We start from the raw sequence: 57671 nt of genomic DNA, 5'->3' as shown, positions 1-57671 counted from the left end.
CCAGGGCGGCGCCCGCGACTGGTACGAGGCGAACCTCACGGAGCTGACCGAGGCGGGCGTGCCGGAGGCGCTGGCCGTCCAGGTGTCCGGCTTCTCGGCGGCCTTCCCGGCGCTGGACATCGTCGCCGTCGCCGACCGCACCGGCAAGGAGCCGCTGGCCGTCGCCGAGGTCTACTACGACCTGGGCGACCGGCTGCGGATCAACCAGCTCCTGGACCGGATCCTGGAGCTGCCGCGTGACGACCGCTGGCAGTCGATGGCGCGGGCGTCGATCCGTGAGGACCTGTTCGCCGCGCACGCCGCGCTCACCTCGGACGTGCTGGGGGAGGGCGACGCCTCCGCCACGCCGGAGCAGCGGTTCTCGGCGTGGGAGGAGAAGAACGCCGCGATCCTGGGCCGTGCCCGCGCGACCTTGGAAGAGATCCACGGCTCGGAGGGCTTCGACCTGGCGAACCTCTCGGTCGCGATGCGGACGATGCGCACCCTGATGCGGACGCACAGCTGATCCCCGGCTGACGCGTGCGGGCCCGGCCCCGCGCGCACGGCGACGGCCCCGGAGCATCGCGCTCCGGGGCCGTCGGCCGTTCCCGTGAAGTCCGCTATCGGTGCGCCTCGTACGCCGAGACGACCTCTTCGGTCGGGCCGTCCATGACGAGTTCGCCCTTCTCCAGCCAGAGGACGCGGTCGCAGGTGTCGCGGATCGACTTGTTGTTGTGGCTGACGAGGAAGACGGTGCCGGCCTCCTCGCGCAGTTCGCGGATGCGGGCCTCGGAGCGCTTCTGGAAGGCGCGGTCGCCGGTGGCCAGCGCCTCGTCGATCATCAGCACGTCGTGGTTCTTGGCGGCGGCGATGGAGAACCGCAGCCGGGCGGCCATACCGGAGGAGTACGTCCGCATCGGCAGGGAGATGAAGTCGCCCTTCTCGTTGATGCCGGAGAAGTCGACGATGCCCTGGTAGCGCGCGCGGACCTCCTCGCGGCTCATGCCCATGGCGAGGCCGCCGAGGATGACGTTCTTCTCGCCGGTCAGGTCGTTCATCATCGCCGCGTTGACGCCGAGCAGCGAGGGCTGGCCGTCGGTGTAGACGCGCCCGGCGGCGGGCGGCAGCAGCCCGGCGATGGCCCGCAGCAGCGTGGACTTCCCGGAGCCGTTGGAGCCGATGAGGCCGATCGCCTCGCCCTTGTGCGCGGTGAAGGTGACACCGCGGACGGCGTGCACCTCGCGGGTCCCGGCGGTGGTGGTGCGGCGGACGATCCGGCGCAGCGCGGAGACGGCGTTGCCGCGGCCGCCGCCGGCGCCGTGGACCTTGTAGACGATGTGGACGTCGTCGGCGATGACGGTGGGGACGCGGTCGCCGTGTCCGCCGTGCGTGTCGGCGGGGGCGCCGGGGGCCGGTGCGGCCGCGCCGGTGGTGGTTCCGGTGTGTTCCGCGAACGTGGTGGTGTCAGCCACGGCCGTACTCCTCCTCCGCCTTCCAGAAGAAGACATAGCCGACGGCGCCGGAGAGCAGCGCCCAGCCCAGGGCCATCGGCCAGACGTGGGCGGGCAGCGCGGAGGCGCGGACGGAGTCGATCAGGGCGTACCGCATCAGGTCGATGTAGATCAGTGCGGGGTTGGCGTTCAGGGCCGCCGCGACGAAGGCCGGGGCGTGCTGGGTGAAGACCGAGAGGTTGTAGAAGACGCCCGAGACGTACATCCAGGTGCGCAGGATGAACGGCATGAGCTGGGCGGTGTCGGTGGTGCGGGCGCCGATCCTGGCCATGATCATCGCGAGCCCGGCGTTGAAGACGGACTGGAGCAGCAGCGCCGGGATCATCAGCAGCCAGTGCCAGGTCAGCGGCACCCCGCAGAGCAGCACGATGGCGGCGAGCACCCCCATCGAGAAGATCAGCTGCTGGAGCTGGATCAGGGTGTACGCGATCGGCAGGCAGGCGCGCGGGAAGTGCAGGGCGCGGACCAGGCCGAGGCTGCCGGAGACCGCGCGGGTTCCGGCGAGCACGGTGGACTGGGTGAAGGTGAAGACGAAGATGCCGGTGCACAGGAACGGGATGAAGTCCGGGATGCCGCGGTCCGTGTGGAGCAGCATGCTGAAGATCAGGTAGTAGACCCCGGCGTTGAACAGCGGCGTCATCACCTGCCAGAGCTGGCCCAGGCGCGCGGTGGTGTAGAGCGCGGTGAGCCGGGCGGTGGCGAAGGTTCCGATGAAGTGGCGCCGGGCCCAGAGCCGGCGGGTGTACTCCGGCAGGGCCGGGCGGGCGCCGCTGAGCGTCAGCCCGTGGCGCGCGGCCAGCTCGCGCAGCTGCGGATCGGGCGTGGCGCCGGGGCCGGGGAGCCGGGCGGTGTCCGGTCCGGGCGGTGCGGGGGGAGCGAGAGTCTGGGGCATGGGGCCGCTTTCGTACGGGCCGACGGGCGCGGAGCGGGTCCGGTGCGCACCGAGGGGCGACGGGGTCCGGGCGCGAGATGCGCGGGCGGACGGCGGGGAGGGTCGGGTGGCTCGGGAGGTCCGGGGCCGGAGGGGCCGGGTGCCGTACGGGGTCGGCGTACGGCAGGGTGCGGCGCCTGCGTCGGAACGGGACCGTTTCGTCGTGACGTCGGAGCGAGAGTAGGACGAGGCGACGTCGAGACGCAACCGTAGCGTCGTGACGCTATGCTCAAGCCATGGCAAAGAACGGGAGCGAGAACGCGTCCGCGACGGCACGCCGGGCCCCGGCCGGGGCGGCCGTGCTGCGGGAGGACAAGACCGCGGCGATCCGGGCCGCGGTCTTCGCGGAGCTGGCCGCGGTGGGGTTCGCCCGGATGTCGATCGAGGGCATCGCGCGGCGGGCCGGGGTCGGCAAGACGGCCGTCTACCGGCGCTGGCGCTCCAAGCTCCATCTGGTGCTGGACGTGGTCTCGGCGCTGGCCGCCGAGGGGCTGCCGACGCCCGACACGGGCACCCTCCGCGGCGATGTGCGGATGCTCCTGGAGGTGGCCGCGCGGGCGCTGCGCCACCCGATGGCCTCGCAGATCATCCCGGACCTGCTGGCCGAGGCGGCGCGCAGCCCGGAGCTGGCGGACGCGCTGAAGGCCGCGCTCCACGACAGCCAGGAGGGCATGGCGGCGGCGATGGTGGCCCGCGCGGTCGAGCGCGGCGAACTGCCCGCGGACGCCGACGGCCGGCTGGCGCTGGACCTGATGACGGGGCCGCTGTACTGGCGGCTGGTGGTCGCCCGCGACGAACTGCCCGACGGCTATCTGGACGAGCTGGCGGACGCGGTGACGGGGGCGCTGGGCGGCGGGCGGTAGCGGCGGGGTGGGGGCGGCGCCTGCGCGGTCGCCCGGAAAAGCGCCGCGGCGCCGCGGACCGGAAGCCGGTCACGCGACGCCGCAGGTAACGGGCCGGGCCCGCCCGGCGGGCCCGGCGAAGCTCAGCCGGCCAGTTCCACGTCGTCGGCGGAGATCTCGCCCGCCCCCGATATCGCCGCGGCCGCCTCCCGCGGCGACGGCGCCACCGTGCGCGCGGCGAGCGGCAGCGGCGCCGGCGTCGCCTCCTGGCCCAGGAAGAGCGCGCGCACCACGCGCTCCGCGGCGTGGCCGTCGTCCCACTGGCAGAAGCGGGCGCGGAAGGCGGCGCGCAGCGCGGTGGCCTCCGCGCCGTCCCAGCGGCCGCTGCGGAACGCGTCGATCAGCTCGTCCTCGTTGGTGGCGATCACGCCGGGCGTCTCGCCCGGCTCACCGGACAGCAGGTCGAAGGTGACACCGCGGGAGCGGACGTAGACGTCCCAGTCGTCGGCGTAGGTGACGATCGGCCGGTCGAGGTTGGCGTAGTCGAACATGATCGACGAGTAGTCCGTGATCAGCGCGTCGGCGGCCAGGCAGAGGTCCTCGACGACCGGGTACGTGGAGACGTCGATCAGCGCGCCGCGCTCCTGGAGCTCCGCCAGGCGCGGGTCCGCACCGTAGAAGTAGTGGGTGCGCACCAGCAGGACGACATCCTCGCCCAGCTCGCGGGTGATGCGCTCCAGGTCCATCCGCGGGACGTAACCGGCCTGGTAGTCGCGGACCGTCGGCGCGTAGAGGACGGCGGTGCGGCCGGGGGCGATGCCCAGGCGCTCGCGGATCGCGAGGACGTCCTCGGCGGTGGCGCGGTAGAAGACGTCGTTGCGCGGGTAGCCGGCGTCGAGCGAGCGGAAGGCGCACGGGTAGACCCGCTCCCACTGCTCGGCGGAGTGCTGGTTGGAGGTGAGGGAGAGGTCCCAGCGGTCGGCGCGCTCCAGGAGCTTGCGCATGCTCATGCCCTTGGCGGCGGCCGGGTACTTCTGCTGGTCGATGCCCATCCGCTTGAGCGGCGTGCCGTGGTGGGTCTGGAGGTGGACCTGCTCGGGGCGCTTGACGATCTCCCCGGCGAAGTTGACGTTGTTGACCAGGTACTTGGCGCGGGCCATCACCTCCCAGTAGCGCGGGGAGTTCGCGACCACGAAGTCCACCCCGGCGGGGACGGTGTCCTCCATGCCCTTACGGATCACCCAGACGCCGTGCACCTGCGGCGCCAGCTCCTTCGCCTTCTCGTAAATGGCGAGCGGGTTGCAGGCGGGCGTGCGGTTCCAGTACGCGGAGTAGACCGCGAGGTTCTCGTCGACCGGGCGGCGCAGCTGGAGCTGGTAGAAGCGGTGGAAAGCCTGCTTGCCCACGGTGCGGCGGGCCTTGCGCAGCCGGTCGCGCCCGGCGATGCGCGCGCCGTTGACCAGCTTCAGCGCCTGGAACGCCTGGTACGAGCCGCGCCGCAGCGCGTGGTACTTCGCGCCGTCGATGCCGGGCGGCACCACGAAACCGGCGGGCTCCAGCTTGCGGTACATCGCGGCGGCGCGGTGGAAGAACTCCGGGCGGTCGGCCGGGGTGACGCGGTTCTCGCGGGCGAAGGTGAAGAGGAAGTGGCTCACCATCCGCTCGAACATCAGCGGGCGGACGCGGTCGAGGTCCGGGCGGGTGTCGAGGAAGGCGAAGAGCCGGCGGTACTGCGCGAAGATCGTGAAGTGGGTGCGGCCCGGCGTCTTCATGGAGTTGCCCTGGCGGCGCTGGCGGTACTCCACACAGACCTGGTCCAGGCAGCCGGCGGTCTCGGCGGTCAGCATGGTCGTGTAGACCATGAGCGCGTCCTCGTAGACGCCGTCGGTGAAGGCGAAGCCGTTGCCGGTGAAGAAGTCGCGGCGGAAGGCGCGGTTCCAGACGACCGCGAAGAGGTTGAGGAACTCCAGCCGGTCGGCCGGGCGGAAGGTCTCCGTGCCCGTCTGGGCCAGCAGCTCCCCGCTCGCGCTCGGCTGGACCTTGTCCCACCAGTACGTACGGACGTGGTCGAAGAGGAGGATCTCCGGGTCCGAGGTCTCCTTGAGGCGGTCGGCCATCGCCTGGAGCGAGCCGGGTGCGTAGGTGTCGTCGCTGTCGAGGAAGAGCAGGTAGTCGCCGCGCGCCCGCTCCACGCCGGTGTTGCGGGCCTGGCCGATACCGCCGTTCTCCGTGTGGTGCACGGCCCGCACCCGCGGATCGCGCGCCGCGTACTCGTCCAGGATCGCGCCGCAGCCGTCGGGTGAGCGGTCGTCGACCGCGATCACCTCGAAGTCGGTGTAGTCCTGCGACAGCACCGAGTCCAGGCACTCCCGCAGGTAACCCTGGACCTTGTACACGGGCACGATGACGCTGAAGCGGGGTGCGGAACCGGTTACTGCCTCGGACATGTGACGGCTACTCCTCGTGACGAACGAGCGCGGACGGGCGGGAAAAATCCCTACGGAAGGCATATCTGCGCCAGTTGTATGACTGGAGTTCACCGGAAAGGGTTGCCACCCGTTACCGGAAAGTTCTGTGGCCCTCATTACATATCGGGTCAAGAACGGGCATGTCGCCAGTTTCGTGCCACCACCGTCCGTAGTCTGCGAACGCCCCGCCTGCACGCGTACGGGTACCCGCGCGCGTGGGCCACCTCACGGTGGGCGGCGGAACCGGACCGGTGCGGCGCACCTCTACACAGAGGAGCCGCCCGGCCGTCCGGAGCGCGCGGCGGTCCGCCCGCCGGGCGCGGCCGCCGTGGGGCGACCCGCCCGAGATGCATGCCACGGACGGGTGGTCCGGCGCACGAATAACCGTAGGAATTACCGCCGTTGCCCGTCCCGTAAGCCACGGCGCGAGCGGTCCGGCGCGGTAGTTTTGATGGCTCGTACGGCAAGGAACACAGAGGATAGGGGTGCCCGTGCCTGACGTCTCCGTAGTCGTGATCGTCTACAACGACGCAGAACGACTGCCGACCGCCGTCCGGTCCGCCGTGGACCAGACGCTGCACGGTGTCGAAGTGGTCATCGTCGACGACTGCAGCACGGACAGATCGTTCGCCGTCGCGCAGGAGCTGGCCGCCGCCCACCCCGGCAAGGTCCGCGCGCTCCAGCTGCCGGAGAACAGCGGCGGCTGCGGCGCCCCGCGCAACCACGGCGTCGCCCACGCCCACGGCGACTACGTGATGTTCCTCGACAGCGACGACGTCCTGGAGCCCAACGCCTGCCGCAACATGCTCGACGCCGCCGAGCGCACCGGCGCCGACCTGGTCTCCGGCATGTGTGTGCGGGTCCACGCCGACACCCGCACCAAGAAGACCGTCGAGTGGTACCCGTGGCTCTACGACCGCACCCGCACCCTCGAATCGATCTCCGAACTCCCCGACCTGCTGGTCTTCGACACCCTGTCGACCAACAAGTGCTACCGCCGGGAATTCCTCCGCGAGGCCGGACTCGAATTCCCCGTCGGCATCCACTACGAGGACCTGCTCTTCTCCGCGCAGGCGTACGTCGCCGCCCGCCGCATCACGCTGATCCCCAATCACGTCTACTTCTGGAACGTCTTCGAGAAGGCGGCCACGAAATCGATCAGCAACCGGCGCCATGAAATCGCCAACTTCGCGCACCGCATGGAAATCCACCGGCGCGTCGACGAACTCCTCGCCGCCGAGGGCCTGGACGACCTGAAGTTCCACAAGGACGTCAAATTCCTCAAGCACGACCTCGTGCTGCACCTGCGGGACCTGCCGCTGCTCGACGAGGGCTACCGCCGCGAATTCGCCGAGATGGCCAACGGCTACCTCGCCGGGATCGCCCCCGAGGCGTACGAGCGCGTCCAGCCGATACAGGCCATCTGCGCCTACCTCCTCGGCAAGGAGGACTGGCCGGCGCTGATGCCCGCGGTCGACACCCTCATCAACCGCGACAAGCTCTCCACCCCGCTCACCGAACGCGACGGCCGGGTCTACTGGACCGACCGCCACCTCGACGACCCCGAGGGCCGCCGCGTCCTCGACGTCACCGACGCCGGGTACCACACCCGCCCGCTCGGCAAGCTCTTCCTCCGCAACCAGCTCACCGGCTACACCGACGACGGCCGCGGCACCGTCGAGCTGTCCGGCGCGGTCGTCAACCCGCTCGGCGCGGTCACCCCGGCCACCCCGCTGCGCGGCCGTATCGAGCTGAAGGCCCGCCGCCGCAGCCTGCAGACCTTCTCCTTCCCGCTGCGCACCCTGCGGCTCGACGGCGACCGGATCGTCTGGGACGCGGAGCTGGACCTCGCCCGCAAGCTGCGCCCGCTCGGCGTGATCGACGCGGTCTGGGACGTCCGGCTGATCCTGGACGCCGACGGCGAGCTGACCCGCACCCGGCTGACCGTCGGCGGCGTCGACCTCGACGCGGCGCACGCGCTGCGCGTCCGCCCCCGGCTGACCCGCCTGGTCTCCGACCGCGTCGAGCCCGCCTCCTCCAAGCGCGGCCACCTCACCTTCGTGCTGCGCGCCGAGAGCCGCGCCAGCCGCGGGACGCAGAAGCTGCTCGGCGAGGCGCTGCGCAGCCCCGCCGCCGCCCTCGCCAAGACCGGTATCCGCAAGGCCCGTAAGGCCAAGCGCGAACTGAACTCCGGCGAGACCAAGCTCCGCGTCTACCACGAGGTGTTCCGCAAGCTCCCGCTCCGCAAGGGCCTCGTCGTCTTCGAGAGCCACCTCGGCAAGCAGTACAGCGACAGCCCCCGCGCCATCTACGAGGAGATGCGCCGCCAGGGCATCGCGTTCGAGGCGGTGTGGAGCTACGCCGGGAAGAAGCCCGACGGCTTCCCCGAGGACGCCACCCTCGTCAAGCGCTGGAGCTGGCAGTACCTGCGGGCGCTGGCCCAGGCGGAGTTCTGGATCGACAACCAGGGCTACCCGCTCAAGCTCACCAAGCGCCCCGAGACCACCTACATCCAGACCTGGCACGGCTCCGCGCTCAAGCGGATGGGCTTCGACGAGCCCCGGCTGCGGCTCCAGCCGCGCGCCGCGAAGGACGCCTACCAGGAGGTCCTCGACCGCTTCGACCACTTCCTGATCCGCTCCGAGCACGACGAGCGCACCCTCGCCCGCGCCTTCCGGCTCCGCCCCGAGGTGCTGCTGCGCACCGGCTACCCGCGCAACGACGCGCTGGTCGCCGCCCGCCGCGCCGAGGAGGCGTCCGGCACCCGCACCCGCGGCCCGCTCGCCGCCGAACTCGGCATCCCCGCCGACAAGACGGTCCTGCTCTACGCACCGACCTTCCGCGCCGCCGCGAACGGCAAGGTCAAGGGCTTCGAGCTGCCCTTCGACGTCGACGAGTTCGCGTCCCGCTTCGGCGACCGCCACGTCCTGCTGATCCGCTCGCACTACCTCAACCACGTGGTGCTGCCGCCGTCCGTCCGCGGCACCGTCATCGACGTCACCGACCACCACGACATCACCCCGCTGATGGAGCTGGCCGACGGCCTCATCACCGACTACTCCTCGGTGATGTTCGACTACGCCCTCCTCGACCGGCCGATGGTCTTCTACGCCCACGACTACGACGAGTACGCCAACGAGGCCCGCGGCACCTACTTCGACCTCAAGGCCACCGCACCCGGCCCGTTCGTCGAGACCGAGGACGCCCTCTTCGACGCCCTCGACCACCTCAAGTCGGCGGACGCCGAACACCGCGAGGCCCGGCAGCGGTTCACCGCCGCCTACGGCGAGTACGACCGGGGGGACGCGGCCCGCCGCGTCGTCGACCAGTTCTTCCGCACCGCGGAGCGCGAAGGAGACGCCAAGTGACCGGCCGCGACATCTACTTCGTCTGCAACAACACCGACGAGATGGGCGGGGTGACCACCTGGACCCACCAGATGGCCCGGCTCTTCGCCGAGCGCGGCCACCGGCCGCACATCATCGGCATCGTCCCGGCGGCCCCGGAACTCCGCGCCGACCTGGGCGAACTGCCCTACCCCACCGAAACCCTCTACACCGAGCACCCGCCGAAGGCCGGCCCGGCGCGCGGTGTGAAGGGCAAGCTCAACCTCGCCGAGCGGCGCCGCCGCGCGGTGCGGGACGCCGGGATGCGGGAGGCCGCCGACCGGCTCTCCGCCCGCTTCGCCACCGCCCGCCCCGGCGGCGTCGTCATCTGCACCCAGGTGTGGGCCATGGAGTGGGTGACGCTCGCCGACACCGCCGGGATGCCGGTGATCGGCATGAGCCACGAGTCGTTCACCGCCTGCCGCGCCTCCTCCCGCTTCGCCCGCGTCAAGCGCTACTACGAGAGCGTCGACCGGCTCCTCGCCCTCACCCGCGAGGACGCCGACCTGTGGATCCGCGCCGGTATGGACAACGCCGGCTTCATGCCGAACCCGCTGCCGGTCATGCCGGAGGTCCCCTCGGCCCGTACGGAGAAGGTCGTCGCCTCCATCGGACGGCTCTCCGACGAGAAGGGCGTCGACCTGCTCCTCGACACCTGGGCGCTGGTCGCCCCCCGCCACCCGGACTGGCTGCTGCGGATCTACGGCTCCGGCGAGGACGAGGAACTGCTCCTCAAGCAGCGGGAGGCGCTGGGCCTGGAGCGGTCGGTGGAGTTCATGGGCCGCACCGACGACGTCCCGGAGGTGCTGCGCGGCGCCTCCGTCTTCGCCCAGTCCTCACGCGCCGAGGGCTTCCCGCTGTCGCTGATGGAGGCGATGGCCGCGGCGGTGCCGTGTGTGGCGTTCGACTGCGCGCCCGGCGTCCACGAGATCGTCAGCGACGGCGAGGACGGGCTGCTGGCCCGGCCCGGCAACATCAACGAACTCGCCGCCCATCTGGAGACTCTCCTGACCGACCAGGAGCTGCGCGACCGGCTCGGCACCGCCGCCCGGGAGAACGTCCAGCGCTACTCCACCGACCGCATCACCCGCCGCTGGGAAGAGCTCTTCGCCTTCCTGGAGCGCTGAGCGGGCCGGTACGACGAAGGCGCCCCGCACCGGATTCCGGTGCGGGGCGCCTGCTGCTGTCGCTCAGCGGGCCTCGGGGTGGTGGTGCTGCCACCCGGCCCACGCCGACGTGATCATCTCGCGGACGTCGTGGTGTGCCTTCCAGTCCAGCTCGGCGGCGATCCGGTCGGCGGCGGCGACCACCCGCGCCGGGTCGCCGGGCCGCCGCGGCGTCACCTCGGCGGTGACACCGGTGTGCCCGGTCACCTCGGTGATCAGATCGACCATCTCGCGCACCGACACGCCCTCACCGCGGCCGATGTTGAGCGTCAGATCCCGCACCGGACCGTGCTCGGCCAGCTTCTGCGCGGCCACCACATGGGCGTCGGCGAGGTCCGCGACATGGATGTAGTCGCGGATGCAGGTGCCGTCCGGCGTCGGGTAGTCGTCACCGAAGATCCGCGGCGCGGCGCCCTCGGTGAGCTTCTCGAAGACCATCGGCACGATGTTGAAGACGCCGGTGTCGGCCAGCTCCGGGGTGGCCGCGCCCGCGACGTTGAAGTACCGCAGACACGCCGTGCTGATGCCGTGCGCCGTGCCCGCCGCCCGGACCATCCACTCCCCGACGAGCTTCGTCTCGCCGTACGGGTTCATCGGCACGCACGGCGTGTCCTCGGTGACGAGGTCGACGTCCGGCATGCCGTACACCGCGGCGGACGAGGAGAACACGAGCCGGCCCACGCCGCCGGCGGCCATCGCCTCCAGCAGCGTCTGGAGGCCGTGGACGTTCTCGCGGTAGTAGTGCAGCGGCATCTCCACCGACTCGCCGACCTGCTTCTTCGCCGCCAGGTGCACCACATCCGTCACCCCGTGCTCGGCGATGGTGCGATCCAGCAGCGCCCGGTCCAGGGTCGAGCCGACGACCAGCGGCACGTCCTCGGGGAGCCGGGCGGCGACCCCCGTCGTCAGGTCGTCCAGCACGACCACCCGAGGCCGCCCGGCGGCCTCCCCGGCCTGCCGCAGGGCCCGTACGACGTGGGCGCCGATGTACCCGGCACCGCCCGTGATCAAGTAAGTCATGGCGCCAATCCTAGGGTTGGTAGGGGAGAGATCGGGGCAATTCAGCGGCGCAGCCGGGCCGCCGCGATCCGCCACACACTGCGTACCCCGCCCGCGACCCGCAGCGCCAGCGCCCCGCCGGTCGTCGCGTACGGCTGCACCAGCAGCACGGCGTGGCGGCGGCTGGGCAGCACCCGGCGGCGCAGCCCCGGGCCGACCGCGCGCAGCGAGGCGCGGAAGCCGGAGCCGTCGGCGCAGTGCACCTGCGCCATCAGATCCCAGGCCACCGGCCCGGCGTCCGCGGCCTGCCCGCGGTCGGTGAGCGCCGCCAGATCCACCGCCACCTCGGCCGTCCAGATCCCGTCCGCCCCCGCCGTCAGCGCCGCGGTCTGCATCGGACCGCGCCGGTCGTCGGCGCGCCGCCGCCACTCCACGTCCACGGAGACCGGACCGGCGGCGGCCAGCCGCCCGTACATCTCGTGCACCCGCAGCCGCAGCACACTGCGGCGGCCGACGACCGGCTCCGCGTCGATGGTCACCGGCAGCCGGTGGGTGGGCTTGGAGTCGAGCGCGTCCAGCTCGACCTGGGCCAGCTCCGGCGACCACACCGGGCGGCCCGCGTCGTCCCGGGCGTACGGCGGCAGCAGCCGGCCGGGGCGCGCCGCCAGCTGCGTCAGCCGGTCCAGCTCGGCCGGGGGCTCCGGCGCGGCCTGCACCACCCGGGCCAGCCAGCGCGCGGGCGCCCGCGCCGCCAGCAGCTCGGCCTCGTCGAAGTCCGCCAGGTAGGCGCGGGTCAGCCGCCACCACTGCGTGCGGTAGGCCGCGTCGCGGGTGTGCAGCTCGCGGAGGTACATCCGCAGGTCGTGGTCGAGGAACTTGGTCCGCGCGGCCCGCGCCAGCTCGCCGCGGCCGGCGTCGCGGAGGATCGCCACGCTGTCGCGGTGCGCGTCGATGCGCGCCTGCCAGTTGGTGACGGCCTTGCGGTCCAGGGAGATCGACTGGCGGGCGGCGGCGCGGCGGACGTGCCAGATGTAGACGCTGTCCGGGATCGTCACCAGCCGCGGCGCGGCCGCCAGGACCCGCGCGGTGAAGACGAAGTCCTCGTACGTGAAGCGGCCCTCGGGGAAGACGATGGCGTGCTCGGCGAGGAAGGCCCGGTCGTAGAGCTTGTTGACGCAGAGCGTGTCGCGCACCAGCTGGGGGCTGGCGCCCGGCGCGGTGTGCACGGCGCGGTCGCGGTAGAGCGCCGGCTGCCAGGGCACGTCGCGGCGGGCCGGCAGCTCCCGGCGGACGCAGGCGCCGGAGGCCACCGGGGCGTCCTCGGCGAGCGCGGCGCGCAGCAGCGCCGGGGCGGCGCCCGGCGGCAGCACGTCGTCGCTGTCCAGGAACATCACGAAGCGGCCGGTGGCGGTGCGCAGCCCGTCGTTGCGGGGGGTGCCGCAGCCGCCGCTGTTCTCCGCGCGGTGCAGCACCCGCAGCCGCGGGTGCTCCCGGGCCAGGGCGTCCAGGGCGGCGCCGGTGCCGTCGGTGGAGGCGTCGTCCACCGCGATCACCTCGACGGCGGCGCCGCCCGTCTCCTGGGCCAGCGCGGAGCGCACGGCCTCGGCGACGTGGGTGACGTCGTTGTAGGCGATGACGACGATGCTGATCTGCGCTGCCGGAGTGAGGGTGGGCCCCGGCGACGGCTCAAGGGCTTCTTTCACAGTCACTACATCTACATTCCGTGTCGACGGCATCTCTGTGCGCGAGCGGCCTCCGGTCTCCTCTGTCGCTGCTTCAGAGGGGGATTCTCGTCGCGCGGTTGCGCCCGCTGTCGTGCTTTTACGGGTCATTGCCGTCCGTTAACGGACGGGACATCCGGTGTTGGCGGCTGCTTGGCGCGGGCGGAGGGCCCGTACACCGGTGTAACGACGGGCCCGCCGTTCGATGCCGGTGTCCGCCGAACCTCCACCGTCCCGACCGCCGCCGGACACCCCCGCTCACCGCAGCAGCAGGTCCGCGGCGCGCGTCGCGGCCGCCCCGTCGTCGCGGTGGCAGAACGTCTCCCGGAACCGCCGGTACGCCTCCGCGCCCGCCCGGGCGACCGCGTCCAGATCGCGCAGCGCGTCGATCAGCTCACCGGTGGAGCCGAGCTGCGGGCCCGGCGCCACCGCCTCGAAGTCGACGGTGAAGCCGCGCAGCGTGTCGCGGTAGTACGGCAGGTCGGGGGTGAGGAACAGCATCGGGCGGCCGGTGTTCGCGAAGTCGACGGCGAGCGAGGAGTAGTCGGTGACCAGCACGTCCGCGGCGAGCAGCAGCTCGGTGGCGTCCGGGTACGCGGTGACGTCGATCGCGAACGGCGCATGGCGGGCCGGGAGCCGGTCGGCGACCAGCGGATGCCCGCGGACCAGCAGCGCGTGGTCGTCGCCGAGCGCCCGCCGGGCCGCGTCCAGGTCCAGCGGCAGAGGGAGCCGGTGGTGGTGGCGGTCGTAGGCGAGGTGGCCGCGGACGGCCGGGGCGTAGAGGACGACGGTGCGGCCGTCGTCGACGCCGAGCCGGGCGCGGACCGCCGCGGCGCGCTCCGCCCGGTCCGGGGCGAAGAACGCGTCGGTGCGCGGCAGCCCGCTCTCCAGCGGCTCGCCGGGGAAGCCGAGCGCCTCGCGCAGGACGGGCGTGCTGTGCGCGTTGGGCGACAGCAGCACGCTCCACTGCCGGGCCGCCTCCGGGCGGACCGGCCCGTGGACGCCGTGCACCTCCGCGCCGATCCGCCGCAGCGGGGTGCCGTGCCAGGTCTGGACGACGAGCTGGCCCTGACGGCGGCGGAAGAAGCCCGGCAGCTGGGTGTTGGCGATCACCCAGCTGCTGTGCGCCAGCGCGCCGTGCCACTCGGCACTGCCCACGACCACGGCGCGCGCGGTGTCCGGCACGGCGGTCTGCCCGTCGCGCACCGCCCACAGGTGCTCCGCGCCCATCCCGCGGCGGACCAGCTCCTCGTGGACGGCGCGCGGCGAGTCGCCGTAGGCGCGGCCGCCGAAGCTGCTGTAGAGGATCGCGTCGCGCAGCGGACGGCCGCGGTGCAGCGGGTAGTGCGTCTCGCGCAGCACCCGCCGCCGGTACGGTCCCCGGTCGGTGACCGGCAGCGTCGCCCCGGTGGTGAGGAATGCCTCGTCGTGGTCGCACCGGTCGAGGGTGAAGGGCTTGCCGCGGACCGCGCGGGAGGCGGGCAGCCCGTCGAGGACGGACGGCGCGAAGCGGACCGGCACGTCCGGGGCGTCGGTGCCCGCCGCCCGCAGCCGCAGCGCCCAGCGCCCGGCGGGCAGCGGCAGCGGTCCGCCGGGCGAGGGCAGCGCGGCCAGCGGCAGCGCGCAGTGGAACCGCTCGCCGTGGTGGGTGGTGGGGAAGGCCCACTCCGCGGCGTGCGCGGTGTGGGCGATGACCAGCTCGGTGGCGGGCGGCGCCGCCGCGGGCAACACCCCGGCCAGCAGCAGCGTCCCGTCGATCCGCCACACGACGCGGTCCGCGTACGGCTGCGGGAGGCGGTCGTGCACCACCAGATGCCCGGCGGCGCTGCCCGCGCAGACCAGCTCCCGGCCGCCCACCGGCGGCAGCGCCAGCGGCGTCAGCGTCGGCGAACAGGCGACGGGCGCGGTCGCCCCGCCGGGCAGGACCAGGCTCACGGCCCAGGTGGCGGAGAGGCCGGGCGCGTACGCCGCGTTCCCGGGCGCACCGCCCGCGCCGTCGTCCGGTACGGGCTGGGCGGCGGCCACCGCGTCCGGGAGGATCCGCACGGTGTGCCCGGCGGCGGGGCGGCGGGGCTTCCAGGGGGGCGGGGGAGCGGGGGCAGGGGCGGGGTCCGTGGTCTGCGGGTCCGGGGTGGATGTGTCCGGTGCGTCGGCGGCGTCCGCGGCCCGGTCCTGCGGGGCAGCGGTCTCCGGCGCGTCCGCGCCCTCCCTCGCGCCTCCCTCGGCCTCCTCCTCCGTGCGGTCCGGTACGGCCTCCGGCGTGGCCTCCGGCCCCGGTGGCCGGGTCGGGAACGACACCACCGTGCCGGTCTCCGTGTCGGTCAGCCGCAGGGCGGTGGGGGCGGCGGCGCCGGGCGGGGCGGCGACCGTCAGGGCGAGGGCGCCGCCGGCCGCCTCCCGGGCGGTCAGCCGGTAGCCGATCGGCTCCACCGTCAGCCGCAGCAGCCCGTCCACGTACCGGGGCGTGATCCGGACGCCCTGCCCGGTGTCGTGGGTGCGCGGCGAGGTGCCGGAGCCGGACTCCGGCGGGCGCAGCCCGGAGGTGCGCACGATGCCCGCCGCGGTGCGGGTGACGGTGACCCGCCAGTCGCCGTCCGGCCGGCGGCCGAGCCGCCGCAGCCGCCGCGGATCGAGCACCACCTCGAACCCCGACCAGTCGTAACAGTGCAGCCCCTGACCGGATTCGGCGGTCGCCGCGGCCGACTCCACCGGCCGCAGCGGCAGCACGATCCGCCGCCGCCCCTGCGCCAGCACCAGCGTGCCCAGATAGCTGTGCCGGTGCGGCGCGCCGAGGTTGCGGATGTACGCATAGCCCCGCAGGAACAGCAGCCCTTCGCGCCAGACCGCCTCCTGGACGTGTGCCCGTACGGGGAAGTCGTCGCGGCCCAGCCGGGTGACGGCGGACGGCAGCCGCAGCGGCGGGTCCAGCGGCAGCGCGGCCCGGCGGCGCAGCGGCACCCCGGTCACCAGGAACGCCGCCTCGTGCCGCCGCCGGTACGCCAGCAGCCGCAGCAACTCCTCCGGCCGCCCGGCCCGTACGAGGTACCAGAGCATCCGTCGCTCCACCGGGAGCGACGCCAGCAGCCGCGGATCGACCCGGGAGAGGTGGGCGCGGGCGTGCTCCAGGAACGCGGTGCGGACCTCCGGTGCGGCGGCGGGCAGCGCCCCGAGGAGGTCGTCAAGACCCTCGGTGAGCTGCGCCCGGTCGTACTCCGCGCGGCAGGACACCCCGCGGGTGCGCGCCGGATCGGCCAGGAACTCCCCGATCCGCTCGAGCGCCGCGAACCGCTCGGCGACCGTCCGCGCGTCCGGTGGCGGCCGGTCCCCGGCGCCGGGCGTCCGCAGCCGGACGACGGGGGCGCGCAGTACGTCGACGGCGTCGGCGAGGAAGTGCGCGGGCACCGTCACCACCGCGTCGTCGCAGCTGCCGCCCTCCGGGAAGGCGAGGTGGTGCCGGTCCCAGAAGGTGCGCCGGAAGACCTTGTTGGCCGCGGTCGTGTCGGACAGCAGCGTCCGGTCCTCGGCGATGTGGGTACGTGTCGCGCCGGTCCGGTCGGCCGGTTGCCGCGCCGCGGGCCGCCCGTCCGCCCCGAGCAGCCGGACGCCGCCGGTCGCCAGATCCGCGCCGGACGCGTCGAGCAGCGCGGGCAGCTCCTCGTACGCGCGCGGCAGCAGGAGATCGTCCGGCCCGGGGAAGGCGAGGTACGGCGTGTCCGGGTAGGCGTGCCGGGCGCCCGCGTTACGGGCTGCACCGGGGCCCGCCCCGGCGGCGCGGACCAGCCGGAAGCGCGGATCGCGGGCGGTGAACCGGCGGGCCAGCTCGGCCCCCGGCCCGTCCGGTTCGGGCGCGCTGTCCACCATCACCACGTCGAGCGTGGCCGGGGTCTGCGCCGCGATCGACTCCAGGCACTCCTCGGTGTGCCGCAGGGGCCCTGCGGTGCGGTGCACCGGGACGACGACGGTGAGCCGTGGCTTCATGCGCGCGACCAAGCCTTTCCGAACGGGGAACCCGGGCGGCCCGGAACCGGGCGGTCCGGCACCGGAACCCTCGCGCCGGAACCGGGGCGGGGTACTGAGGTGGACAACTCACCCGGCGCCGCCCCGGTCACCACATCTGCGCTGAAAGGGTGAGGGGACGGGCCCTCGCCCGGGCGAGGGCCCGGCGGTACGAGGGGCGCCCCGGGCCGGTTCCCGGCGGTGCGAGGTGTGCCCGGGGGACGCGGGCGCCGCCGCGTCCGGCCGGGCCCGGGCGCTCCCGCCTCACGGGCCCCCGACGCCGCCGTGCCGGGGACCGCCCGCCCCCGGTCGGCGTGGTGTGCGCCGTGGTCCGGGGCGATGCCGTAGACCGGAGCCGATGCCGTAGCGGGCCCGGCCCACGCCGGGTCCCCAGGGAAGGGAAAGGTGACCTCGATGCCCGGGATGCCCGGACGGACCGAAACCCCCGCCGCCCCCACCGCTCCCGCCGCCCGCCGGACCCCGGCCTCCCGCCGCGCCGCGGAGGCCGCCCCGCCGGTCCGCACCGGCCCACCGTCCCGCGCACAGGACACGCCACGGCCGCTGCTGCCCTGGCTGCGGGCACCGCGCGCGCCCTACCGCCGGGCGCTGCGCCGCATCGGCGCCGGGCGGGTGCTGGACATCGGCTGCGGCACCGGCGACACCCTGGCCGGGTGCGCACCGGGCAGCGTAGGAATCGCCCACGACGCGCACTCCGCCGACATCTGCCGCGCCCGCGGCCTGACCGCGTACACCGCCGACGCCTTCCTCACCAGCGCCCACGCCCGGCCCGGCGGCTTCGACACGCTGCTGTCCGCACAGGTCCTCCAGCACCTCGACGACGAACAGGTCGAGGGCCTGCTGCGGGCCTATCTGCCGTACGTACGGCCGGGCGGCGGCGTCGTGCTGATCACCCCGCAGGAGGCCGGCCACCGCGGCGCCGGACGGTTCACCGACTTCACGCTGCTGCGCGCCTACGCCGAATCCGCCGGCCTCTCGGTCCGCCGCACCTATTCCTTCCCGCTGCCCCGCCCCGCCGGGAAGGTCCTGGGCGCCAACGCGTTCGTCCTGGCCGCCCGGGTGCCGATGGAGCGGCTGCCGGGCTGAGTCCGCAGGGCGCACCCCGGGCCCGGAGGGGCGCGCGGACGGCCGCGCGCGCCGGGCCGGGCGAGGGGCGCGCCGGGTCGCTCAGCGGCGTGCCGCCCGCTCCCGCCGCGCCGCCACCAGCGCCCGGGTGACGGCCGGCGGCAGCCAGTCCGCCGCCAGCCGCCGCAACGGGCCCCGCGCCGGGCCCCGCCGCCCGGACCCAGGTATGTGCTCCGGCGCCCGTGTCCCCCGCGCTGCCGGGGCCGGGCGGTACCGGGAGGCCGGGTGCGCCGGCTCCCGCGCGTCCTTCGCGCTGATCCGGATCAGCGGCGCGCCGTTGACCTGCTGCACCTCGTGCCAGACGCCGTCCCGCCCGGCCAGCCACGCCGGCAGCGCCGACCGCAGCGGCTCCGGGTCGCCCCAGGTGCCGTAGAACTTGGTGCCCGTGATGCACACCGGGTGCAGCCCCTCGTTGGTCACCGCCTGCCAGGTCGCCGCGGCCACCCCCGGGCAGTGCTCGGCGCGGAAGTCGTCCAGCACCACGACGCCGGTGTCGGTGAGCAGGTCGCGGACGGCCAGGATGTCGCCGTGGACGTGCTCGTACAGATGCGAGGCGTCGATGTGGGCGAAGCGGACGCTGCCCGCCGTGACGTGGTCGCGCACCCGTGAGCTGAGGCCCTGGACGATGTCCGGCAGCGTGTCGTGGAAGGCGAGGTAGTTGGCCTCGAAGGCGCGGCGGGTCAGCGTCGCGTAGGACTTCGCCATCTCCTTGGTGTTCGAGGCGTCCGCGGCGGGCGAGTCGAACAGGTCGCAGACGGTGAACCGCTCGCCGTCGCCGAGCCGCGCGCCCAGGAAGATCGCGCTCTTGCCCAGATAGGCGCCGAGTTCGAGCAGGTCACCGCGGTGCCCCGCGGCCCGCTGATGGGCGAGGAACCAGTCGAAGAGCAGCTGATCCGCGGTGAAGAACCACCCCTTGACCTCGGAGAGCCGGGTGGGGCGAGGAAGCGGTGCACGGTGGTCCGCGAGGGGTGCAGTCATGGGCGTCCGTCTCCAGACGGTCGGGGTTCCGACGGCGTTACGGCCTGCGGCGCGCGGCGCTGCCAGGAACCCGCCGCCGCGGCGCGGCCGTCATCGTAGGCGGCGCGAAGTGAACGGAAGGTGGCGAAAAATGGGGCGTACGGAACCGGTGGGTGAGGGCCTGCCGGGCGGCGAAGCCGCGTGGGGGCGGCGGGGGCCGGGAGATCGCCCGACGCCTCTCCGTTGCTCTTCAACTCCCCTGGAATAAAGGGGAGTTGGACCCCCTGTCGGGCAGGCCGGGCGCGGGCGGGACGGAGCCCCGCCCGCGCCTCACACCAGCGGTGGGCCCTGCGCCGCCCCCAGGGACTGGGCGGCGCGCTGCAGGGCGCTGGCCAGGAGGGCCAGGTCCGTGGGGCCGTTGCCCAGTTCGCGCAGCGGACGGCGGGCCGGCGGATCGCCCATCCGGGACCACTCCAGGGGGACGACCGTCGGGCGGAGCGTGGCCGTACGCGGTATCCGGCCGGTCACCCGGCCCGCCTGGAACGGCGTCGCCGAGCCGTCGCGGGTGCGGTGCAGCACCCCGCGGCCCGGCGGGACCGGCTCCGACGGATCCTCCGCCTCGCCCAACACGATCCGCAGCGCGGCCCGTTCGCCGGTCGCCGTCTCCGCCGTCCGCTCCGGATGGCCCGTCGCGGCGATCAGATGGACGCCCAGCTCCGCACCGGCCCGCGCCACCGCCTCCAGGGCCCGCACCACCGAACCCGCCGCCGGGCGGCCCGTACTGCCCAGCGCGGGCGCGACCAGCGCGTCGAAGTCGTCGACCAGCACGAACAGCCGGGGCATCGGCGCCGCGTCCGACGCCGCCGCCTCCCCGGACGGCACCCCGCCGCGCGAACGCAGCCGCAGCGTGCCGGTGCTCGACGGATCCGGCTCGGCGCCCTCGGGCGTACGGCGCTGCGCGACGATCCGCGGGGCGGGCAGATGCTTCGCCCGCCACTGGGCGAACGGCGTGCCGCCCAGGATCTCCGCACGCCGCTTCAGCTCCGACGACAGCGCCTGCGCGAACTCCCGCATCCGCACCGGGTCCGACGCCGCCAGATACGTGGTGACGTGCGGCAGCTCGGTGCAGAGCCGCAGCCCCTCGCCGCGCTCGGTGCCGCCGCCGTCCACCAGCACCAACGACAGCAGATCGGGCCGGTCGGCGGCGGCCAGCGAGGCGGCCAGCGACCGCAGCAGCTCCGTCTTGCCGGTGCCCGGCGCGCCTTCGAGCAGCAGCGGGCTGCCGTCGGCGGCGGGATCGGCGGCGAGCGGACCGTGCGGCCCGGCGCCGAGCACCGCCGCCGCCCCGGACGCCCCGCCGTCGAGCGCCGCCGCCCACCGGGCCAGCAGCGACGCCGGGGTGGCGCGGGCCAGCCCCAACTCGTCCAGCAGCCGGGAGGACTCGGGCAGCGGCGCCGCCACCCGGGGCGCCGCCCGGTCGCCGGCCGCCGCATCGGTCTCGCGCAGCGGCGCCAGCGCCCGTGCGAACCGCTCCGCCCAGGCGCCGGAGACCGCGTCCAGCGCGGCGACCGTGCCGTTGGGCCCCGAACCGGGCTGGACCACCCGCAGCGCCGTCGCCACATCGCCGCTGAGCACCGCGACCGCCCCGCACTCCCCGAACGCGGGCGACGCCACCCGGGCCGCCTCGTACGTCGCGGCCAGCGGGAACGCCGGGGACGCCGCGGGCGTCTCGGCCAGACACAGCAGATGGATACCGGCCGCCGGACCCCCGGCCGCCAGCCGCGCCGCGGTCTCCCGCAGCGCCGACGACCCGAGATCGCCGTCGACCAGCACCACGGTGAACGGCCCCTGGTGCTGGGCGGCCGCCGCGGCGATCTCCGCCCGCTCGGCGCTCGCCCAGCCCGGCCCCAGCGGCCCGTCGTCCAGCCGCCGCACCAGCTCCGCCGTGCGCGCCGCCGCCTGCTCCCGGTCGTACGCCAGCAGCAGCCGGCAGTCCTGGCCGTGGGCCGGGCGGACGTGCGGCAGCCAGCCCAGCCACGACCAGTCGGCGACCCGCTCCTCGGCGGTCCGCGCCCGGTCCGTGCTGAGCAGCACGATCTCCAGGGTGCCGGGGGCGTGCAGCGCGGCCAGCTGGGCCAGGGCCGAACGCGCCAGCCCGGCCAGCCGCTCCCGCGGCCCGGCAAGACCCAGCGAACCGGCCCGCCGCAGCTCCACCGCGACCGGCTCCGCCACCCGGCCACCGGCGCGGGAGGCCGTCCCGAGGCGGAGGGAGAGCGCGTCCGGATGGTCCCGCTCCCGCTCCCACAGGCGCGGCCCGGGACCGAGCGCCGTCAGCAGCACCTCGGCGGCGTCCGGCCACCGCTCGGCCGCACCGGGCTCCGCGGGCACCGGCTCCGCCACGGCCTCGGCGCCGGTCGGCGGCTCCGCGGCGCCGGGCTCCTCCGGGCCGTCCACCGCCGGACGGCCACCGGCCAGCCGCCGCGCCCAGGCACCGATCCCGCCGCGCCGCCCGGCCCGCCGCGCCGCCTCGTCGGGCGGGGCCAGCGACAGCTGCCCGCCGTGCGTGCCCTCCCCGGACGAGGTGGCGTCCGACGGGCCGAAGGCGTCCGGGCGGGTGCCGTGCAGCGGGGTGTCCCGCCGCTGCCGGGACCGCTCCGCGCCGTCCTCGGGCGCCGAGCCGTGGGGGTGGCGCACGCCGTACGCGTCGTAGCCGTACCCGGTCGGGGCCTCGGCGGACGGTACCGGCGCCGCGGGCGGCACCGGCTCCGGGCGGCGGCTGCCGGGCACGAACACCTCCGGGACGCCGTGGCCGTCCTGGGTGGGCGTGCCCGCGCCCCGGCCGTACACCGTCGGCGCCGTACCGCCCCCGGGAAGAACGGGACCCTGCCCGCCCGTGACGGAACCGGCGGGCCCGGACGAGGAGCCCGGGCGCAGCCGCAGATGGCCCTCGCCGTCCGGGGTCGTCGCCAGCGCCGGATCGGGGACGGCGGCCGACGGCTGGAGGAGCAGCGCCGACTCGCCGACGCGCAGCAGGGCGCCCGCGGCCAGCCGCGCGGGGCCGCCGGTGACCTCCGCGCCGTCCACGGTCGTGCCGTTGGTGGAGCGCAGATCGGCGACGAAGACGGAGCCGTCCGGCTCGACCGTCACCGCGCAGTGCATCCGGGAGACGTCCGGGTCGTCCAGCGGCACATCGGCGTCGGCGGAGCGGCCGACCCGGATCTGGCCGCCGTGCAGCAGATGGACACCGCCCGCGTCCGGCCCGGAGACCACCCGCAGCCGCGCCGGACCGTGCGGCAGGCCGTGCGCGGGGTCGGGGCCGGGGGACTGGAGGGAGAGGACCGCGCCGTCGATCAGCGGCGGCTCGCCGAGCGCCGCCCGCTGCGGGTCGAGCCGCTCGGCCCCGGCGTACAGCACGACCGGGCCGCCGGCGTCCGCGCCGGGCCCGGCGACCGCCGCCGCGAGCGAGGTGGCCACCGCCGCGAGCGCGGTCCCGCCGGGGGCCGTCACGAGCACGTCACAGGCGCGCGCGGGGTGGCCGCCGCGCGGCCCCAGGACGGTCAGCCGGATCTGCATGCCGTCAACGGTCCCTTCTGCCCGGGGAGTTCGGCGGCGGGTCCGCTCAACCCCCCACCACGCCCGAGCGCATCGGCTCGTAGAAGTCCCACCTGTCACGCCGCGGGTGGGAACGTCCTCCCACGGCACGTGTGCTGGGTGCATCCTCGCACCTGCCACCGACATCCCGTCCGCCGACCGGGGCGCAATGATCTTGCTCGGCGCGCCCGTGACGCCGTGCGGGCGGGGGATGACGGCGGACCCCGGCCCCGCCCCTGCCCGCCCGGTCCGGCCGAAAACCGCCCCCGCCGCGGCGCGGACGCCCCGCAGCCGCCGCGCAACCATCCGCCCCCGGCTCGCGTCTTCCCACGAGCCACCACGATGACCGGCCCGCCACGGGCGACGCGGCAGCGCAACGCGGACCGCGGGAGCGGCGGCAACTACAGTGGGGCGACGGGCCGCGGACGACCCAGCGGACCGGCAACAGTTGATCACCGACCAGGGAGCGCATCACGTGCGGCCGGTAGGCAGCAAATACCTGCTCGACGAGCCGCTCGGACGCGGCGCCACGGGCACTGTCTGGCGTGCGCGCCAGAGGGAGACGGCGGGCGCCGAGGCGGCCGTCGCCGGTGAGCCCGGCGAGACGGTCGCGATCAAGGTCCTCAAGGAGGAGCTGGCGAACGACGCGGACGTGGTGATGCGCTTCCTGCGCGAGCGCTCCGTCCTGCTGCGCCTGACCCACCCCAACATCGTCCGCACCCGCGACCTCGTGGTCGAAGGCGATCTGCTGGCCCTGGTCATGGACCTCGTCGAGGGCCCCGACCTGCACCGTTACCTCCGGGACAACGGCCCGCTCAGCCCGGTGGCCGCCTCCTTGCTCACCGCGCAGATCGCCGACGCCCTCGCCGCCAGCCACGCCGACGGCGTCGTCCACCGCGACCTCAAGCCCGCCAACGTCCTGCTCTCCGGGTCCGACGGCGACGGCGAGATGCACCCGATGCTGACCGACTTCGGCATCGCCCGCCTCGCCGACTCCCCGGGCCTGACCCGCACCCACGAGTTCGTCGGCACCCCCGCCTACGTCGCCCCGGAGTCCGCCGAGGGCCGCCCGCAGACCTCCGCCGTCGACATCTACGGCGCCGGCATCCTCCTCTACGAACTGGTCACCGGCCGCCCGCCGTTCGCCGGGGCGACCGCCCTGGAGGTGCTCCACCGCCACCTCAGCGAGGAGCCGCAGCGCCCCGGATCCGTCCCCGAGCCCCTGTGGACGGTCATCGAGCGCTGTCTGCGCAAGCGCCCCGAGGAGCGGCCGAGCGCCGAGAACCTCGCGCGTGCGCTGCGCACCGTCGCCGCCGGTGTCGGCGCGCACGCCACCCCGGAGCAGGCCGGGGCGGCGCTCGGCGTCGCCGCGCTGCTCGCCCCCGACCCGTCCCCGGCGCAGGTCCCCGGCACGGAAGGCGGCAGCGGCGACGCGGACCCCACCCAGGTGCTGCCCACCGGCGCCGTCGACCCGGCCGCCGCCACCAGCGTGCTGCCCGCGACCGGCGCCCCCGGCGGCCCCGCCCCCACGCGCGCCATGCCGCCGGTGCCCCCGATGCCCGGCGCGCCCCCCGCGGGCGGCCCCCAGGAGCCCGACGGGCCGCACCCCTGGGAGTCCCAGCTGCGGGCCGCGCGTGACCGCAACGACCAGACGCAGGTCCAGTACCTCGACCCGAGCGAGGACCCGCTGCGCCGCCGCCCGCAGCGCCGCCCGGCCCCGCAGCAGCCGCCGCAGCACCAGCAGCCGTACCCGCCGCAGCCGGCGCCGTACGCGCAGCAGCAGCCCCCGCAGCAGCAGCCGCAGCAGCAGCGCCCGCCGGCCCCGCAGCGTCGCCAGGAGCCGCCGCCGCAGCGCTACGAACCGGAGCCCCCGCCGGCCCGTGAGCCGCGTCCGCCCCGGGAGCCGCGCCGCCGCAGCGCCAACCCGATGCGGATCCCGGGCCTCGGCTGCCTCAAGGGCTGCCTGTTCACCCTCGTGATCCTCGTCGTCGCCGGCTGGCTGATCTGGCAGATGATCCCCCAGGAGTGGATCGGCACCACCGAGAGCTTCTTCAGCTGGATCGGCTCGACCTTCCACGACGTCAAGCACTTCATCGGCAGCTTCAGCTAGCTGCGGCGACCGGACCGTGTGCCCCGGGTGACACACCCGGGGCACCGTGCTGTCCGCGACGGCCGCCCCGGGCGCCGTACCCCGGGTCAGCCAGTGGATTTGTCGACTTCCAGCGGTGATTTCTCCCCCAGAACGGAAGGTTGCCGCCGTCCCGGGCCCGGAACGCCCCGCCGCCCGCGTAGCTTTGTCGTCAACCTCAGCCCCCGCAGGACGCTCGGGGGCCCGACACGTCGGAGCAGTCTTGGCACGGAAGATCGGCAGCCGGTACACCGCCCACCAGATCCTGGGGCGCGGCAGTGCGGGCACGGTATGGCTGGGCGAGGGCCCCGAAGGGGCCGTGGCCATCAAGCTGTTGCGTGAGGACCTCGCCGCCGACCAGGAGCTGGTCGGCCGCTTCGTCCAGGAGCGGGCGGCGCTGCTCAGCCTGGACCACCCGCGGGTCGTCGGCGTACGCGACCTGGTCGTCGACGGCAACGACCTGGCCCTGGTCATGGACCTGGTCCGCGGCACGGACCTGCGCACCCGGCTGGAGCGCGAGCGGCGCCTCGCCCCGGAGGCCGCCGTCGCCATCGCCGCCGACGTCGCCGACGCCCTCGCCGCCGCGCACGCCGCCCGGATCGTCCACCGCGACGTCAAGCCGGAGAACGTCCTCCTGGACATGCAGGGCCCCCTCGGCCCCGGTGGCGCGCACCCCGCGCTGCTGACCGACTTCGGCATCGCCCGCCTCGTCGACTCCCCGCGCCGCCTGCCGCAGCCCGCCTCCGGCTCCGGCGCCGCCACGCTCCGCTCGGCCAAGGTCATCGGCACCCCCGACTACCTCGCCCCCGAGATCATCGAGGGCCTCCCGCCACGCGCCTCCGTCGACGTCTACGCGCTGGCCACCGTCCTGTACGAGCTGCTGGCCGGGTTCACACCGTTCGGCGGCGGACACCCCGGCGCCGTGCTGCGCCGCCATGTCACCGAGCGGGTGGCGCCGCTGCCCGGCATCCCGGACGAGCTGTGGCAGCTGCTCCTGCAGTGCCTCGCCAAGGCGCCCGCCTCCCGGCTGCGCGCCCCCGAGCTGGCCGCCCGGCTGCGCGAGCTGCTGCCGGGCCTCGCCGGGATGCCGCCGCTCGACATCGACGAGCCGGAGGGCGAGGAGGGCCGGGACGGCGCCGCCGAGGAGGAGCCCGCCCCCGAGGGTGCCGACGCCGCACCGGCCGCCACCGGCGAGCCCGCCCCGGTGCGCGGCTCCGTCGCGCTCGTCCAGGGCGCCGTGCCCGACTCGAACCGCGAGACGCACACCAGCATGCGGGTCCCCGGCCCGGACGAGCTGGCCGGCGGGGCGCACGGCACCGCCCGGGCGCCCCGGGCGGCGGGCGAGCGCCGTGCGGGGTCGGCCCGTCACCGCTCGTCACCGGAGGCGGTGCGCCGCCGCCGGATCCGGCTCGGCGCCGCGGCCGCCGCGCTGGTCGCCGCGGTGGGTCTGGGCACCTGGCTGGCCTCGGGCGACGGCGATCCGGGCGATGCGGGGCCCGGCGTCGAGCAGCCCGATCCCGCGGCTCCCTGACGGGGCCGGGGCACAGTGTCGGCGGCAGCCGTTAGGCTGGGTGCGTGGCAGTCGTCGATGTTTCCGAAGAGCTGAAGTCCCTCTCCTCGACCATGGGGTCGATCGAGGCCGTCCTGGACCTCGACAAGATGAGGGCCGATATCGCCGTGCTCGAGGAGCAGGCCGCGGCCCCGTCCCTGTGGGACGACCCGGAGAGTGCGCAGAAGATCACCAGCCGGCTCTCGTACCTCCAGGGCCAGCTGCGTCGCGCCGAGGAGCTGCGCGGCCGCGTCGACGACCTGGAGGTCCTCTTCGAGCTGGCCGAGGACGAGGGCGACGAGGACACCCGCGCCGAGGCCGAGAGCGAGCTGACCGCCGTCCGCAAGGCGGTCGACGAGCTGGAGGTCCGCACCCTGCTCTCCGGCGAGTACGACTCCCGTGAGGCCGTCGTCAACATCCGCGCCGAGGCCGGCGGCGTCGACGCCGCGGACTTCGCCGAGAAGCTCCAGCGGATGTATCTGCGCTGGGCCGAGCGCCACGGCTACAAGACCGAGCTGTACGAGACCTCGTACGCCGAAGAGGCCGGCATCAAGTCGACCACCTTCGCCGTCAACGTGCCGTACGCCTACGGCACCCTCTCGGTCGAGCAGGGCACCCACCGCCTGGTGCGCATCTCGCCGTTCGACAACCAGGGCCGCCGCCAGACGTCGTTCGCCGGCGTCGAGGTGCTGCCGGTCGTCGAGCAGACCGACCACATCGAGATCGACGAGTCCGAGCTGCGGGTCGACGTCTACCGCTCCTCCGGCCCCGGCGGCCAGGGCGTCAACACCACGGACTCCGCGGTCCGTCTGACGCACATCCCCACCGGCATCGTCGTCTCCTGCCAGAACGAGCGCTCGCAGATCCAGAACAAGGCGACCGCGATGAACGTCCTCCAGGCGAAGCTCCTCGAGCGCCGCCGCCAGGAGGAGCAGGCGAAGATGGACGCGCTCAAGGGCGACGGCGGCAACTCCTGGGGCAACCAGATGCGTTCGTACGTCCTGCACCCGTACCAGATGGTCAAGGACCTGCGGACGGAGTTCGAGGTCGGCAACCCGACGGCGGTCCTCGACGGCGACATCGACGGCTTCCTCGAAGCGGGCATCCGCTGGCGCAAGCAGCAGGAGCAGGAGGCCGGGAAGTAGGGCTCCGCGCCCCGCTGCCGCCACCGCTCCGCGTCTTTCCGACACAGAAACAACTGCTCCTCTCCGGAGGGCAGTTGTTTCTGCTTTCCGGGTTAGGTCACAGTCGTACGTCTACGTAACGCCCAATTCCTACTCTTTCGGGCGTCAGAGCTTTATTCGACCTTGACGATGCCGGGAGAAGCCGAAAGGCTGGGATCGGCATACGTCTGTCCGGGGCGTGCGTCGAACGGGGAGCGACGGGCCCGCCGAGGCGGCGCCAGGATTCGCGTGTGCCCCGGTCCGCGCCCCCGTACAGCGATGCTCCATAACGAGTTCAGCTACTGGGGGTAGCAGACATATGACCAAGAAGACGCGGCTGCGCGTAGCGCGTATTGCGGCCGGTGCGGTGATCGCGGCCGGTGCGTCGCTCACCGCCGCCGGCGCCGCCTCCGCGGCGACGCCCGCGGGTGACAGCGGCGGTGGCCGCACCGAGCACTGCAAGACCTGGGACCCGCTGGACTGGTGGTGCCACGACACCAGCAGTGGCGGCGGTGACAACGGCGGCTCCACCGGTGGCGACGACGACGGCGGCTCCACCGGCGGCTCCATCGCGGGCACCGACGGCGGCTCCATTGCCGGTACCGACGGCGGCAGCGACGGCGGCTCCACTGACGGTGGTACGACCGACGGCGGCACGACCGATGGCGGTACGACCGACGGTGGCACCACGGACGGTGGTACGACCGATGGCGGCACCACTGACGGCGGCACGACCGATGGCGGTACGACCGACGGCGGCTCCAACGGTGGTCACGACAACGGTGGCTCCAACGGCGGCCACGACAACGGCGGCTCCACCGGTGGTCACGGCAACGGTGGGTCGACCGGTGGTCACGGCAACGGTGGTAGCACCGGTGGTCACGGCGACGGTGGCTCGACCGGTGGTCACGGCACCGGCGGTTCCACCGGCGGCGACGGCACCGGCACCGACAACGCCGGCAGCAAGCCGATCGAGCAGCCCGGCCAGGCCAACGAGCAGATCGGGGACACCCCCGGCCCGGCCAAGCAGCAGCCCAAGGGCGGCGAGCTGGCCGAGACCGGTGCCTCCGGCACCACCTTCCTGCTCGTGGGCGCCGCGACGATGATCGCCGGTGGTATCGGCTTCCGCCTGATGCCCCGCCTGATCAACAAGAACGGTGGCGGCGCGGCCGCGGCCTGACGCCGATCCGACGCACCACGACCGAGGGCCCGGAGCGCCACCGCGCACCGGGCCCTCGGGCCGTATCGGACACCTCACCCCGCGTCACCGCGCTCCGGGCGCGCGCACCCCGCCGGCTCAGACGGCCTGGTGCAGCAGCAGCCCCACCGCGATCACGGCCACCAGCAGCGCCACCAGCAGTGCCGGGTTGACCTGGGCGAACAGGCTCTGCTGCTGGAGCCGCTCGCGGCTGGCGCGGCACACGGGGCAGCGGCCCTCGTTCACAGGGGCCGCGCAGTTGGCGCACACCAATCGGTCGTACGTCATGCGACCTCCTTCTTCCTCCGCCCCAACGTTCCCGGGGGCGTGAGTGTTCCCTCCACCACTGTGCCAGCTCGGTCGCCGAACGGCGCGTCCCGCCGGAATGGACTGGTTTTGTCCCGTAGCGGTCGTGAGCAAACGCACCATCCCCGGATGCTGACTACGCCGCCGAAAGAGGTTCGCGTAGGGTCACGCACACCGACGGGAGCCGCAACCCGGCAACCCGTGCCCCTACCCAGGTCGACCGTGGTGCATCTGTGATCCGATTCGACAACGTCTCCAAGACTTACCCGAAGCAGAACCGCCCCGCACTCAGGGATGTCTCCCTGGAGATCGAGCGTGGCGAGTTCGTCTTCCTGGTGGGCTCCTCGGGCTCCGGTAAGTCCACCTTCCTGCGGCTGCTGTTGCGCGAGGAGCGCGCCAGCCACGGTGCCGTGCACGTACTGGGGAAGGACCTCGCGAAGCTGTCCAACTGGAAGGTGCCGCAGATGCGCCGCCAGTTGGGCACCGTCTTCCAGGACTTCCGGCTCCTCCCCAACAAGACGGTCGGCCAGAACGTCGCCTTCGCCCTGGAGGTCATCGGCAAGCCGCGCGGCCAGATCCGCAAGACGGTCCCCGAAGTCCTCGAACTCGTCGGTCTGGGCGGCAAGGAGGACCGCATGCCGGGCGAGCTGTCCGGTGGTGAGCAGCAGCGTGTCGCCATCGCGCGGGCCTTCGTCAACCGCCCCATGCTCCTCATCGCGGACGAGCCGACCGGCAACCTCGACCCGCAGACCTCCGTCGGCATCATGAAGCTGCTGGACCGGATCAACCGGACCGGTACGACGGTGGTCATGGCCACCCACGATCAGCAGATCGTCGACCAGATGCGTAAGCGGGTCATGGAACTCGAAAAGGGCCGGCTCGTACGCGACCAGTCGCGCGGCGTGTACGGCTACCAGCACTAAGCGTGTACGGCCCCCAGTACTGAAAGGACGCCATGCGCGCCCAGTTCGTCCTGTCGGAGATCGGCGTCGGTCTCCGCCGAAACCTCACGATGACCTTCGCCGTCATCGTCTCCGTAGCCCTCTCGCTCGGCCTGTTCGGCGCCTCGCTCCTGATGAGCGACCAGGTCGACACCATGAAGGGCTACTGGTACGACAAGGTCAACGTCTCCATCTTCTTCTGCAACAAGAACGACACCTCCGGCGCCAACTGCGCCAAGGGTGCCGCGACCGAGCAGCAGAAGGCGGAGATCAAAGCGGACCTGGAGCGGCTGCCGATCGTGCAGAAGCCGGTCCTCTACGAGTCCAGCGACCAGGCGTACAAGCACTACAAGGAGCAGTTCGGCGACACGCCCGTCGCCGGTCTGGTGACGCCCGACCAGCTGCCGGAGTCCTTCCGGGTCAAGCTGAAGGACCCGACGAAGTACGAGGTCATCAAGTCGGCGTTCTCCGAGCGGCCCGGTGTCCAGGAGGTCCAGGACCAACGCGACACCGTCGAGCCGCTGTTCAACCTCCTCGACGGTATGCGGATCGCGGCGCTCTGCGTCATGGGTCTGATGCTGGTCGTCGCGCTGCTGCTGATCGTCAACACCGTGCGGGTGTCGGCGTTCAGCCGCCGCCGGGAGACCGGCATCATGCGGCTGGTCGGCGCCTCCAGCTTCTACATCCAGATGCCCTTCATCATGGAGGCGGCCATCGCGGGCCTGATCGGTGCCGCGTTCGCCTGTGTGCTGATCGTCGGCGGCAAGTACGCCCTGATCAACAACTGGCTGGCGGAGAAGATCAAGGTCGTCGACTTCATCGGCTGGGATTCGGTCGTTTCCGTGCTCCCGCTGATCCTCCTCATCGGCCTGGTGATGCCCGCCTTCGCCGCGTTCTTCGCCTTGCGCAAGTACCTCAAGGTGTGACATCCCGCCACCCCTGACACCAGGCGCCGTACGGTCAACTCACCGTGCGGCGCCTTTGTGTCGCCTAGACTCACCGCCATGTTGCGCCCGTGTCTGTCCGTCAGGCCCCGCCGCATCCGCCGCGGCACGGCGCTGGCGTTGACTCTCGCGACCGTCCTGGCGACCGGCGCCGCCGCGGGCAGCTGGCACGCCGGCCACACCGCGCACCCCCGCCCCCGGCCGTCCGCCGTGGCCGGCACCCGTACGGCCGACCGGGCGGCGGTCGAGAGAGCGGCGGCCGAGGCGATGGCCGCCGGGAAGTCGGGGGCGCAGGCGGCGGCCGAGGTGGTCAGCCGCAGCGGGGACCGCTGGTCGACGATCTACACCGCCGGGGAGTTCGAGGACTTCCAGCGGCAGCTCGACGGGGACTACGTCGGCGTCGGGCTCTGGCTGCGGCAGGCGCGCGGCGGCCGGATGGAGGTCTCGCGGGTGCGCTCCGGCGGCCCCGCCGACCGCGCCGGGACCGCCCGGGGCGACCGGCTGCTGGCGGTCGACGGCCGCCCGGTCCGGGGCCGCCCGGTCACCGAGGTGGTGGCCCTGCTGCGCGGCGACGGCACGGCCGGCCGGGGCCGCGCCGGTACGCCCGTGAAGCTGGCGTTCCAGCGCGGTGAGCGGACCTGGACCGCCACCGTCCGCCGGGCCAAGCTGCGCAGCCAGGACGTCGCCACGGACCGTCCGGCCGGGGCGTCGGGCCCGGTGCGGATCCGGGTCGGGGCGTTCACGAAGGGCAGCGGCGCGGCGATCCGGGACGCGGTGCGCGCCGCACCGCCGGGCGCCGGACTCCTGCTGGACCTGCGCGGCAACACCGGCGGCCTGGTCGACGAGGCCACCGCCGCCGCCTCCGCCTTCCTCGACGGCGGGCTGGTCGCCACGTACGACGTGCACGGTCGGCAGCGGGCGCTGTACGCGGGCGGCGGCGGGAACACCCGGGTGCCGCTGGTGGTGATCGTCGACGGCGGCACGATGAGCGCGGCCGAGCTGCTGGCCGGGGCGCTCCAGGACCGGGGCCGGGCGGTGGTCGTCGGCGCGCCGACCTTCGGGAAGGGGTCGGTGCAGATGCCGAGCACACTGCCGGACGGGTCGGTCGCGGAGCTGACCGTCGGCCACTACCGCACCCCGGCCGGGCGGACGGTCGACGGGCACGGCATCACACCGGACCTCAGCGTCGACGACGGGGCGACCGCGCGGGCCGTCACGGTATTGAGTGGCCTCGGCACCGGGGCGTAGTGCGAAAATGGCGGCACCATGGTGAAGAAAAAAGGCAAGGACAAGGATCCCGGGCGCAAGCTCGTCGCGCAGCACAAGAAAGCGCGCCACGATTACCACATTCTGGACACCTATGAGTGCGGTCTGGTGCTGAGCGGTACCGAGGTGAAGTCGCTCCGGCAGGGTCGCGCCTCGCTCGTCGACGGTTTCGTTCACATCGACGGCGGTGAGGCGTGGCTGCACAACGTGCACATTCCCGAATACGCACAGGGCACCTGGACCAACCACGCGGCGCGCCGGAAGCGGAAGCTGCTGATGCACCGCGCGGAGATCGAGAAGCTGGACGCGAAGAGCCAGGAATCCGGTCATACGGTCGTGCCGCTGGCGCTCTACTTCAACAAGGACGGCCGGGCGAAGGTCGAGATCGCGCTCGCCAAGGGCAAGAAGGAGTACGACAAGCGGCAGACGCTCCGTGAGCAGCAGGACCGCCGTGAGGCCGAGCGCGCGGTCTCCGCGGCCCGCCGCCGCCAGCGCGGCTGACGCCCCGGGCCGGTCGCCCGCCGCCGGCCCCGGAATACGCTGGCACCGTCGCGCGTTGTTCACGTACGATGGCTACGCACCCCAGCGAGGGTGTGCGGCCCCGTGGCCGCTGTCCGGCTTCCGTCGGGCGGGGCGCGGTGCTTTTGAAAAAACAACATGGGGATGATCGGTTTCGACAGCGGATGTCGAAGCAGGGGAAGCGAGTCGAGGAAGCGGCAATGATCTCGTTAACCACGTGTCGCAACCAATAATCGCCAACACCAAGCGCGATTCCTTCGCCCTCGCTGCCTAAGTAGCGACTTGCGAAGTGTCAGCCCGGGGCTGTTCCCGACCCGGATCCTGGCATCAGCTAGGGAACTAAACTTCTGATCCCGGTCACGGGGTTCAGAAGGAAATCAAACAGTGACTGAGCCCGTCGGAGACTTGTCCGCGTGATCTCCGGGGCCGAGAAAATCGCAGCGGACTGCACTCGGAGAAGCCCTGATTCCGCACCGTTGGACGCGGGTTCGATTCCCGCCATCTCCACAATTCCCATGTGAGGCCCAGGCCCCGGATGTCCGTCAGGACGCCGGGGCCTGAGTCGTCTCCGCAGGCGCCGGTGCCGGGCGCTGCAGCGTCACCAGCGCCACCGCCAGGGCGAGCGCCGCCGCCGCGACGGGCACGGCGTACGGACCGGCGGCGCCGGGCGGCAGCAGATCCACGGTGCGGCCGCCGGTCGCCGAGCCCGCCGCGATGCCGGTGAGCAGTGCCGTCACCGCCAGCGTCATCCCCTCGTTCAGCCGCTCCGCGGGGGTCCGGGCGGTCAGCAGCGCCATCCCGGCGATCATGGCGGGGGCGGTGGCCATCCCGGCGACGAGGAGCGCCCCGGCGACGAGCGGCAGCCGTCCGGTGGCGGCGGCGAGCGGCACCGCCGTCAGCAGCGCGGCCATCGCGGTGAGCGCGGCCACCAGCCGTCGGCGCGGGTCTCCGGCGGGCGGCCGCAGCCCGCACACCAGCCCCGCCACGCAGGAGCCGGCCGCCTGGAGCGCCAGCATCGCCCCGGCGGCGGACCGCGCGCCGTGCCCGTCGGCGTAGGCGACGGTGACCACCTCCATCGAGCCGAAGACCGCGCCGGTGGCGGTGAAGACCGCCAGCAGCGGCGGCAGGCCCGGCGTACGGAGCGGGGAGCGGGCCGGGCGGGCGCCGGACGGGGCGGGCGCGGCGGCCGGTGGTTCGGTGCGGCGCTGTGCGGCGAAGAGCAGGGTGCCGGTGAGCAGCAGGGTGGCGGCGACGGTGGTGCCGGCCTCCGGGAAGAGCGTGGTGCACAGCAGGGTGGCCAGCAACGGGCCGAGGAGGAAGCAGAGCTCGTCCGCGGCCTGTTCGAAGGAGTGGGCGGTGTGCCGGGCGGCCGGGTCGTCGCGCAGCAGATGCGCCCAGCGGGCCCGGGCCATCCCGCCGGTGTTGGGGGTGGTGGCGGTCGCCGCGGTGCAGAGGAAGAGCGTCCAGACGGGGGCGCCGCCCCGGACGCACAGCACCAGCGCGAGGGACCCGGCGACGGCGAGGGCGGTGGCCGGGACGGCGACCCGGGCCTGGCCGTGGCGGTCGACGAGCCGCGCGGTCCAGGGCCCGACGACCGCGGTGGCGGCGAGGGCGGTGGCGGTGACCGCCCCGGCCAGCGCGTACGAGCCGTGGATGCGGGCGATCATCAGCAGCGCGCTGACGTTCAGCATGCCCATCGGCAGCCGCGCCAGCAGCCCGGCGGCGGTGAAGGCGCGGGCGCCGGGCCGTGCGAAGAGCCGGGCGTAGGGGGCGAGCGGGGAGGGCCGTCGGGCGCGCGCGGGGCGGGTGGTCACGGGGCGGGCGGCGAGGAAGAGGATCACCCCTTCACGGTGGCCGGGCGCGCGCGGGGCGTCCAACACCTGCCAACGGACCGTTCACGCAACTCCGTTGTGAGTTCCGGGTCCGGCTGGAAGGCTGGCGCGATGCCCCGCGACATCGACCCCCGGCTGCTGCGTGCCTTCACCGCCGTCGCCGACGAACTCCACTTCACCCGCGCCGCGGCCCGGCTGTACCTCGCCCAGCAGGCGCTCAGCCGGGATGTGCGGCGGCTGGAGCGGGAGGTGGGGGCGAGTCTGTTCGTCCGGACGACGCGGCGGGTGGCGCTGACGGCGGAGGGCGAGCGGCTGCTGCCGTACGCGCGGCGGGTGCTGGCGGCCCACGAGGCGCTGGCCGACGCGTTCCGGAACACCGCCGACCGGCCGCTGCTGGTCGACGTCGGGGCGCCGGTCGGGACGGCGCACCGGGTCCTTGAGGCGGCCCGGGAGCGGCTGCCGGACAGCTGTGAGCTGGTGGCGCGCTTCCACGGCGGGCTGGCGGGCGCGGCGCGGGAGATCGCGGCCGGCCGGCTGGACGTGTCGTTCGGCCGGTACGCCGGGCTGGAGCCCGGGGCGCGGGCGGGCCTGGCGCAGCAGCCGGTGCGGCTGGAGCCGATGGCGGTGCTGCTGGACGCGGGGCATCCGCTGGCCGGGCGGGCGGCCGTGCCGCTCGGTGCGCTGGCCGGGGAGACGCTGTACGCGGCCGCCGGCAACGCGCGGACCACGGAGTGGACCGACCTCGCGGCGCGGCTCTTCGCGGGCCGGGGCGTGGTGATGGCCGCGCCGTTCCCGGAGCTCGACGGGGAGCGGGAGTTCGTCCGGATGGTACGGAAACGGGGCTGGTCGGTGCTGGCGAGCACGGAGTTCATCGAGGTGCCCGGGATGGTGCTGCGGCCGCTGGTGGACCCGGTGCCGCTCTCGCCGGTGAGCCTGGTGTGGCGCCGGGGGCTGCGCCATCCGGGCCTCGACGCGCTGCGGGAGACGGCCCGCGCCCTGGCCGCCGGGGGCCGCTGGCTGACGCCGCCGGACGCCCCGGTGTGGCTGCCGGAGGAGGACGCGGCGGTGATGGGGACGGAGGCGTGAGGGGAGCGGCCCTGGGGGCGCGGCCGCCGTTACAGCGCGTAGGCCAGGGTGAGCAGGACGGCGCCGACCGGGGTGCAGACGAAGGACAGGGCGCGGAAGAGGGTGGCCTTGCGGCGTTCGGCGGCGAGGAGGTCCTGCTCGGAGACGGCGGCGAGCAGGAACGGGCTGCCGTCCTCGGGCGCGGCGACCGCCAGCTCGCCGCGCTCGTCGTCGCGCGCCTCGCCGCGGGCGTAGAAGCGGGAGCCGGCGGCGACCGTCCACTCCTCCTGCTGGAAGCCGAGGGTGCGTTCGTTGCGGGTGATGCCGGGGATGTCGAGGAGGCCGAGCGGCCTGTCGTGGCCGGGACGGTAGACCTCGAACCGGTCGTGGGTCTTCGGGGCGTGGTCGATCATCCGGTCCCCGGGCAGCACGGTGGTGCGGCCCGAGGCGTCCTCGACGAGGAACGGCGTCGGGCTGAGGAAGTCCGACACCACCTCGCTGCGGCGCCGTCGCTGGTTCGGGCGGCTGCCGCGGGTCTCGAAGCGGCGGGTGATGCGGGTGCGGTACCAGACGCACTCCGTCTTGGAGAGTTCCGAGGTCAGCGGTCCGGCGGCGGACGGCCGGGCGACCCCGGCGACCTCGGCGATCTGGCGGAACGCGCCCGGCCCGACCGCGTCGGTCGCCGCCCGGTGCAGCTGCGACAGCTCCTGCGCGGAGAGCGTCTCCGTGGTGATCATGGTGTGGACGCGCTTCCGTGCGCGCAGCAGCTGGAAGGCGCTCACCACGCCCAGACCGACGAGAAAGATCCCCAGAAACGGAATCACGCGTCCCCCTTGTTTCCTTCGACGTGTGGCCGGTGCTCCCGGCGGGTGTCCGGGCCCGTAGGAGGTCCGGTGCGTCCCGTACGGGGTTCCCGTCTTCCCGTACGGGGGCTGCGTCCGTCCCGTACGGGAGCGGATCCGTCCCTTACGGGCGCGGGCACCTCCCCTACGGGCGAGGGCGGCTCAGCGGAACAGTTCGCGGAGTCTGCGGTAGGTGTCGGTCAGCGAACCGGCGGTCTGCCGCACCGAGCGGACGAGATGACCGATGGCGAACCAGCCGAGCACCAGCAGGGCGAGTCCGCAGACCGCCCACTCCCACCACTTCATGTACGTCCCCCTGTGTGCGGATCCGGTCGGCGGTCCGAGCGGGCGCTCCGGTCGAGCGGTCCGGTCGGCCGGTCCGGCCGGGGAGGGAGTCTACCGGCCGGATCTCCCGCCGCCCGGCCCCGTATTTCGCGGGAGGCCGGGGGTGCGGCGCTGACGTCCGGTCTCCGGTCGCGTCCGCCGTGCGACGGGTCGTATACGTCCGGCGCGGTGTCCGGGGGCGTGCCGCGGCCCGGTGGTGGGACGGGCGGCTCCTGCGGTGCCGGTCGTGGCAACTGTCCGGTAACAAGGGGGAAATCCGGGTGGTCCGCGGCCGACACGAGAGGTTGGCAGACTCGGTGTTCCGGTACCGCCCGAGCCGCGGTCCGGAGGCGGACGGGGGCCACACCACGCGGGGCGGAGCGGAACGACGACCATGGACGAGGCACGGCGGGACACGGGGACGGACACGGAGCGGGGAGCGGACGCCGGTACGGGTGCCCCCTACGGGACGGCCGAGGTGCCGCCGTTGGCCGGGTTCACCGTGGGGGTGACCGCGGCGCGGCGGGCGCAGGAGTTGGGGGCGCTGCTGGAGCGGCGCGGGGCGCAGGTGGTGTACGCGCCGGCGCTGCGGATCGTGCCGCTCGCCGACGACTCCGAACTGCTCACCGCCACTCGTGAGCTGCTCGACCGCCTGCCGGACGTGGTCATCGCGACCACCGGGATCGGGTTCCGCGGCTGGATCGAGGCGGCCGAGGGCTGGGGCCTGGGCGAGGAGTTGCTCGACCGGCTGGCCCGGGTGGAGCTGCTGGCCCGCGGTCCCAAGGTGCGCGGTGCGATCCGGGCCGCCGGGCTGACCGAGAAGTGGTCACCGGCGTCCGAGTCGATGGCGGAGGTCCTCGACCGGCTGCTGGCGGACGGGGTGCGCGGACAGCGGATCGCGGTCCAGCTGCACGGTGAACCGCTGCCCGGGTTCGTCGAGGCGCTGCGGGCGGCCGGTGCGGAGGTCGTCGGGGTGCCGGTCTACCGCTGGCTGCCGCCGGACGATCTGGGCCCGGTCGACCGGCTGCTGGACGCGCTGACCGGGCACGGCTTGGACGCGGTGACGTTCACCAGCGCCCCGGCGGCCAGTTCGTTGCTGCGCCGGGCGGCGGAGCGCGGGATGCGCGACGCGGTGGTGGCGGCGCTGGCGCGAGAGGTCCCGGCGGCGTGCGTGGGGCCGGTCACCGCGCTGCCGCTCCAGGCGCACGACATCCCGGTCCTCCAGCCCGAACGCTTCCGGATCGGGCCGCTGGTGCAGCTGCTCTGCCGGGAACTGCCCGGCCGGGCACGGCGGTTGCCGGTGGCCGGGCGGGGCCTGGAGATCCGCGGGCGGGCGGTGCTGGTCGACGGTGTGCTGCGGCCGGTGCCCCCGGCCGGGATGGCGCTGCTGCGGGCGCTGGCCCGCCGCCCGGGCTGGGTGGTCTCCCGCGCCGACCTGTTGCGCGCCCTGCCCGGCGCCGGACGGGACGAGCACGCGGTCGAGACGGCGATGGCCCGGCTGCGGACGGCCCTGGGCGATCCGAAGCTGATCCACACGGTCGTGAAACGCGGGTACCGGCTGGCGCTCGACCCGCGGGCGGGGGCGGAGAAGTACGGGGGAGAGGGAGCGTAGGGGCGACCCGGCCGGGCCCGTAAGGGATCGGGCACGTCCCTTGGGGAGCGGGGCCCGGTCCCGTAAGGGATCAGAGGCGTCCCTTACGTGCGGTACCCGCCACCCGTAAGGGACGCCCCGACGCGCCCCGGACGCGCTCCCGGCCGCACGCCGGAACCCCGCACGCATCCTCACTCACCACTCACTCCGGATTCGTCACCCGGATCTTGGACTGGCCGTGCTTGCGGGACTCCCAGTCGTCCATGAAGCGGGCCCGGAGGCCGTGCTTCTCGGCGAGGCGGATCAGGGTCTCGGTGCGGTAGTAGAAGTCCTCGCGCAGCACCTGGTGTTCGGTGCCCTCGGTCCGGTCGAAGGTGAAGTCGAAGAAGCCGCCGGGCGCCAGCACCCGGCCGACGTGCGCGAAGCATTCGTCGATGACGGAGAGCGGCGAGTGGGAGAAGACGCTGTGCGCATGGACGATGTCGAAGTGGCCGGACGGCAGGAAGTCCAGCGTCAGGTCCTGGGTGATCGTCAGATGCGGCAGCTTGTCCTGGAGCCCGTAGGTGGTCAGGGTCTTCTTCGCGGAGATCAGGATGTCCGGCGAGATGTCGATGCCGTAGTAGTGGCCCGCGTCGAGGTGGTCGATGAAGCGCCAGCCTGCCCGGAGGTTGCCGCAGCCTATGTCGAGCATCCGGAGGTCCGGCTTCAGCCCGTGCTCGACGAGGTAGTCGAACTGCATCTGCCCCAGCGCCAGCCAGCGTTCATGGGTCTGGCTGCCCACCGCCGCCTCGGGGTTGCGGCCCGCGTCGGACGCCATCACGGCGCGGTAGTAGGCGACATGGCCGGGGTGGCGCAGCCGCAGCCAGGTGTCGCGCGCGGTGCGCCGGACGTACGGGGCGATCTTGGCCGGGTTGCGGACCGCGTAGCCGACCTTGTGGGACAGGCTCGACCGGTTGGTGTGCAAGGTGGTGCGCGACATGGTGATCTTCGTCCTCCGGGTGCGGGCGGGCCGGCGCCGGTGGGCGGCACGGCAAACCGGACGGGCGGAGGCAGGGGGCCCTCCGCCCGACCCGCCGGACTATACGTCAGCTGTATACGCGGAATGTATAGATCGGGCGCGTCGAGCGACGAGTCGTACGGCGACGGCGCCAACGGCCGTGCGCGTACCGGCCGTTCCGTGGCGCGGGGAACCGGCAGGGCGGGCGCGGGAGGTGACGGCGGCCCGTCGCGGCGGGCACTCTGGTGTCGCATCCTCGATTCCGAAGGAGTGATCAGGAGCATGGCGGCGCCTGACGAGGGCCTGCGGTTCGACTGCGGGCGGATCTGCCTGGACCTGCTGGCCACCTCCGGTGCGGAAGGCGAACTCCTCACCGGTCCTGATCAGTTGAGACACTGGCTGACCGGCTCCGGGGCGGTGCCACCGGACGCCGCGCTGGACGGGGTCAACGGCCGCTGGGTGGCGCGCTTCCGCGGGCTGCGCGAGGTGGTGCGGCGAGTGCTGCACGCCGAACTCTCCGGCGGCGAGGCCGTGATCGACCTGGACCTGCTCAACGCCACCGCCGCGGCCGCCGGCCCGCCCGCCGTCGAGGCGGTACGCGGCCCGGACGGCGTCCTCGCCCCGCGGCTCGCCCGCCCGGCCGACCGCGCGGCGCTGCTCGCCACCGTCGCCCGCGACGCCGTCGACCTCCTCACCGACCACGCCACCCGCGACCGGCTCCGCCGCTGCGAGGGCGCCCACTGCCGCCTCCTCTTCCTGGACACCTCCCGCGGCCGGCGCCGCCGCTGGTGCTCCAGCGGTGTCTGCGGAAACCGCGAACGGGTCGCCCGCCACCGCAAGCGCGCGGCGGCGGGCCGGGGCAGGGGAGCGGCGGGGGCCGCCGGGCCCGAGGCGCCGCCGGAGCCCCGCGAGCCCGGGCCGGTACCGGGCGCGTCCCGGCCCTCCGCCCCCTCCCCGGCCCCCGAGGGCCGGCGGCCCGACCGCGCCCCGCACACCTGACCGTCCCGGGCCCGGCCCCGGCGCCCGCGCGCCTCGGGTGAACGCCTCCTCGGGCCTTCACCTCAACGGCCCCGCCCCTCCCCACCAGCCCTTCCCCGCCCCGCCGCGCGGTGGATCGGATGCACACGGTGCCCGGGTCGCGTACGGTTGACGGCTGCCCTACGCACACCAGAAGGGGGCCTGGGTGGCCGCGCAGAACGCCACGCACGCACCGGATCACACACCGGAGCACACTTCTTCGGACGCCGTCGCCCCGGAGCCCGCCGCGGACTCCGGCTCCGCCGCGGCGCCCGCCGGGCTCCGTGAGCGCGAGATCGCCGCGGAGCAGACGCACCTCGACCGGGTCTACCGGCGCCTGGAGGAGAAGATCCACGAGGCGGAGTTCCTCATGGACGACGCCGCCAAGCGCGGCCAGGTCGGCACGCCCGGCGCGTTCGCCGAGCGGGACGCCCAGGTCTTCCAGGCCGGCGTCCACCTCAACCGGCTCAACTCCGAGTACGAGGACTTCCTCTTCGGCCGGATCGACCTGCTCCCCGGCAAGGACGGCAAGAAGGGCCCGGACGGCGCCTTCACCTCCGTCGAGCCCGCTGACGGCGCCGTGACGAACGGCCGCGCCACCATCGCCGAGACGCTGCACATCGGCCGGCTCGGCGTCCTCGACGCGGACTACTCCCCGCTGGTCATCGACTGGCGCGCCCCGGCCGCCGCCCCCTTCTACCGGTCCACGCCCGTCGCGCCGGGCCGGGTCGTCCGCCGCCGCGTCATCCGCTCCAAGGGCCGCCGGGTCCTCGGCGTCGAGGACGACCTGATGCGCCCCGACGTCACCGCCACGCTCGGCGGCGAGGAGCTGGCCGTCATCGGCGACGGCGCCCTGATGGCCGCGCTGGGCCGGGCCCGCAGCCACACCATGCGCGACATCGTCGCCTCCATCCAGGCCGAGCAGGACCTGGTCGTGCGGGCGCCCGCCGCGTCCGTCACCGAGGTCGAGGGCGGCCCCGGCACCGGCAAGACCGCCGTCGCCCTGCACCGCGCCGCCTACCTCCTCTACCAGGACCGCCGCCGCTACGCGGGCGGCATCCTCATCGTCTCGCCCACCCCGCTGCTGGTCGCCTACACCGAGGGCGTCCTGCCGTCCCTGGGCGAGGAGGGCCAGGTCGCGATCCGCGCGCTCGGCTCGCTCGTCGAAGGCGCCGAGGCGACCGCCTACGATCCGCCGGACGTGGCCAGGGTCAAGGGTTCGAGCCGGATGCAGAAGCTGCTGCGCAAGGCGGCCCGCGGCGCCCTGGACGCGGCGGCCCCCGCCGCCCCGGCCCCGCAGCGCGACACCCAGCTCTCCTTCCTGGACGAGGAGGCCGACGTCCCGCAGGCCCCGGCCGGCCCGCCGGACCGGCTCCGGGTGGTGGCCTTCGGCGGCCGTATCGAGCTGGACGCGTCCGACCTGGGACGCATCCGCCGTACCGCCCTCGGCGGCACCGCGCCCGTCAACCTGCTCCGCCCGCGCGCCCGGCGGCTCCTGCTGGACGCCCTGTGGGCGAAGTCCGGCGCCGGCCGCCGTTACTTCGACCCGGAGCTGGCCGCCGAGGCCCGCCAGGGCTTCGACGAGGACGTCAGCACCGAGCCGGTCTTCCAGGAGTTCCTGGACGCCTGGTGGCCGGAGCTGACGCCGCGCGGGGTGCTCGCCGCGATGGCCGACGAACGCACCCTCGGCCGCTGGGCACGCCGCATCCTCAACCCGCGCGAGGTCCGGAAGCTGGCCCGCTCCCTGAGCCGCCTCGACGCCCGCGGCCACGGCCCGCTCTCCGTCCACGACGTGGCGCTCCTCGACGAGCTCCAGCTGATCCTCGGCGCCCCGGCCCGTCCGGCCCGCCCCCGCGAGGCCGACCCGCTGGACCAGCTCACCGGCCTGGACGAGTTGACCACGGCCGCCGACCGGAGCCCCGCGGGCCGCAGCCGCCGCGAGCGCCTGGAGGAGGAGCGCACCGACTACGCCCATGTGATCGTCGACGAGGCGCAGGACCTCACGCCGATGCAGTGGCGGATGGTCGGCCGCCGCGGCCGCCACGCCACCTGGACGGTCGTCGGCGACCCGGCCCAGTCGTCGTGGTCCGACCCGGACGAGGCCGCCGAGGCGCGCGACGAGGCGCTGGGCACCCGCCCGCGCCGCCGCTTCCAGCTCACCGTCAACTACCGCAACCCTGCCGAGATCGCCGAGCTGTCCGCCAAGGTCCTGGCGCTGGCGATGCCCGGGATGGCGGCCCCGGACGCGGTCCGCTCGACAGGCCTGCGGCCGCGGTTCGCGGTGGCGTCCCCCCAGGGCCGGGGCGCCGCGGCGGTGGACGCGGCGCTGGCCGCCGCCACCGTCGAGGAGGCCCGGCTGCTGCTGGCCGAGGTGGACGGCACCGTCGGCGTGGTCGTGGCGATGGCCCGCCGCGAGCAGGCCCGCGCCTGGCTGGCCCCGCTCGGCGACCGCGTCGTCGCCCTCGGCTCGCTGGAGGCGAAAGGGCTGGAGTACGACGCGGCGCTGGTGGTGGCGCCCGCCGAGATCGCCGACGAGTCCCCGGCCGGGCTGCGGGTGCTCTACGTCGCCCTGACCCGCGCCACCCAGCAGCTGACGGTCCTCTCCGGCGACCGCGACGAGCCGGACGCCGACGGGGTCCCCGACCTGCTGCGCGACTGACGGCCGCCCGGGTGGTCGTGGCCGTACCGGAAAAACGTGGCGGGCCACGGGATTCGCATCCGGGGAGGGTTTGTTAACCTTGTCCGTGGCACCGGCTCGATCCAAGCCCCCGGGCCCAACCATCGTCGCTACGAGCGACCACTTGCCGCGAGGCGAGCATGGCGGGCCGGTGTCTCAGACCGCAGTGACGGGCGCTCCTCCTCAGGGAGGGGCGCCCGTCGCCGTTCCCGGAACGTTCCGGACCAGTGACGCACGCCGCACCGCCCCGCCCGGCGGGGCTTCCACCCACCCATGCACTCTCGTATGGTGGAAGAGTCTTTCCGTAAAGCGGGGCTGGTTACCGTGTACCGGCTGGTAGGTGGGACGATCGGACGATGCGCAGGGCATCCGAGCTCCTGGGACAGCGCATAGGGAAACAAGGGAAAGCAGAGGAAGTCGGCCATGGCAACGGCGCCTAGCGTCTCGTATTCGATGACGGTGCGACTGGAAGTTCCCGCGAGCGGCACCGCCGTCAGCCAGCTCACCACGGCCGTGGAGTCCTCCGGCGGGTCGGTCACCGGCCTCGACGTGACCGCCTCCGGCCACGAAAAACTCCGGATAGACGTCACCATCGCCGCGACGTCCACCGCGCACGCGGACGAGATCGTCCAGAAGCTGCGCGGCATCGAGGGCGTCTCGCTCGGCAAGGTCTCCGACCGTACGTTCCTGATGCACCTCGGCGGCAAGATCGAGATGTCGTCGAAGCACCCCATCCGCAACCGTGACGACCTCTCCATGGTCTACACGCCCGGCGTCGCCCGCGTCTGCCAGGCCATCGCGGACAACCCCGAGGACGCCCGCCGCCTGACCATCAAGCGCAACAGCGTCGCGGTGGTCACCGACGGCTCCGCCGTCCTCGGCCTCGGCAACATCGGCCCCAAGGCCGCGCTGCCGGTCATGGAGGGCAAGGCGGCCCTGTTCAAGCGGTTCGCCGGCATCGACGCCTGGCCGATCTGCCTGGACACCCAGGACTCCGACGCCATCGTGGAGATCGTCAAGGCCATCGCGCCGGGCTTCGCGGGCATCAACCTGGAGGACATCTCGGCGCCCCGCTGCTTCGAGATCGAGGCCCGCCTGCGCGAGGCCCTCGACATCCCGGTCTTCCACGACGACCAGCACGGCACCGCCATCGTCGTCCTCGCCGCCCTGACCAACGCGCTGCGCGTGGTCGGCAAGAACATCGAGGACGTCCGCGTCGTCATGTCCGGCGCCGGCGCCGCCGGTACGGCCATCCTCAAGCTGCTGATCGCCGCCGGCGTCAAGCACGCCGTCGTCGCCGACATCCACGGCGTCGTCGACGCGGGCCGCGAGGACCTGGTCTCCGCCGACCCGGACTCCCCGCTGCGCTGGATCGCCGACAACACCAACCCGGACGGCGTCACCGGCACCCTCAAGGACGCCGTCGTCGGCGCGGACGTCTTCATCGGCGTCTCCGCCCCGAACGTCCTGGACGGCGACGACGTCGCGAAGATGGCCGACGGCGCGATCGTCTTCGCGCTGGCCAACCCCGACCCGGAGGTCGACCCGGCCATCGCCCGGCAGACCGCCGCCGTCGTGGCCACCGGCCGCTCGGACTTCCCCAACCAGATCAACAACGTGCTGGTCTTCCCGGGTGTCTTCCGCGGTCTGCTGGACGCCCAGTCCCGTACGGTGAACACCGAGATGATGCTGGCCGCCGCGCGCGCCCTCGCCGATGTCGTCCTGGAGGACGAGGTCAACCCGAACTACATCATCCCCAGCGTCTTCAACGACAAGGTCGCGGGCGCCGTGGCCGGTGCGGTGAAGGACGCGGCGAAGGCCGGGGACACGGCTGTGACGGCCGCCACGGCGCTCTGACGCCCCACGGGGCCCTCGGCACGGCGCGTCGCGGACGGACCGCGCCGGGCGGCCCCTAGGGTGGCGGTCGGCAATCGGCCGGCCACCCCGCGTGGCGGCTCCGAGCGGTTACGGGTGCGGAACGTCACGCCGACCGGGGCGCTGACGCTTTCCGTGTGACCCGCCAGGGTGCCGGATTGGCTTTACCGCCGCAGGTGGGGGCAGGATGCGTAACCGGGCGCGAGGGTCTGGCAGCAGACCCGGGTCCGGGGACTGTCCGAGGGCCCTGGCAGCATCGGCTTCGCTGTGCCCGACATGCGGCTCGCCCGCAGGGCACGCCCATTGGCAAGAAGAACACGGGAGTACAAACATGAACCGCAGTGAGCTGGTGGCCGCTCTGGCCGATCGCGCCGAGGTGACCCGCAAGGACGCCGACGCCGTTCTGGCCGCCCTCGCCGAGACCGTCGGTGAGGTCGTCGCCAAGGGCGACGAGAAGGTCACCATCCCCGGCTTCCTGACCTTCGAGCGCACCCACCGTGCCGCTCGCACCGCGCGTAACCCGCAGACCGGCGAGCCGATCCAGATCGCCGCCGGCTACAGCGTGAAGGTCTCCGCGGGCTCCAAGCTCAAGGAAGCCGCGAAGGGCAAGTAAGCCCCTCAGCACGGCCTCAAGGGCGGCCGCCCCCTCCCCGGGGCGGCCGCCCTTCGTCGTACCCGCGGGGCGCGTCCCCGGCCCGTACGCGCTCCTCGTGGTGCGCCGGGCGGCCGCAGACGCCCGTACGCGGCCGCAGGCGCCCCGCTGCGGACCGGACGGGCGGCCCCCGGTAAAAAGGGACGGACCGGCGGCCGGGTGCCGCCAGCGGGGCGGACACGGGCCGTACACACGACAGAAGGCCGCCCCGGCTCCGTACGGGAGCGGGGGCGGCCTTCGTGTCGCGGTGCGGCGGGTCAGTCCCGCGGGCCGCCGTTCGGCAGCTCGACCTTGGCGCCGAGGCTGACGAGCTTGTCCATGAAGTTCTCGTAGCCGCGGTTGATCAGGTCGATGCCGTGCACCCGGGACGTGCCCTGGGCGGCGAGCGCCGCGATCAGGTACGAGAAGCCGCCGCGCAGGTCGGGGATGACCAGGTCGGCGCCCTGGAGCCGGGTCGGTCCGGAGACGACCGCGGAGTGCAGGAAGTTGCGCTGTCCGAAGCGGCAGGCGGAGCCGCCCAGGCACTCGCGGTAGAGCTGGATGTGGGCGCCCATCTGGTTGAGCGCGGAGGTGAAGCCGAGCCGCGACTCGTAGACCGTCTCGTGGACGATCGACAGGCCCGACGCCTGGGTCAGCGCCACGACCAGCGGCTGCTGCCAGTCGGTCTGGAAACCGGGGTGGACGTCGGTCTCCAGCGCGATGGCGTCCAGCGAACCGCCCGGGTGCCAGAAGCGGATGCCCTCGTCGTCGATCTCGAAGGCGCCACCGACCTTGCGGAAGGTGTTCAGGAAGGTCATCATCGACCGCTGCTGCGCGCCGCGGACGTAGATGTTGCCCTCGGTGGCCAGCGCCGCGGACGCCCAGGAGGCGGCCTCCAGGCGGTCCGGGAGGGCGCGGTGGGTGTAGCCGTCGAGCTTGTCGACACCGGTGATCCGGATGGTCCGGTCGGTGTCCATCGAGATGATCGCGCCCATCTTCTGGAGCACGCAGATCAGGTCCTCGATCTCCGGCTCCACCGCGGCGTTCGACAGCTCGGTGACGCCCTCGGCCAGGACGGCGGTCAGCAGCACCTGCTCGGTCGAGCCGACCGACGGGTACGGCAGCCGGATCTTGGTGCCGCGCAGCCGCTGCGGGGCCTCCAGGTACTGCCCGTCGGCGCGCTTCTCGATCGTCGCGCCGAACTGCCGCAGGACGTCGAAGTGGAAGTCCACCGGACGGCCGCCGATGTCGCAGCCGCCCAGGCCCGGGATGAAGGCGTGGCCGAGGCGGTGCAGCAGCGGGCCGCAGAAGAGGATCGGGATGCGCGAGGAGCCCGCGTGCGCGTCGATGTCCGCGACGTTGGCGCTCTCCACGTGCGACGGGTCGAGGACCAGCTCGCCGGCCTCCTCGCCCGGCCGCACGGTCACCCCGTGCAGCTGGAGCAGGCCGCGCACCACGCGGACGTCACGGATGTCGGGAACGTTGCGCAGCCGGCTGGGGCCGCTGCCGAGCAGGGCCGCCACCATGGCCTTCGGTACGAGGTTCTTCGCACCGCGAACCCGGATCTCGCCCTCCAGCGGGGTGCCGCCGTGGACAAGGAGTACGTCGTCAGTAGAGACGGTCATGGATCTCGCGTTCCTGGAGACGGGCAGGGCCAAGGAGAAATGGTAAGGGGGCCGGAGGGGGTGTCAGGCGGCGCCGGTGGGCTTCCGGCCCGTAAGGGCTTTGTCACAACACGCTCGGCTACGGTCATTCTTTGTTCTGTAATCGCCAGTTGGCCGAAATCAAGGTTATTTGTCCTGAATGTGGCATCCGGGGTGGGTGGTGTGCGCCGGTGCTGCCGCCGTACGCCCTGCCCTGCACTCGTACAGGTGTGGGCATTGACTCCCCGCTCCGGGCCGAAGTGCGGGATCATGTCGCCATGACCGAGGTGTCCTCGCTCACAGGCCGGCTGCTCGTCGCGACCCCCGCGCTCGCCGATCCGAACTTCGACCGCGCGGTGGTGCTCCTCCTCGACCACGACGAGGAGGGCTCCCTCGGCGTGGTCCTGAACCGTCCCACCCCGGTGGGCGTCGGCGACATCCTCGCACCCTGGGCGGCGCTCGCGGGCGAGCCCGGCGTGGTCTTCCAGGGCGGCCCGGTGTCGCTGGACTCCGCGCTCGGCGTGGCGGTCATGCCCGGCGGGCTCGCCGGTGCGGACGACGTCCCCACCCTGGAGAGCGGGGTACGCCCCGGCCCGGGCGGGACCGCCGCCGCCGGACCGCGGCCGGACGACGCCCGGCACGGCGGCGCGCCGGGCGAGGAGCCGCTCGGCTGGCGGCGGGTGCACGGCGCGATCGGCCTGGTCGACCTGGAGACCCCGCCGGAGCTGCTCGCCACCGTCCTGGGCAGCCTGCGGATCTTCGCCGGGTACGCGGGCTGGGGCCCGGGTCAGCTGGAGGACGAACTGACCGAAGGCGCCTGGTACGTCGTCGACTCCGAGCCGGGCGACGTCTCGTCCCCCGACCCCGAACACCTGTGGCGCGCGGTGCTGCGCCGCCAGCGCAACGAACTCGCGATGGTGGCCACGTACCCGGACGACCCGTCGCTGAACTGAGCCGCCGGGCCGCCCCGCAGGCGGCCCGCCGCTCCCGCCGTCAGCCCGTCGGCTCCGGCTCCCCGCCCGGCCCGGCGAGGGCGAGGAAGCGCTCGGCCAAGGGGTGGGCGCCGCGTTCGGGGACGGCCAGGCGGACGGTGACCGGTGGGGCGTTCTTCAGGCGGACGTAGCGCAGCCCGGGGTGGGTGTGGCGGCGGGCGAGGGACTCGGGGGCCACCCCGACGCCGTGACCTGCGGCGACCGCCTCCAGCCACTCGTCGACGTTCCCGGCGGTGCACGCCAGGCGGGGCCGCCGCCCCGCGGGCCACAGCTCCGGCCCGGTGGTGCCGGTGACGGTGTTGACCACCAGCGGCAGCCCGGCCAGCTCCGCCCAGTCGAGGACCCGGCGCCGGGCGAGGGCCCGCAGTGCCTCGGCATCGGCGTCGCCGGCGGGGTGCGCCGCGGTGCGGGCCACTGCGGCGACCCGGGGTTCGTGGAGCAGCACCGCGGTGCGGACCGCGGCGCCGCGGGGGAGTGCGCCGCGGACCACGGCGACGTCGGCCTCCCCGCTCTCCAGCCCGGCGAGCGGGGCGTCCCGCCGGACGAGGCGTACGCCGGTGCCGGTGGCGGCCGTGAAGCGGGCGTTCAGCTCGGTGCAGGCGGTGGGCAGCAGAGAGGTGAAGCCGAGCCGCAGCGGCGTGGTCCGCGCGGGGGCCCGCAGGGCGGCGGCCAGCCGGGGCAGCAGCGGGGCCAGGTCGGCGTGGAGCCCGCGGCCCGCCGCGGTCAGCTCCACCCGCCGGGTCGTACGGTCCAGCAGCCGGACGCCGAGCGCCGTCTCCAGGGCGCGGACGGTGCGGGTCAGCGCGGGCTGCCCGATCCGCAGCCGCGCCGCGGCGTAGGTGAAGCTGCGCTCCTCGGCGACCGCGAGAAAACCGCGCAGATGGCGCAACTCGATCCCGGAACACCCGTCGAGGGCGCCGAGCGCGTCCAGGGCGTCGGGCGCGGGCCCGGCTCCGGCGGGCCGGGGCTCCGGGGAGGCGCCGGGTCCGGTCTCCGCCACGGCCGCCCGGCCCGCGGCGTCCGGACGCGTGACGGGCGAGGGCCCGGCAGGCAGGTGATCGATGGGGCCGGTCATCGTGTCGCTCTCCTGTCTCTTCCGCGGTCCGGGCGCGCCGCCCGCCCGGTCCGTCCGTACCGCATCAGCTGTGCCACGCCACTTATGCCGCACCAGCATAAATACCCGCCCGCGGGCATTTCTCCGGCTGTCCGGAGAGTGCCTACGTTTCCCCGGTCGACGCAGGGCGCCGATGGCCGGTCCGTCCGCGACCGGCCCGTTCCGGGGGTCAACACCCCGGTGTCGCAGTGGAGTTGAGCGCGGTGCGCGGAGTGGGACTGCTGATGCTGGGGGCGTTCGCCCTCGGCCTGGACGCCTATGTGATGGCCGGGCTGCTCCCGGTGATCGCCGCGGACACCGGCACCCGCGTGGCGCTCGCCGGGCAACTGGTGACGGCCTTCACCCTCGCCTACGCGCTCGCCGCGCCGCTGGTCGCCGGGTTGCTCGCCGGGGTGCGGCCGCGTGCCCTGCTCCTCGCCGCGCTGGCGCTCTTCACGCTCGGCAACGCCCTGACCGCCGTGGCCCCGACCCTGGGCACGCTGCTCGGGGCGCGGATCGTCGCCGGCGCCGGGGCCGGGGTCTACGCGGCGCTCGCCACGGCGGCGGCCGCCGCGCTGGTGGGGCCCGAGCGGCGGGGCCGGGCGCTGGCGCTGGTGATGGGCGGGATGAGCACCGGCACCGTGCTCGGCGTGCCGCTGGGGGTGCTGCTCGCCGAGCGTGCCGGATGGCGCGCCACGATGTGGCTGGTCACCGGATTGGGCGCACTGGCGCTCGGCGGGCTCGCCGCGCTGCTGCCGCCGGTTCCGGCCGGGCCCGCGGTGCCGCTGCGCGCCCGGCTGGGGGCGCTCACCGACCGTGCGGTGGCGCCCGTCGTCGGGGTGTCGTTCCTCGCCGCCGTCGCCAGCCTCGGGCTCTACACCTATCTGGCGCCGGTGCTCGCGGCGGCCGGCGGCGTCCACGAGGTCACGCCGTACCTGTGGGCGTGGGGCGCCGGCGGGGTGCTGGGCAGTGTGGCCGCCGGGCCGCTGGTGGACCGGACGGGCCGGGTGCGGGCGCTGGCCGGCGGGCTGCTGGTGGTGATCGTCGTGGCGCAGGCGCTGCTGCCGGTGGTGGCCCCGGTCGCGCTGCCCGCGGCGGCGGCGCTGCTGGTCGCCTGGGGTGCGGTCGGGTGGGCGTTCCAGGTGCCGCAGCAGCACCGGCTGCTGGCGGCGGGCGCGGAGCGCGGCACGGTCGCCCTCGCGCTCAACAATTCCGCGCTCTACCTGGGCTCCGCGGTCGGCTCGGCGCTCGGCGGGCTCGCGCTGTCGGCGGGGCTGGCGCCGTCCGCGCTGCCCTGGGCGGCGGCCGGGGTGGCCGCCGCCGGTCTGGGCCTTCACCTGGTGGGCGCCCGGCGCTCACGACACGCCGGGAGCCTGGGTACCCTTGGCAGGTATGAGCACTCTTGAGCCCGAGCCCGAGCGCGGGGCAGGAACGGGAACCCTCGTAGAGCCGACGCCGCAGGTGTCGAACGGCGACGGCGATCACGAGCGTTACGCCCATTACGTCCAGAAGGACAAGATCATGGCGAGCGCGCTCGACGGCACCCCCGTCGTCGCGCTCTGCGGCAAGGTCTGGGTGCCGGGCCGCGACCCGAAGAAGTACCCGGTCTGCCCCATGTGCAAGGAGATCTACGAGTCCATGAGCGCCGGTGGCGACAAGGGCAAGGGCGGCAAGGACGGCGACGGCAAGAAGTAGCCGCGCCGCCGGCCGGGGCGGCCGGGTGCGGTGAGGCCGGTCGTCCGGCGCGGCCGCCGCGCCGCAGCAGGACGCGGGTGAGGGCCCGGGTTCTCCGCGAACCCGGGCCCTTCGCCATGTCCGGGAGGGCGCCGCCGTCGCACCCCGGCCGCCCGGGGTGTCACCGGCCCGTACCGACTGGTGGAGACCTCTGGCGAACCCTTGTCCGACCGGGCAACGCCGCTTAATCTCCTCTGAGTTGTGCACTGCGAAACGCTCGTTGCGTATGTTGCAACACTCTTGGAGGTCCCGTCATGCGCCTCTCCGCCCGTCTGGCCGCCGCCGGAGCGGCACTCGCCCTGACCGCTCTCACCGCCACGGCATGTGCCCCGGCCACCTCGGACGGCGCCGCCGGAGGCGACTCCCGGACCGGCACGCTGCGGGTCTGGCTCTTCCGGGAGGTCGGCAACGCCCCCAAGGAGAAGGTGGTCCGGCAGGCCGTCGCCGATTTCACCGCCGCCCACAAGGGGGTGAAGGTCACCGTCGACTACATCCCGGTCGACACCCGCGCCCAGCGCGTCAAGGCCGCCTTCAACGACCCGTCCGGCGCGCCCGATGTCATCGAGTACGGCAACACCGACACCGCCGGATACGTCGCGGACGGCGGACTCGCCGAGGTGACGAAGGAGTTCGGCGCCTGGTCCGACGCGAAGGACACCGACCCCACCGCCCGGCGCTCGGTGACCGTGGCCGGGAAGGTCTACGGCGCCCCGCTCTTCGTCGGCGTCCGCGCCCTCTACTACCGCACCGACCTCTTCGAGGAACTCCACCTCCAGCCCCCGGCCACCCAGGACGAGATGGCCACCGCCGCCCGGAAGATCCGCGCGGCCCACCCCGAGATGTACGGGCTCGCCGTCGGCGGCGCGTACACCTACGGCGCGCTGCCGTTCCTCTGGTCGGCCGGCGGCGCCCTCGCCACCGAGAAGGGCGGCGCCTTCACCGCGGCCGTCACCACCCCGGCGGCGAAGAAGGGCATCGCCGCGTACACCGCTCTCTTCGGCGACGACAACTGCCCGGCGGCCAAGTGCGCCGGAATGAACGGCAACGACACCGTCACCGCCTTCGCCGCCGGCCGCGCCGGGATGGCCATCGGCGGCGACTTCAACCACCGGGCCGTCGAAGCCGGCAAGGTCAAGGGGGAGTACGGCGTCGTCCCGCTGCCCGGCCGGAAGAAGGGCGAGATCGCCCCGGCGTTCGCGGGCGGCAACAACATCGGCGTGCTCCGCAGCACCTCCCACCGCACCCTCGCCGTCGACCTGATGAAGCGGCTGGCCGGAAAGGAGACCCAGCGCGGGCTCTTCGACGCGATGGGCTTCCTGCCGACCTTCACCGACGTCCGCGCCGCGGCCGCGAAGCGGCAGCCCTACGTCAAGCCGTTCGTCGACACCCTCGACGCCGGGGCGGAGTTCGTGCCCGTCACGCCCGGCTGGGCCACCGTCGACGCCTCGCTGGTGCTGCCCACGATGTACCAGCAGATCGTCAGCGGCCGCAAAGGCGTCGACGCGGCGGCCGGCGAGGCGGCCCGGGCCATGGACGGGGCCTTCCGCAAGTGACCGTCCACCGCAGCGGGCCCCGCACCGCCCGCGTCCGCCCCCGTGCCGCGCCGCGCGGCCCCGCCCGGCGCCACGGCGGCTGGACCCCCTGGCTCTACCTCGCCCCGGCGCTCGCCGTGCTCGGCGCGCTGCTCGTCTACCCGATCTACCAGCTCGGTGATCTCCTTCCTCGAATACACCCAGGCGCAGGTCAGCGGCGGTGAACCGACCACCTTCCAGGGGCTGGGGAACTACGCCACGCTCTTCGGCGACGGCGAGTTCTGGTCGGTGCTGCTCGCCACCGTGGTCTTCGCCGCCGCCTGTGTCCTCGCCACCCTCGTCACCGGCTGCGCCCTCGCCGTGCTGCTCACCCGGGTCCGCGCGCTGCCCCGGCTCGCCCTGATGCTCGCCGGGCTCGGCGCCTGGGCCACGCCCGCCATCACCGGCTCCACCGTCTGGCTCTTCCTCTTCGACCCCGACTTCGGCCCGGTCGACAAGGTGCTGACCGCCCTCGGCCTCAGCGGCTTCGCCGACTTCTCCTGGACCTACGACCGCTACACCGCCTTCGCGCTCGTCCTCCTCGAAGTCGTCTGGTGCTCCTTCCCGTTCGTCATGATCACCGTCTACGCCGGGATCCGCGCGGTCCCCGCCGAGATCGTGGAGGCCGCGGCGCTGGACGGCGCCTCCGCCTGGCGGATCTGGCGCAGCGTCCTCGCGCCGATGCTGCGGCCGATCCTCGTCGTCGTCACGCTCCAGTCGGTGATCTGGGACTTCAAGCTGTTCACGCAGATCTATGTGATGACGGACGGCGGCGGCGTCGCCCGGCAGAACCTCGTCCTCAACGTCTACGCCTACCAACGGGCCTTCGCCTCCTCGCAGTACAGCCTCGGGGCGGCGATCGGCGTCGTCATGCTGCTGCTCCTGCTCGGCGTGACCCTCGTCTATCTGCGGCTGCTGCGCCGCCAGGGGGAGGAGCTGTGAGCGAACCGCGTACCGGGGACGTCGATGCGGGTGGGGCGGCCCGTGCGGTGGAGGCCCGCGCGTCGGGGGCCCGCGTTCCGGCGGCCCGCACCGGGGGACCGGTCGGCACCGGTGGGCCGGCCCGCACCGACCGCCCCGTCCGCCCCCGCCGTGGCCCCCGCCGCCCGTGGCGGCTCGCCGCCGAGGCCGTGACGTTGCTGATCGCCGGTGTCGTCGCCTTCCCCCTCTACTGGATGGTCCTCTCCGCCTTCAAACCCGACGCCGAGGTGCAGTCGGACTCCCCGCGCCCCTGGACGCTCGCGCCCTCCCTCGACGCCTTCCGGCGCGTCTTCCAGCAGCAGGACTTCGGCCGCTACTTCCTCAACAGCCTCTTCGTCGCCGGGACGGTGGTCGTCGCCTCGGCGCTGATCGCCTTCCTCGCCGCCACCGCCGTGACGCGCTTCCGCTTCCGCTTCCGCACCACGCTGCTGATCATGTTTCTGATCGCGCAGACGGTGCCGGTCGAGGCGCTGACCATCCCGCTCTTCTTCCTCCTGCGCGACGTCGGCACCGCCGTTCCCGGCATCGGCCTGAACACCCTCGGCTCGCTGATCCTGCCGCACCTCGCCTTCTCGCTGCCGTTCGCCATCTGGATGCTGCGCGGCTTCGTACGGGCCGTCCCCGAGAGCCTGGAGGAGGCCGCCTCCCTCGACGGCGCGAGCCGGGCCCGCTTCCTGTGGCGGATCCTCTTCCCGCTGGTCCTCCCCGGGCTCGTCGCCACCAGCGTCTTCTCCTTCATCTCCACCTGGAACGACTTCCTGTTCGCCAAGTCGTTCCTGATCAGCGCCACCGAGAACTCCACCCTGCCGATGGCGCTGCTGGTCTTCTTCAAACCCGACGAGAACGACTGGGGCGGCATCATGGCCGCATCGACCGTGATGACCCTCCCCGTCCTCGTCTTCTTCGTACTCGTACAGCGCCGACTGGTCTCCGGCCTCGGCGGCGCGGTGAAGGACTGAAGGGTTCAAGGCATGCATCCCCACCCCACCGGACACCCCCGCACACCCGACCACACCGTCATTCCGCTTCCGCTCCGGACCGAAGCCCTCCCGGACGGCGACGCGTTCGTCCTCGACGCGGCCACCGGCATCGACGCCGGGCCCGGCACCGAGGACACCGCCCACTGGCTGCGCACCGCACTCGGCGCCGCCACCGCCCTGCCGCTGCCCCCGCACCACGACGGCTGCCGCACCCGCATCCGGCTGCGCACCGACCCGGACACCGCCCGCCGCCTGGGCCCCGAGGGCTACCGCCTCACCGTCGACGGCTCCCTCCTCACGATCGAGGGCGGCGGCCCGGCCGGAGTCTTCTGGGGCGCCCAGACGCTGCGTCAGCTCCTCGCCGCCGACAGCGCCGACGTATTCCGGCGTGCCCCCGTTGCCCCGGGCACCCGCGCCCGGTCACTGCCGCCGCTGCGCATCGAGGACACCCCGCGCTTCGGCTGGCGCGGCATGATGCTCGACGTCGCCCGGCACTTCACCCCCAAGGACGGCGTCCTGCGCTGGATCGACCTGCTCGCCGCCCACAAGCTCAACGTCCTGCATCTGCACCTCACCGACGACCAGGGCTGGCGCGTGCCCATCGACCGCCACCCCGAACTCACCCGCACCGGCGGCTGGCGCGCCCGCACCAAACTCGGCCACCGCGCCTCCCCGCTGTGGAGCGACATCCCGCACGGCGGCCACTACACCAAGGACGACCTGCGCGAGATCGTGGCCTACGCCGCGCGCCACCACATCACCGTCGTCCCGGAGATCGATATCCCCGGCCACTCGCAGGCGGCCATCGCCGCGTATCCGGAACTCGGCAACACCGACGTCATCGACACGACCTCCCTCTCCGTCTGGGACACCTGGGGCATCAACCCGAACGTACTCGCCCCCACCGACAACGCCGTCCGCTTCTACGAGGAGGTGCTGGAGGAGGTCCTGGAGCTGTTCCCGTCGCGCTACGTCCACCTCGGCGGCGACGAGTGCCCCAAGGAGCAGTGGCAGGCGTCCGACACCGCACAGAAACGCATCGCCGAGCTGGGCGTCGACGGCGAGGACGGCCTCCAGAGCTGGTTCCTCGGCCACTTCGCCCGCTGGCTCGCCGACCGCGGCCGGTGTCTCATCGGCTGGGACGAGATCCTGGAGGGCGGCCTCCCGGAGGGCGCCGCGGTCTCGTCCTGGCGCGGCTACGCCGGAGGCGTCGCCGCCGCCCGCGCCGGTCACGACGTCGTCATGTGCCCCGAACAGCAGGTCTATCTGGACCACCGGCAGGACGCCGGGCCGAACGAGCCGGTGCCGATCGGTTTCGTCCGCACCCTGGAGGACGTCTACCGCTTCGAACCCGTCCCCGACGCCCTCACGGAGACCGAGGCGGAGCGGGTGCTCGGCACCCAGGCCAACGTCTGGACGGAGGTCATGGACAGTCAGGAGCGCCGTGACTACCAGGTCTTCCCGCGGCTGGTGGCGCTCGCCGAGGTCGCCTGGTCCCGGCTGCCCGCCTCCGCCGACCGCGACTACCAGGAATTCACCCGCCGGATGACCGCCCACTACCCGCGCCTGGACGCCCTCGGCGTCGCCTACCGCCCGCCCGGCGGCCCCCACCCCTGGCAGCAGCGCCCCGGTGTGCTCGGACGCCCGATCGACGGGCCGCCCCCGAACGTGTGAGCCGCCGTACGAACGGAGCGCCCGTCCCGGGGCCGGACGACCGGCCGGCCCCGGGTGCCGCGGGCGCCCCGGCGCACCCGGAAGACCCCGCGCCACCGCCGCCGTACGGGCCCGCCGCGGTGGACGGAACGGGACCGATACACCGTTCGGGAGGGAAGACCGCTTCGCGGACCCTCGCGCCGTGCCCCTACGAGAATGTGCCAGAGTTGCCACGTCCGGACCGTGAGCACGTACCGTACGGCGAGCGGAACTGCCGGGAAACCGGGGAAGGGGCAGCTGGCTTGACCACGCACGCACCGCAGGCGTCGCACACGGTGACGTTGCCGGCCTCGCTCGACGAGGCGGTGGCGGCCCTCGCCGCCATGCCCGCCGCCGTACCCGTCGCGGGCGGCACGGATCTCATGGCGGCGGTCAACGCCGGACTCCTCAGACCCGCGGGCCTCGTGGGCCTCGCCCGGATCAGTGAAATCCGCGGCTGGCAGTACCAGGACGGCCACGCCCTCCTCGGCGCCGGACTCACCCTCGCCCGCATGGGGCGCCCCGACTTCGCCGCGCTGATCCCGGGCCTGGCCGCCGCCGCGCGCGCCGCCGGGCCCCCGCAGATCCGCAACGCCGGGACGCTCGGCGGCAACATCGTCAGCTCCGCGCCGACCGGCGACACCCTGCCGGTGCTCGCCGCGCTGGAAGCCACCCTGATCATCGCGGGGCCCGGAGGCGGCCGCCGCGAGATCCCGGTGAGCCATCTGCTGGCCGGCCGCGAGATGCTGCGCCCCGGCGAACTCGTCGGCTACGTCCGGGTGCCGCTGCTGCACGCCCCGCAGACGTTCCTCAAGGCCACCGGGCGCACCGGCCCCGGCCGCGCCACCGCCTCCGTCGCGCTGGTCCTCGACCCGGCGCGGCGCGGGGTGCGGTGCGCCGTCGGCGCGGTCGCCGCGATGCCGCTGCGGCCCCTGGAGGCCGAGCAGTGGGTGGCCTCCCTCATCGACTGGGACGGCGAACGCGCCCTGGTCCCGGAGGCCCTGACGGCCTTCGGCGACTACGTCGCGGCCGCCTGCATCCCCGACCCGGCGCCGCCGCAGGACGGTTCCGAGCCGCAGACCCTGCCGCCCGCCGCGCTGCATCTGCGCCGTACGGTGGCGGCCCTGGCCCGCCGCGCACTTGGGAGGGCGCTCTCGTGAGCGATGACAACCGCAGCCCGCAGTCCGAGCAGGGCTGGCAGCCGCTGCCGCAGGGCGGCGAGTACGAGCAGGAGGCCACGGCCTTCGTGCAACTGCCGGAGGGGTTCACCACCGCGGCCCTCGGCGGCGACTACCACCCCCCGGGCGCCGACCCGCTCGCCGCGCCCGGCCACGGCTACGTCCCCCCGGCCTCCTTCACCCCGCCGATCCCCGGCGCCGGCACCGACCCGACGGCCACCGGCCAGTGGACGATGCCGTTCGCCGACCCCT

Annotated in this window: 42 protein-coding genes, 1 other RNA gene and 1 pseudogene (2 of these 44 running past the window's edge); 29 read left to right on the top strand and 15 right to left on the bottom strand. The window is 74.1% G+C overall.

Annotated features, from left to right (window positions below; all coding sequences use genetic code 11):
• Nucleotides 1-505, top strand: partial view of an NAD-glutamate dehydrogenase gene (locus tag ACZ4U4_RS18565; protein WP_467875160.1) — the end only. The gene continues 4502 nt to the left of window position 1, outside the view; only the last 505 of its 5007 coding nucleotides appear in the window; its start codon lies off the left edge, out of view; it ends in the stop codon at nucleotides 503-505.
• Between the two features lie 94 nt (nucleotides 506-599).
• Here ACZ4U4_RS18565 and ACZ4U4_RS18560 read toward each other — a convergent pair whose 3' ends face one another.
• On the bottom strand, nucleotides 600-1487 hold the full coding sequence (locus tag ACZ4U4_RS18560; protein ID WP_467875157.1) for an ABC transporter ATP-binding protein: 888 nt from the start codon (nucleotides 1485-1487) through the stop codon (nucleotides 600-602).
• The gene (locus ACZ4U4_RS18555) at nucleotides 1444-2382 is read right to left on the bottom strand and encodes an ABC transporter permease (protein ID WP_467875154.1); all 939 of its coding nucleotides are present in this window, start codon (nucleotides 2380-2382) and stop codon (nucleotides 1444-1446) included. Before ACZ4U4_RS18555 ends, ACZ4U4_RS18560 begins: the two co-directional genes overlap by 44 nt.
• A 275-nt stretch (nucleotides 2383-2657) precedes the next feature.
• On the opposite strand from ACZ4U4_RS18555, the gene ACZ4U4_RS18550 reads away from it, so the two are divergent.
• On the top strand, nucleotides 2658-3284 hold the full coding sequence (locus ACZ4U4_RS18550; RefSeq protein WP_467875151.1) for a TetR/AcrR family transcriptional regulator: 627 nt from the start codon (nucleotides 2658-2660) through the stop codon (nucleotides 3282-3284).
• Nucleotides 3285-3406: 122 nt separating this feature from the next.
• Here ACZ4U4_RS18550 and ACZ4U4_RS18545 read toward each other — a convergent pair whose 3' ends face one another.
• Complete coding sequence (locus ACZ4U4_RS18545; RefSeq protein ID WP_467875148.1) at nucleotides 3407-5710, bottom strand: bifunctional glycosyltransferase/CDP-glycerol:glycerophosphate glycerophosphotransferase; 2304 nt, start codon at nucleotides 5708-5710, stop codon at nucleotides 3407-3409.
• Nucleotides 5711-6216: 506 nt separating this feature from the next.
• Between ACZ4U4_RS18545 and ACZ4U4_RS18540 the strand changes: the two genes are divergently transcribed.
• Both ACZ4U4_RS18540 and ACZ4U4_RS18535 read left to right on the top strand, forming a co-directional pair.
• Nucleotides 6217-9099: a bifunctional glycosyltransferase/CDP-glycerol:glycerophosphate glycerophosphotransferase gene (locus ACZ4U4_RS18540; RefSeq protein ID WP_467875146.1), complete on the top strand. Its 2883-nt coding sequence runs from the start codon at nucleotides 6217-6219 to the stop codon at nucleotides 9097-9099.
• Nucleotides 9096-10244, top strand: a complete 1149-nt coding sequence (locus ACZ4U4_RS18535) for a glycosyltransferase (protein ID WP_467875143.1) — start codon at nucleotides 9096-9098, stop codon at nucleotides 10242-10244. Before ACZ4U4_RS18540 ends, ACZ4U4_RS18535 begins: the two co-directional genes overlap by 4 nt.
• Nucleotides 10245-10307: 63 nt before the next feature.
• Here the strand turns inward: ACZ4U4_RS18535 and galE are convergent, their stop codons facing one another.
• The 3 genes from galE to ACZ4U4_RS18520 form a co-directional block, all read right to left on the bottom strand.
• The gene (galE, locus tag ACZ4U4_RS18530; RefSeq protein ID WP_467875140.1) at nucleotides 10308-11303 is read right to left on the bottom strand and encodes a UDP-glucose 4-epimerase GalE; all 996 of its coding nucleotides are present in this window, start codon (nucleotides 11301-11303) and stop codon (nucleotides 10308-10310) included.
• A 41-nt stretch (nucleotides 11304-11344) separates the two neighbouring features.
• On the bottom strand, nucleotides 11345-12985 hold the full coding sequence (locus ACZ4U4_RS18525; RefSeq protein ID WP_467875225.1) for a glycosyltransferase: 1641 nt from the start codon (nucleotides 12983-12985) through the stop codon (nucleotides 11345-11347).
• Between the two features lie 276 nt (nucleotides 12986-13261).
• Nucleotides 13262-16981 (bottom strand): bifunctional glycosyltransferase/CDP-glycerol:glycerophosphate glycerophosphotransferase, encoded by a 3720-nt coding sequence (locus ACZ4U4_RS18520; protein WP_467875138.1) that lies wholly within the window; start codon nucleotides 16979-16981, stop codon nucleotides 13262-13264.
• A 432-nt stretch (nucleotides 16982-17413) separates the two neighbouring features.
• On the opposite strand from ACZ4U4_RS18520, the gene ACZ4U4_RS18515 reads away from it, so the two are divergent.
• Nucleotides 17414-18103 (top strand): class I SAM-dependent methyltransferase, encoded by a 690-nt coding sequence (locus ACZ4U4_RS18515; protein WP_467875135.1) that lies wholly within the window; start codon nucleotides 17414-17416, stop codon nucleotides 18101-18103.
• 81 nt (nucleotides 18104-18184) lie between these two features.
• Here the strand turns inward: ACZ4U4_RS18515 and ACZ4U4_RS18510 are convergent, their stop codons facing one another.
• Complete coding sequence (locus ACZ4U4_RS18510; RefSeq protein WP_467875132.1) at nucleotides 18185-19120, bottom strand: class I SAM-dependent methyltransferase; 936 nt, start codon at nucleotides 19118-19120, stop codon at nucleotides 18185-18187.
• 309 nt (nucleotides 19121-19429) lie between these two features.
• A complete protein-coding gene (locus ACZ4U4_RS18505) occupies nucleotides 19430-22672 on the bottom strand; it encodes an FtsK/SpoIIIE domain-containing protein (protein ID WP_467875129.1) in 3243 nt (1080 codons plus the stop codon).
• Between the two features lie 493 nt (nucleotides 22673-23165).
• Here ACZ4U4_RS18505 and ACZ4U4_RS18500 point away from each other — a divergent pair, with 493 nt between their 5' ends.
• The 4 genes from ACZ4U4_RS18500 to ACZ4U4_RS18485 all read left to right on the top strand — a co-directional run bounded on the left by ACZ4U4_RS18500 (nucleotide 23166) and on the right by ACZ4U4_RS18485 (nucleotide 28710).
• The gene (locus tag ACZ4U4_RS18500) at nucleotides 23166-24800 is read left to right on the top strand and encodes a serine/threonine-protein kinase (protein WP_467875126.1); all 1635 of its coding nucleotides are present in this window, start codon (nucleotides 23166-23168) and stop codon (nucleotides 24798-24800) included.
• Nucleotides 24801-25041: 241 nt separating this feature from the next.
• Nucleotides 25042-26349: a serine/threonine-protein kinase gene (locus tag ACZ4U4_RS18495; RefSeq protein ID WP_467875123.1), complete on the top strand. Its 1308-nt coding sequence runs from the start codon at nucleotides 25042-25044 to the stop codon at nucleotides 26347-26349.
• Nucleotides 26350-26393: 44 nt separating this feature from the next.
• Nucleotides 26394-27512 (top strand): peptide chain release factor 2, encoded by a 1119-nt coding sequence (gene prfB, locus ACZ4U4_RS18490; protein WP_467875120.1) that lies wholly within the window; start codon nucleotides 26394-26396, stop codon nucleotides 27510-27512.
• Nucleotides 27513-27849: 337 nt separating this feature from the next.
• A complete protein-coding gene (locus tag ACZ4U4_RS18485; protein WP_467875117.1) occupies nucleotides 27850-28710 on the top strand; it encodes an LPXTG cell wall anchor domain-containing protein in 861 nt (286 codons plus the stop codon).
• 117 nt (nucleotides 28711-28827) lie between these two features.
• On the opposite strand, the gene ACZ4U4_RS18480 is transcribed toward ACZ4U4_RS18485, so the two are convergent.
• Complete coding sequence (locus ACZ4U4_RS18480) at nucleotides 28828-29016, bottom strand: hypothetical protein (RefSeq protein ID WP_467875114.1); 189 nt, start codon at nucleotides 29014-29016, stop codon at nucleotides 28828-28830.
• 251 nt (nucleotides 29017-29267) lie between these two features.
• On the opposite strand from ACZ4U4_RS18480, the gene ftsE reads away from it, so the two are divergent.
• From ftsE to ssrA, 5 genes are all read left to right on the top strand, one after another.
• The gene (gene ftsE / locus ACZ4U4_RS18475) at nucleotides 29268-29957 is read left to right on the top strand and encodes a cell division ATP-binding protein FtsE (protein WP_030287586.1); all 690 of its coding nucleotides are present in this window, start codon (nucleotides 29268-29270) and stop codon (nucleotides 29955-29957) included.
• A gap of 32 nt (nucleotides 29958-29989) precedes the next feature.
• Nucleotides 29990-30901, top strand: coding sequence for a permease-like cell division protein FtsX (ftsX, locus tag ACZ4U4_RS18470; protein WP_467875111.1), 912 nt, complete (start codon nucleotides 29990-29992; stop codon nucleotides 30899-30901).
• Nucleotides 30902-30979: 78 nt separating this feature from the next.
• Complete coding sequence (locus tag ACZ4U4_RS18465; RefSeq protein ID WP_467875109.1) at nucleotides 30980-32167, top strand: S41 family peptidase; 1188 nt, start codon at nucleotides 30980-30982, stop codon at nucleotides 32165-32167.
• An 18-nt stretch (nucleotides 32168-32185) separates the two neighbouring features.
• Nucleotides 32186-32686, top strand: a complete 501-nt coding sequence (smpB, locus tag ACZ4U4_RS18460) for an SsrA-binding protein SmpB (protein WP_467875106.1) — start codon at nucleotides 32186-32188, stop codon at nucleotides 32684-32686.
• Nucleotides 32687-32844: 158 nt separating this feature from the next.
• Nucleotides 32845-33214, top strand: a transfer-messenger RNA (tmRNA) gene (gene ssrA, locus ACZ4U4_RS18455).
• A 32-nt stretch (nucleotides 33215-33246) separates the two neighbouring features.
• Here ssrA and ACZ4U4_RS18450 read toward each other — a convergent pair.
• Entirely contained in the window at nucleotides 33247-34581 is a 1335-nt protein-coding gene (locus ACZ4U4_RS18450; RefSeq protein WP_467875222.1) for an MFS transporter, read from the bottom strand.
• A 66-nt stretch (nucleotides 34582-34647) separates the two neighbouring features.
• On the opposite strand from ACZ4U4_RS18450, the gene ACZ4U4_RS18445 reads away from it, so the two are divergent.
• Nucleotides 34648-35622 (top strand): LysR family transcriptional regulator, encoded by a 975-nt coding sequence (locus ACZ4U4_RS18445; RefSeq protein WP_467875104.1) that lies wholly within the window; start codon nucleotides 34648-34650, stop codon nucleotides 35620-35622.
• Nucleotides 35623-35651: 29 nt separating this feature from the next.
• On the opposite strand, the gene ACZ4U4_RS18440 is transcribed toward ACZ4U4_RS18445, so the two are convergent.
• Together ACZ4U4_RS18440 and ACZ4U4_RS18435 are read right to left on the bottom strand one after the other, a co-directional pair.
• Entirely contained in the window at nucleotides 35652-36425 is a 774-nt protein-coding gene (locus ACZ4U4_RS18440; RefSeq protein WP_467875101.1) for a GIDE domain-containing protein, read from the bottom strand.
• Nucleotides 36426-36605: 180 nt separating this feature from the next.
• Nucleotides 36606-36749, bottom strand: a complete 144-nt coding sequence (locus ACZ4U4_RS18435; RefSeq protein WP_467875099.1) for a hypothetical protein — start codon at nucleotides 36747-36749, stop codon at nucleotides 36606-36608.
• 412 nt (nucleotides 36750-37161) lie between these two features.
• Between ACZ4U4_RS18435 and ACZ4U4_RS18430 the strand changes: the two genes are divergently transcribed.
• The gene (locus ACZ4U4_RS18430) at nucleotides 37162-38379 is read left to right on the top strand and encodes a uroporphyrinogen-III synthase (protein ID WP_467875096.1); all 1218 of its coding nucleotides are present in this window, start codon (nucleotides 37162-37164) and stop codon (nucleotides 38377-38379) included.
• Between the two features lie 181 nt (nucleotides 38380-38560).
• On the opposite strand, the gene ACZ4U4_RS18425 is transcribed toward ACZ4U4_RS18430, so the two are convergent.
• Nucleotides 38561-39337, bottom strand: a complete 777-nt coding sequence (locus tag ACZ4U4_RS18425; RefSeq protein ID WP_467875093.1) for a class I SAM-dependent DNA methyltransferase — start codon at nucleotides 39335-39337, stop codon at nucleotides 38561-38563.
• A 300-nt stretch (nucleotides 39338-39637) separates the two neighbouring features.
• Between ACZ4U4_RS18425 and ACZ4U4_RS18420 the strand changes: the two genes are divergently transcribed.
• The 4 genes from ACZ4U4_RS18420 to ACZ4U4_RS18405 all read left to right on the top strand — a co-directional run bounded on the left by ACZ4U4_RS18420 (nucleotide 39638) and on the right by ACZ4U4_RS18405 (nucleotide 45537).
• Complete coding sequence (locus ACZ4U4_RS18420) at nucleotides 39638-40354, top strand: CGNR zinc finger domain-containing protein (RefSeq protein ID WP_467875090.1); 717 nt, start codon at nucleotides 39638-39640, stop codon at nucleotides 40352-40354.
• A gap of 184 nt (nucleotides 40355-40538) precedes the next feature.
• The gene (locus tag ACZ4U4_RS18415; protein ID WP_467875087.1) at nucleotides 40539-43031 is read left to right on the top strand and encodes a HelD family protein; all 2493 of its coding nucleotides are present in this window, start codon (nucleotides 40539-40541) and stop codon (nucleotides 43029-43031) included.
• A 441-nt stretch (nucleotides 43032-43472) separates the two neighbouring features.
• A complete protein-coding gene (locus ACZ4U4_RS18410) occupies nucleotides 43473-44906 on the top strand; it encodes an NAD-dependent malic enzyme (protein WP_467875084.1) in 1434 nt (477 codons plus the stop codon).
• A gap of 349 nt (nucleotides 44907-45255) precedes the next feature.
• Nucleotides 45256-45537 (top strand): HU family DNA-binding protein, encoded by a 282-nt coding sequence (locus tag ACZ4U4_RS18405; protein WP_004951951.1) that lies wholly within the window; start codon nucleotides 45256-45258, stop codon nucleotides 45535-45537.
• Between the two features lie 296 nt (nucleotides 45538-45833).
• Here ACZ4U4_RS18405 and murA read toward each other — a convergent pair whose 3' ends face one another.
• Nucleotides 45834-47180, bottom strand: a complete 1347-nt coding sequence (gene murA / locus ACZ4U4_RS18400; protein WP_467875081.1) for a UDP-N-acetylglucosamine 1-carboxyvinyltransferase — start codon at nucleotides 47178-47180, stop codon at nucleotides 45834-45836.
• Between the two features lie 296 nt (nucleotides 47181-47476).
• Here murA and ACZ4U4_RS18395 point away from each other — a divergent pair, with 296 nt between their 5' ends.
• Nucleotides 47477-48151: a YqgE/AlgH family protein gene (locus ACZ4U4_RS18395; protein ID WP_467875079.1), complete on the top strand. Its 675-nt coding sequence runs from the start codon at nucleotides 47477-47479 to the stop codon at nucleotides 48149-48151.
• Between the two features lie 40 nt (nucleotides 48152-48191).
• Here ACZ4U4_RS18395 and ACZ4U4_RS18390 read toward each other — a convergent pair whose 3' ends face one another.
• Nucleotides 48192-49265 carry a LysR family transcriptional regulator gene (locus ACZ4U4_RS18390; RefSeq protein WP_467875077.1) on the bottom strand — a complete coding sequence of 358 codons (1074 nt, stop codon included), beginning with the start codon at nucleotides 49263-49265 and terminating at the stop codon, nucleotides 48192-48194.
• Nucleotides 49266-49507: 242 nt separating this feature from the next.
• On the opposite strand from ACZ4U4_RS18390, the gene ACZ4U4_RS18385 reads away from it, so the two are divergent.
• The 8 genes and pseudogenes from ACZ4U4_RS18385 to ACZ4U4_RS18350 all read left to right on the top strand — a co-directional run.
• The gene (locus ACZ4U4_RS18385; RefSeq protein WP_467875074.1) at nucleotides 49508-50689 is read left to right on the top strand and encodes an MFS transporter; all 1182 of its coding nucleotides are present in this window, start codon (nucleotides 49508-49510) and stop codon (nucleotides 50687-50689) included.
• Entirely contained in the window at nucleotides 50676-50978 is a 303-nt protein-coding gene (locus tag ACZ4U4_RS18380; RefSeq protein WP_467875071.1) for a DUF3039 domain-containing protein, read from the top strand. The genes ACZ4U4_RS18385 and ACZ4U4_RS18380 overlap by 14 nt, the downstream gene beginning before the upstream one ends.
• A 293-nt stretch (nucleotides 50979-51271) precedes the next feature.
• A complete protein-coding gene (locus tag ACZ4U4_RS18375; RefSeq protein WP_467875068.1) occupies nucleotides 51272-52570 on the top strand; it encodes an extracellular solute-binding protein in 1299 nt (432 codons plus the stop codon).
• Nucleotides 52567-53530 (top strand): annotated as a pseudogene (locus ACZ4U4_RS18370) (carbohydrate ABC transporter permease). The gene ACZ4U4_RS18375 and the pseudogene ACZ4U4_RS18370 overlap by 4 nt, the downstream one beginning before the upstream one ends.
• A 188-nt stretch (nucleotides 53531-53718) precedes the next feature.
• Nucleotides 53719-54528 carry a carbohydrate ABC transporter permease gene (locus tag ACZ4U4_RS18365; RefSeq protein ID WP_467875219.1) on the top strand — a complete coding sequence of 270 codons (810 nt, stop codon included), beginning with the start codon at nucleotides 53719-53721 and terminating at the stop codon, nucleotides 54526-54528.
• Nucleotides 54529-54540: 12 nt separating this feature from the next.
• Entirely contained in the window at nucleotides 54541-56223 is a 1683-nt protein-coding gene (locus ACZ4U4_RS18360) for a beta-N-acetylhexosaminidase (protein WP_467875065.1), read from the top strand.
• A gap of 281 nt (nucleotides 56224-56504) precedes the next feature.
• A complete protein-coding gene (locus ACZ4U4_RS18355) occupies nucleotides 56505-57401 on the top strand; it encodes an FAD binding domain-containing protein (protein WP_405742331.1) in 897 nt (298 codons plus the stop codon).
• Nucleotides 57398-57671: the 5' portion of a (2Fe-2S)-binding protein gene (locus ACZ4U4_RS18350; RefSeq protein WP_467875062.1), read on the top strand. It continues 2330 nt past the right edge of the window; only the first 274 of its 2604 coding nucleotides appear in the window; its start codon is at nucleotides 57398-57400; its stop codon lies off the right edge, out of view. Before ACZ4U4_RS18355 ends, ACZ4U4_RS18350 begins: the two co-directional genes overlap by 4 nt.

Source organism: Streptomyces sp. NPDC029159 (assembly GCF_055564055.1).
Note: the sequence above shows the minus strand (reverse complement) of the source record. Positions and strands in the feature narration are given on the sequence as shown.

Coding starts and splice junctions, on each gene's coding strand:
- ACZ4U4_RS18560 (WP_467875157.1), bottom strand. CDS start 1,487: ATGTCTTCTTCTGGAAGGCGGAGGAGGAGTACGGCCGTGGCTGACACC.
- ACZ4U4_RS18555 (WP_467875154.1), bottom strand. CDS start 2,382: ATGCCCCAGACTCTCGCTCCCCCCGCACCGCCCGGACCGGACACCGCC.
- ACZ4U4_RS18550 (WP_467875151.1), top strand. CDS start 2,658: ATGGCAAAGAACGGGAGCGAGAACGCGTCCGCGACGGCACGCCGGGCC.
- ACZ4U4_RS18545 (WP_467875148.1), bottom strand. CDS start 5,710: ATGTCCGAGGCAGTAACCGGTTCCGCACCCCGCTTCAGCGTCATCGTG.
- galE (WP_467875140.1), bottom strand. CDS start 11,303: ATGACTTACTTGATCACGGGCGGTGCCGGGTACATCGGCGCCCACGTC.
- ACZ4U4_RS18520 (WP_467875138.1), bottom strand. CDS start 16,981: ATGAAGCCACGGCTCACCGTCGTCGTCCCGGTGCACCGCACCGCAGGG.
- ACZ4U4_RS18515 (WP_467875135.1), top strand. CDS start 17,414: ATGCCCGGGATGCCCGGACGGACCGAAACCCCCGCCGCCCCCACCGCT.
- ACZ4U4_RS18510 (WP_467875132.1), bottom strand. CDS start 19,120: ATGACTGCACCCCTCGCGGACCACCGTGCACCGCTTCCTCGCCCCACC.
- ACZ4U4_RS18505 (WP_467875129.1), bottom strand. CDS start 22,672: ATGCAGATCCGGCTGACCGTCCTGGGGCCGCGCGGCGGCCACCCCGCG.
- ACZ4U4_RS18485 (WP_467875117.1), top strand. CDS start 27,850: ATGACCAAGAAGACGCGGCTGCGCGTAGCGCGTATTGCGGCCGGTGCG.
- ACZ4U4_RS18480 (WP_467875114.1), bottom strand. CDS start 29,016: ATGACGTACGACCGATTGGTGTGCGCCAACTGCGCGGCCCCTGTGAAC.
- ftsX (WP_467875111.1), top strand. CDS start 29,990: ATGCGCGCCCAGTTCGTCCTGTCGGAGATCGGCGTCGGTCTCCGCCGA.
- ACZ4U4_RS18465 (WP_467875109.1), top strand. CDS start 30,980: ATGTTGCGCCCGTGTCTGTCCGTCAGGCCCCGCCGCATCCGCCGCGGC.
- smpB (WP_467875106.1), top strand. CDS start 32,186: ATGGTGAAGAAAAAAGGCAAGGACAAGGATCCCGGGCGCAAGCTCGTC.
- ACZ4U4_RS18445 (WP_467875104.1), top strand. CDS start 34,648: ATGCCCCGCGACATCGACCCCCGGCTGCTGCGTGCCTTCACCGCCGTC.
- ACZ4U4_RS18435 (WP_467875099.1), bottom strand. CDS start 36,749: ATGAAGTGGTGGGAGTGGGCGGTCTGCGGACTCGCCCTGCTGGTGCTC.
- ACZ4U4_RS18430 (WP_467875096.1), top strand. CDS start 37,162: ATGGACGAGGCACGGCGGGACACGGGGACGGACACGGAGCGGGGAGCG.
- ACZ4U4_RS18425 (WP_467875093.1), bottom strand. CDS start 39,337: ATGTCGCGCACCACCTTGCACACCAACCGGTCGAGCCTGTCCCACAAG.
- ACZ4U4_RS18420 (WP_467875090.1), top strand. CDS start 39,638: ATGGCGGCGCCTGACGAGGGCCTGCGGTTCGACTGCGGGCGGATCTGC.
- ACZ4U4_RS18410 (WP_467875084.1), top strand. CDS start 43,473: ATGGCAACGGCGCCTAGCGTCTCGTATTCGATGACGGTGCGACTGGAA.
- ACZ4U4_RS18405 (WP_004951951.1), top strand. CDS start 45,256: ATGAACCGCAGTGAGCTGGTGGCCGCTCTGGCCGATCGCGCCGAGGTG.
- murA (WP_467875081.1), bottom strand. CDS start 47,180: ATGACCGTCTCTACTGACGACGTACTCCTTGTCCACGGCGGCACCCCG.
- ACZ4U4_RS18395 (WP_467875079.1), top strand. CDS start 47,477: ATGACCGAGGTGTCCTCGCTCACAGGCCGGCTGCTCGTCGCGACCCCC.
- ACZ4U4_RS18390 (WP_467875077.1), bottom strand. CDS start 49,265: ATGACCGGCCCCATCGATCACCTGCCTGCCGGGCCCTCGCCCGTCACG.
- ACZ4U4_RS18380 (WP_467875071.1), top strand. CDS start 50,676: ATGAGCACTCTTGAGCCCGAGCCCGAGCGCGGGGCAGGAACGGGAACC.
- ACZ4U4_RS18375 (WP_467875068.1), top strand. CDS start 51,272: ATGCGCCTCTCCGCCCGTCTGGCCGCCGCCGGAGCGGCACTCGCCCTG.
- ACZ4U4_RS18360 (WP_467875065.1), top strand. CDS start 54,541: ATGCATCCCCACCCCACCGGACACCCCCGCACACCCGACCACACCGTC.